We start from the raw sequence: 57671 nt of genomic DNA on the forward strand, positions 1-57671 counted from the left end.
GGGCACGTGATCGCGGCGGGTGAGACGGTCACCCTGTCCCTCCAGGCGGCCAACCGCGACCCGGCGCGGTTCGCCGACCCGGACACCCTGGACCTGCGCAGGTCCGCCACCGGGCACCTGACCTTCGGGCACGGCGTCCACCAGTGCCTCGGCCAGCAGCTGGCGCGGGTCGAGATGCGGATCGCGTTCCCGGCGCTGCTCGCCAGGTTCCCCGCCCTGCGCCTGGCCGTCCCCGCCGAGGACGTGCCGATGCGCCACGGCATGAGCATCTACGGCGTGCACCGGCTCCCGGTCACCTGGGCCTAGGCCCGCGCCTCCCGCCGCCGCCTGCCGACGCGCGGGCAGGCGGGCGACCACCGCTGTTGCGCTGAACGCCCGACTCGTGGTGCCCGAACGCGCTCGGACCACGTCGGTGCCACCGGCCGTCACGACCGAAACCACTGCTGCGGAAGGAAATCGCGTGAACCAGACCATCCCCGTCCCGCTCGGCCTGCCCGTGGACCGCGACGCGGGCCCTTTCGACCCGCCCAGCCTGATCACCCGGCTGCGCGACGCCCGTCCGGTCAGCCCGCTGCTGTTCCCCGACGGTCACCAGGGCTGGCTCGTCACCGGCTACGACGCGGTGCGCCAGCTCATGGCCGACACCCGGTTCAGCTCCCGCCAGGACATCGGCATCCTCCACGTGCCGTACGAGGCGTCGAGGATGCCCGCCGCCACCGAACCGTCCCCGCAAGTGCCGGGTCTGTTCATCACCATGGACCCGCCGGAGCACACGCGGCTGCGGCGCATGCTCACCGGGGCCTTCACCGTGAAACGCGTGAAGCAGCTCGAAGAGCGCATCGCCGACATCGTCGAGCGGCAGCTGGACGAGCTGGCGCGGCTGACCCCGCCGGTCGACCTGGTCGCGGAGTTCGCGCTGCCGGTGCCCTCGCTGGTGATCTGCGAGCTGCTCGGCGTGCCCTACGCCGACCGGCGGGACTTCCAGGCCAACTCCGCCAAGTTCCTGGAGAAGGACATCTCGCTGGACGAGAAGGTGGCCGCCTACACCGGCCTGACCACGTACCTGGCCGAACTGGTCACGGCCAAGCGCGCCGCCCCCGGCGAGGACCTGCTGTCCGACCTGGCCCGCCGCGACGAGCTGAGCGTCGAGGAGCTGACCGGCATCGCCTTCGTGCTGCTGTTCGCGGGCCACGAGACCACCGCGAACGTGCTGGCGCTGGGCACCTTCGCGCTGCTGGAGCACCCGGAGCAGCTCGCCGAACTGCGCGCCGACCCGGAGCTGCTGCCCGGTGCCGTCGAGGAGCTCATGCGCTACCTGTCGGTCGTCGACGTCCTCTACCGCTACGCCACGGAGGACCTCGAACTCGGCGGCGAGACGATCGCGGGGGGATCGACCGTCGTCGTCTCGCTGCTGGCCGCCAACCGCGACCCGCGGCGCTTCGACGACCCCGACACCCTGGACCTGCGCAGGGAGGCCCGTGGGCACCTGTCCTTCGGCCACGGCGTGCACCAGTGCCTGGGCCAGCAGCTGGCCCGCATCGAGATGCGCGCCGGTTTCGCGGCGTTGCTGCGCCGGTTCCCGACCCTCGCGCTCGCCGTCCCCGCCGGTGAGGTGAGGCTCAAGACCGACATGAACATCTACGGCGTCCACGCGCTGCCGGTCACGTGGACGGACACGCCCCGGTGAGAACCGTTCGCGCCTCGCCCGCGTCTTGCCGGGCATGGAGAACAACACCACGATGGACGACAGCCGTCACGACGAGATGCCGCCCAAGGGTGCCCGCGCGGTGGTGCGGGTGTCCCCCAACCCCACGACCGAACGGCGGCAGCGGGTGACCATCACCGGCGACTGCGGTGGCGGAACCGGGTTGCGGGCCATCACCAGCGGCGTCGGGGGCCGCCCCGTCCTGGAGGACATCACCATCGTCGAAGCGGGTCCGGACCGGTTCGAGGCCACCGCCCGGCTCCGGGAGGGCCTGGGCAACGGCGTCGGCCCGGTCTTCGCGCACTGCGGGGGCGAGGTGGGCGTGACGCTCCTGGTGACCCACGTGTCCGACTGACCGCCCGTGGGCGGTGAGCGTCGCGCGGACGGGGCTGGGACACTACGACGACCGCCCGCGCGATGAAGGACTGACACCGTGGCACTGCCCTACACCCCCGACGACGACCAAGCCGCGGCCCGGTTCGTGAACGAAGCGCTGCGCGGCCAGGACCCCGAGGTGTGGCGGGACCTGGCCGCCGACGCCTACGTCGAGCAGACAGACCGGGTGCTGCTGGCGATCCTGGACCGGATCGCGGCGGACCGCGCGCACCGCAACGCCGAGCGCGACACCGCGCGGGCGCGGTTGGCGGCGGGGGAGATCACCAGGGCCGACCACGACCGGGAGCGGGCCGAGGGCGGCGAGCGGGCCAAGCGGACCGCGCACTTCGAGGCGCTGGTGCGGGAGCACCACCGGCTGATCGCCGCCAAGGCGCGCAGGCTGCGCGGCGACGACGTCCGCGACGAGCTGATGAGCCTCGTGATCGCCCTGGGAACCGCGATCGACGGCCACCGGTCCGCCGTGCTCGGTGGCGGGGGCGAGCCCACCGGGGCCGACCGCGCGCTGTGGGCGCGGCTGGCGGAGCTGGACGTGCCCGGCACGGCGGGCCGCACCTCGTTGGCGGCGCTGGTCGAGCGGCACACAGCCGGCCAGGACCACCTCGGGAGCGTGTTGGCGCGGATCGTCCTGGACTTGGCCGGTGACGCGGCGTCGGTCGCGCGTGCCGACCTGCTGGAGGTGTGGAAGAGGAAGGTCGCCCCGACCCTGACCGCCGAGGAGAAGGCGGATTTCGCGGCCAGGGGCAAGGGGTCGCTGGTGACCGAGCGGCTCAGGAAGGCGGTGGCCCTGCTGGAGCGGCGGGGCCTGCTCGCCCGGTCCGAGCAGCGGCTCGACCTGCTCGACCGCCCCGGCCTGGCGGAGCTGGCCGCCGCGCGGACCCCCTGAACGCGCCAGGCGAATCCCGCCACGCCTGCGCGGAAGCGCGTCTTCACGAGGGAGGACCATGGCCGACGGGTTCGTGCACCTTTACCAGACCGGTTGGTCGCGAGCGCGCGCCGCGCTGCGGATCACCTCTCTGGGGTTGACCGGAGCGGCACTGGCCAACCCCGCCACCGGGAAGATCCACACGGGGGAGTGGGATGACCGGGACAGCCAGGACTTCAAGTACTGGCTCGACGCGGACACCGACATCTTCTGCACCGTGCGCCGGGTCACGCCCGACGTCGTGGTGGAGGAGTTCAGCCTCGACGGCTTCGGCGGGCCCTGGTGCGAGCCAGGGCAGGACCGGGTGATCCACCTGGTCCTGTCCCAGCTGCGCGAGACCGGCTCGTCGGCCGTCGGACTGGTCGCCGATCGGCGGGGCAGCTCGTTGGCGACGGATGTGGACGGCATCGTCCTCGGCGGTCCGACACCGGTCACCGTCCTGCCCGAACTGCTGATCCTCGAACCGGGTGCAGCGGATCGGCATCCGGAGCCGGCCGACTGGGGGCGGCGGCCGGGGAGCGGTTCGAACTCGTAGGTCCAGCGGATGAGCGTGCCGTCGCCGTTCACATTCTCACGGGGTGACCGGCAGCGCGGTCACCCCGTGGATGCCCGTTCCTGCCCGCAGCGGGACGTCATCCGAGGGGGAACAGCCAGGCGCAGGCCGGGAAACCGGGGCACCAGCGCGGTGGAGGTCACGTGCATCTCCACCCTGGCCAGGTGGTGGCCAGGGCACAGGTGGGGGCCGTGGCCGAAGCCGAGGTGGCCCGAGGCGGCGCGGCGCGGGTCCAGGGCGTCCGGGTCGGTGAACTCCGCCGGATCGGGGTGCCGCAGCAGCGCGAAGGTGCCCAGCGCGATCATGTCGGCGGTGGTGTCGAGGCCCGCCGCGAGGAGCAGCCCGCCCATCTGGGCCGGTTCGCCGTCGGTCAGGTCGCCTGCGGTCAGCCCGCCAGCACGACGTCGACCCCGGCGAACCCGTTGATCACCACGTGGGGGTGCCGCGCCATCCGGTCCACCGGGATCGCCGGGCGGGCCTTCGGCCAGCGCACCACGATCTCGCGCACCGCGATCGCGGTCTCCATCAGGGCCAGGGCGCTGCCGACGCAGCGGTGCCAGCCGTTGCCGAAGCTCAGGTGGGAGCGGGCGGTCCGGGTCCGCGAGGGCAGGAACCGGTGCGCGTCGGGGCCGAACGCCGCCGGATCGCGGTTGGCGGAGCCCAGGTTGACCACGGCCAGCGCGCCCTCGGGCAGGGTCGCGCCACCGCCCAGGTCGACCGGCTCGCGGACCAGGTAGTGCGGGACGTTGCGCACGGGCGGGTCGAAGCGCAGACCCTCCCGCACCACGTCTGGGACCGAAGCGGGCGCCGCGGCGACCGCGGACCACTGCCCGGTGCGCAGCAGCGCCGCCAGGGTGTTGCCGATCGCCGCGGTGGTGGTCTCGTGGCCCGCGGCGATCATCAGCACGGCGGTGGTCAGCACCTCGTCCGGGGCCAGCCGCTCGCCCTCGTGCTCCCCGTGGGCCAACGCCGACAGCAGCCCCTCGTCCGGCCTGGCCCGCTTGTCGTCGACCAGGGCGGCCAGGTAGTCGACCATCGCCGCCGAGGCGGGCTCCTGCCGCTCGGGCACCTCGGTCATCATCGCCGAGGACCAGGCGGCCAGCGCGGCCCGGTCCGGCGCGGGAACGCCCAGCAGTTCGCAGATCACGGTCAGCGGCAGGGGCAGCGCCATGCCCGCCACCACGTCGGTCGGGTGGTCGGGGTCCAGTCCGTCGAGCAGTTCGCGGGTGATGCCGGTGACGCGGTCGCGCAGCCCCTCCACCCGGCGCGGGGTCAGCACCGCCGCGACCGGTCGCCGCAGCCGCGCGTGGTCCGGCGGGTCGGAGTTGACCATGCTGCCGCCGATGATCGCCGACAGGTTCGACGCCACGCCCGCCTCGGCCATGTGCCGCCGCATCACCCCGGCGACGCCCTCGGCGTCCTTGGACAGCCGCTCGTCGGCCAGCAGGGCCCGCGCGGGTTCGAGCCCCACGGTGACCACGTGCACGCGCACCCGGTTGGGCTGCTCGACCAGGTGCACCGGTCCGGCTTCGCGCGCGGTGTCCTCGACCTGGTGGTGCCGGTAGCCGGACAGCTCGCCCCCGAGCAGCAGGGCGTGTTCGGCGTTCTCGTGCGGTGCGCTGGTCATGGTCTGCGGTTCTCCCTGCGTCGGGGCGGTCCGCTCGCGATAGTCCCGCGTCGCCGAGCCGCCGCGCACCCGGATAACTGCTGCCGGTTCGGTCATCCGCCACGGTGGTCCGGCACCGTGACCGTCCACATGGCACAGAGCGCGCGTCGGGTCACGGCGTCCAGCGGATGTGGGGGTTGAGACGGCCGTCGCGGTCGAAGACCGCCATGTTGTCCCAGCCGTTGCCGCTGCCGTTGATGTCGGCGGGGTCCCAGCCGTTGCCGGGGACGGCGTACCAGGTCGGTTCCCAGTAGAAGACGCCGATGGCGCCCGCGTCGCGCGCGGTGTTCTGCACGTGGGCGAAGTTCGTGGCCTGACCGGTCGGCGTCAGCGGGTAGTCAGCGCAGCCGGTGGTGATGGAGTTGCCGGTGCCGTCGGCGTTCTGGTCGGTGAAGGGGTACGCCGTCTCGGCGAGCACGACGTCCTTGCCGTAGCGGGAGCGCACGTCGGCGATGACGTTGTAGAGGTTGGCGAGCGTGCCGTGCCACGAGCAGTAGTACGACAGGGCGGTGATGTCCCAGGCCACGCCCTTGGACCTGATGCCGTCGTAGAACCAGCGCGCGTGGTCGAGGTTGTCGGCGTTGGCGGTGTGGATCATGACCTCGGTGCCGCTGTCGCACGCCTTGGTCGCGTCGTAGCCCGCTTTCAGCAGCAGGCTGAGGTTGGTGAAGTCGTTGTTGATGACCTTGCCGTCGTTCCACAGCATCCCGACGTTGATCTCGTTGCCGATCTGCACGCTGTCCGGCGTGGTGCCCTGTGCCTTGAGCGCGGTGCACACGTCGTAGGTGTAGTCGTGGACGTCGGTCCGCAACTGGCCGATGCCGTGGCTCGCCCAGGCGGCGGGCTTGTACTGCTTGCCGGGGTCGGCCCAGGTGTCGGAGTAGTGGAAGTCCACCAGCAGCTTGAGGCCCTTGGCTTTCACGGTCCTGGCGTAGGCGAGGACCTTGGCCTTGTTGTTGTAGCCGCTGCGCGGGTTGTTCCACACGCGCAGGCGGACGTAGTTGACGCCCACGCCCTTGAGGACGTCGAGGGGGTCGCGGGCGGTGCCGGAGGCGTCGTAGTACTTCGCGCCGAGGTCCAGGGCGCGCTGCGCGGTCGAGACGTCGGCTCCGAGCATGGTCAGGGAACCGGCCGCGACGGCGGTCGGGGCCGGCGTGGTCGGGGCCGGCGTGGTCAGTGTCGACGCGGTCAGCGGCAGCACGGCGGTGGTCAGGGCGAGGACGGCTCTGGCCGCCCGCTCGGGTCCGGACATCCGATCTCCCTCGGTGGAGGTGCGGTACCGGCGGCGGCAGCGGCATGTGAACGCGCACACCAGGAAAGCGCGGATGTCCGCCACGCTCAAGCTCTGACGTGGCCGCTCGGCCGGAGGTGTGCGACCCGCGCATCGGCTCGGGGCGTTAACCGAAATCTGCGCTAACCGCCAAAAGAGGGCCGCGGAATGCCGTGGAATATCGAGCACTCCTCGGTGTCGCATAACGATCGGGACACCACACCCGGAAATTGCGGCTTCGTCCGATCGGGCTGTAACGGTGGTTCATTCGCCGTCGATTCTGGCGGTAACCTGGCGCCGCTCCGACAGTGGTGGCCGTTGTTCGCACGGGGATTGGCTGGCTGGATGGAATTTCGCGGGAAAGGGCGGGGGCGCTGGGCTGCGCTGGCCGCGGCGGTCGGGTTGGTGGTGTCGACCATGCCGGTGGGTGTGGCCGAAGGCGCAGCTCAGCAGCCCGGACCAACGTTGCCGCCGCTGCGGGTGGTCGTGCTCGTGGACGAGTCCGGCAGTTTGAGCGACGCCGACGTGGTCAAGGAGAAAGAAGCGGCGCGCACGATTCTGTTCAGCGCTCTCGCGCCCGGCACCGTGATGTCGGTGGCCGGTTTCGGCAGTTCGAACGCGGCCGGGCAGAGCGCGGTGGACGTGGTCTGCCCGCCCACCACGCTGGCCAACGGGCAGGGCCGCGACGCGGTCGCGAAATGCGTCGACCAGTTGGCCAGGAGAAAACCCGAAGAAGGTTCCGGAACGGATCACGCCGCCGCGCTGCAGCAGGCCCTGTCGGCGGTGCGCGGCCCCGGCCCGGACAAGAAGATCGTGTTCCTGCTGACCGACGGCGAGCTGGACGTCGCGGACAGCCCCCAGTGGGGTGACACGCCCGAGCGGCGCAACGCGGCTGCCGCCGCGGGTGCCAGAGAGGTGCTGGGCGAGCTGGAGCGGGAGGGCGCGCAGGTGTGGCCGCTGGGCTTCGGCGAGGTCAACGACGCGGCGCTGGGCGGCTTCGCGCGCGGTCGCAGCTGCACCGCCGCGGCGCCCAGCCCCAGCGCCCGGACGGTGCCCACCTCGGCCGAGCTCACCCGCGCGGTGGCGGACGCGATCAGCGCCGCCAGCTGCGTGAAGATCATCCCGAGCCCGCCGCAGGACCTGCCCGCGGGGGGCTCGGCCGAGTTCACCGTCACCATCCCCGCCATCGCGGCCGACGCCTCGATCGTGGTCTACAAGCGCAACCCGAAGGTGCAGGTCGAGTACCGGGCCGCGGGCGCGGCGCGACCGGCCCCCGAGCAGGGCGGCGGGCGGTTCGAGTTCGCGGGCCAGTCGACCGACACCGAGTCGGTGCTGATCACCGACCCCACGCCGGGCGAGTGGCGGGTCCGGGTGTCCTCGGCGACCGAGCCCGCGCAGGACGTGTTCGCCACCGTGGTCTACCAGGCGGCGGTCCGGACCCGCCTCACCGCCACCCCGCCCGCGCCCGAGGCCGGGCAGACCGTCGAGATCGCCATGCAGGTCTGGGCGCGGGACAAGGCGGTCACCGACCGGCAGGCGCTGGAGGGCCTGACCTTCGTCACCGCGCTCACCGGCAGCTCCGGCTTCCCGGCGCGGGAGGCCACGCTGACCGACCCCGACGGCGACGGCACGTTCACCGGGCAGCTCACCGTGCCCGACGACGCCGAGGGGGAGCTGAAGTTCACCGGCACCGTGACCGGCGTCGGCGTCGGCGGCGACACCCGCGAGCTGTTCACCCGCGTGCACCGGGGCGCCCGGCCCGTCCAGGGGCAGATCCTGCTCGACGAGGGCAGCCCGCGGGTGCTGCGGGGCGAGCGGGTCAAGGGCACCCTCCGCCTGGCCAACAGCTCCGGGCGGCCCGCGCGGCTGCGCCTGCAGATCGCCGACCCGCCCGAGGGCGCGAGCCTGACCGTGGACCCGGCCGCCGTCGAAGCGCCCACCGGGGCGGTGGACGTGCCGTTCACCCTCGCGGTCGGGCAGGAGGCCCCGCTGGGCGGCTTCGGGGTGACCCTGCGGCTGGTGGACGAGGCGGACCCGACCGAGCCGGTGGTCGAACGCCTCGTCAGCCGGGAGGTCGTCGAACCGCCGGGGTGGCCGGAGCGCAACCTGTGGTGGCTCATCCCGGCCGCCGTCGCGGTGCTCGCCCTCGCCGCCTTGGCGCTGGCGCGGCTGCGGGCGGCGCGGCGCGGCGCGCGGGTCACCGGGCTGCGGGCGCAGCTGTGGCGGGACGGGGCGGTGCGGTCGGAGGTGGAGCCCCGCGACGCCAGGAGCCGCGTGTTCGGCTTCACCGTCCACGAGGACTTCACCGGACCGCAGCTCCAGCAGGCCGCCGACGGCGAGCCGGGCGCCTACCGGGTGCGCAGGGACGGCACCGCGCTGCTGCTCACCTCACCGGGGCGACCGCCCGCGCGGCTGACGCCGGGGGAGCGGCACCCGATCACACCGAACCTGGAGGTCGCCATCGTCGACGACTTCGGCAGCGGGAGCGCGCCCCCGTCACCGGGCGCGCAGCCGCCGCCGGTCCCGTCCGCGCACGGCGCCCCGTCCTTCCCACCGCCGGGCGGCGGCGCGCGGCCCGACCCGCTCGGCGCGGACGACCGGCGCGGTTTCCCCGTGGACCCCAACAACCCCTTCGCGTGACCCGGTGGGAGCACCGGAGCACCACCCACCCCATCGAGTGAGGACGGCTGCGCAGTGAAGATCTACCAACCGATGTTGTTCGTCGGACTCGGCGGGACTGGGTGCAGGGTCGGCGCGGAGTTCGAGAAGCGGCTGCGCGAGGAGCTGTGCGGCCCCGACGGCACGCGGCTGCTCGACGTGGTGCACACCCCCGGCTTCCTGCCCTACCAGCTGCCGTCGTGCCTGCAGTTCGTCTACGCCGACCTCAGCGCCAACGAGCTGCACCGGGTGCGCCGCGAGGTGGTGCCCGGCCGCGAGCACGACCAGGCCGCGCAGAAGACCATGCACCTCATCGCGGACCTCGTGCCCGCCAGGATGACCAACTCCGCCGACGTGGCGCAGAGCCTGCGCATCCACACCGACGAGGAGGCCATCCGCTGGCTGCCGTCGCGGGAGAGCGACCCGATGATCGGCCCGCTCGTGCGCGGCGCGGGGCAGCTGCCCACGGTGGGCCGCAGCGTGCTGTTCGAGACGATCCGCCGCAACCCCGACACCGCGCTGCTGGGCATCAGCAAGGCGCTGGCCGACATCAACGAGTCGGCGGGCGAGCTGTACCAGGTCAGCGGGCAGCGCACGCACCGCGTGGACTCGGTGATCGTGTTCGTGGTGTTCTCCGTCGCGGGCGGCACGGGCAGCGGCCTCTACTACGACTACCTGCACCTGATCGGCGACATGATCGCCAAGAGCCAGAGCCAGGCGGAGGTCTACCCGCTGGTGCTGATGCCGTCGGCGTTCGACGACGGCCAGGGCGGCGGGCGGCCCGCCCAGCTCAACGCGGGCGCGGCCCTGGTGGACCTGTTCCGGTTGGTGGACGACCAGAACGCGCAGGCCGCGCCCGACCAGCTCGACGCGACGGGCACCTACGGCGCGATCTCCGTGCGCTACCCGCACGTGAAGCTGGGCCAGGTGCAGCTGGCGGCCAACACCGTGCAGACCGCGTTCCTGTTCGGCCGCCCCGTCGGCGGGGTGCGCCGCGACGACCTCCAGCGCTCGATGGTGTCGCTGATGACCTCGCTGGTCGGCGCGGGACCGACCGAGCAGGGCGACGACGAGGACGGCGCGCAGCGGCCGTACATGTCCTTCGCGGACGGGTTCATCAACAGCAAGGTCGACCGGCACGCCGTGGCGGAGACCGGCGTGGGCAGGCGGGGCGTGACCACCAGCGCCGTCGCCGCCCTCACCACGCCGCTGCTGGAGCTGACCGAGGTGATCAGCTCGCACCTGCTGGCGCGGGCGGTGGACGAGCTGCGCGTGCCGCCGGGCGCGGCGGAGAGCAACCGGGAGCACATCCGGCGCTTCATCACCTCCGCCGGGCTGGACCGGCTGCTGGAGGCCGCCCCGACGCGCGTGCCGCCGCCGGGCAACCCGGTGGGCCTGGGCAAGGTCGTCGAGGCGCTCAACCTGCGGGCCGAGGCCATGAAGCACAACATCGACCGCGCCCACGAGGCGCTGGCCGCCCCGATCGCGACGCTGGCGCAGGAGTTCAACCCGCGCGCGGCGGCGCTGGACCTGCTCCAGGTGGTCGACCTGTTCCGGCTCAACCGCACCGTCTTCGGCAGCCCGGAGCTGACCGACCCGCTCGACCGCGGCGGCTTCGTGTCCCTGCTGGAGAACTGGCGGCAGCCGCCGCCGACACCGCCGGGGCTGAACCCGGCCACCCCGCCGCTGCCGGTCGACCTGCGCCGTCGCGTCACCCAGCGGTTGCGCATCACCGACGAGTCGGTCCGGCACGTGCTGGCGCTGCAGGAGCAGTGGTACGCCTGGCAGACGCGCCGCCAGTGGAACAGCGCGTGGAACGACAGCAGGCGGCTGTGGACGCGGCCGTGGGAGGGCTTCCGCAAGGAGTTCGCCCTCGTGCTCGACCAGTTGGAGGAGCACGCCCGCAACGACCCGCAGCAGTTCGACCTGCGCTCCCGCGACCTGTACAAGCCGCGCGTGGGCGTGACCTACCTGCTGCCGCCGGAGGACCGCGGCCTGGAGGGGTTCTACCAGTCCGTGCTGGCCCGGCTGAAGCAGGACTACGCGCAGCACCTGCCGGAGAACCCGCACGAGGGACACCTGCTGAACCTGATCATGGGCTCCGACGGGTGGGTGGCGGCCTACGAGAAGGGCATGTCCGACCCGGCGGCGGCCGTGGCCGAGGTGCGCAGGCGGGTCAAGCGGGCGGTCTCCGACCGCATCCGGCCCGGCGACCGGGAGCGGCCCGCGCTGGTGCCGCGCATGGAGGACCTGGTGGCCAACGCCGTGCAGCGGCGCGACAACACCGTCTCCGAGGCCGACCTGAACCGGTTCCGGCAGAAGCTCGCCGAGCTGGTGCCCGGCGGGTTCGCCCCCGACGGCCACGGCCCGCTCAAGGCGCTGGTCACCTACCCCGCCTCGCAGGAGAGCACCGAGGTGGAGCGGTTCCTGCGCCGCGAGATCGCGCTGCCGCTGGACATGGTCGGCGAGCCGGAGTACCGGGCGGTGCAGGCCGACACCATGGTCGTCGTGCTCAACCGCAGCTCCATGGGCATCACCGAGGTGCCCGAGCTGCGGCACGTGATCCGGTTGTGGGCCCAAGCCCGGCGCAACCCCCAGGACCAGGACACCCTGGCGTGGCGGCGGCTCCACCCGGACAGCCCCTACCTGCTGATGGGCGAGCGCGACCGGGCGCAGGTGCTGCACCGGCTGCTGTGCGCGGCGTGGGACGGCAAGGTCGTCATCTCCGGCGATCCGGCCAGCCCCGACCACATCACCGTGGAGCTGGGCAGCCGCGAGGCGGTGTCGATGAAGCTGGCGCTGTCCCCGCTGGGCGCGCTGTCGTCGTGGGCCACCGTCCTGCAGTCCTACGAGCAGTGGGTCCTGGCCGACGACAACCTCAGCAGGCGGGGCCTGGCGGGCAGGCTGATGTCCACCGTCCCCACCGACGCCGACCGGTCACCGCGCCCGCCCGCCCCCGAGTTCGCCGCGCTGGTGGACATCGCCGACCAGGAGCTGCTGAAGATCAAGGAGGCCGAGCAGCACCGCGTCCTGGGACAGGACCCGCAGCTGGCGGTGTTCCGCGAGTTCTGGTCGCAGACCCTGGGCACCGCGCTGGACCTGCGGGTCGGCAACACCACCAAGAGCCTGCGGGTCCTGCGCGAGCAGGTCGACCTGGCGCGGGGCCTGGGCGGTGGTCTCGCGCCATGAGCACGTCGGAGGTGTTCGTGCTCGACCTGCGCGACGGGGCCGACCAGCCGCCCCCGAGCCCGTCCGGCGGCGTGGTGGTGCTCGACCGCGCGGACACCCTGGTCGAGCACGCCGAGGTCTACCTGGGCCTGCTGAGCGAGGAGATGGTCACGGCGGTGGTGTGCGTCGCGGTCGGCGAGCCCGCCAGGGACGACGGGCCGGGCGGTGTGGCGCTCACCGCGCCGTCGGTGCTGCGCAACGCCGCCGTGCTGTGGGTCGGCGACGAGCGCGGTGTGGACTGGGCGCCCGGCGACGCCGCGCCCCGCCCGCCCGAGCGGCCGGGGGCCGCGCTGGAGGACCTGGTCGCGGCGCTGCGCGTGCCCGAGCTGTTCGACCGCGTGGTGGAGCTGGCGGAGGGGCGGTCGGTGAGCCCCGGCGTCCGGCTGGTGTCGTGCGCGGTGGACCCGGCGGAGGAGGCCGCCGCCCGCGCCGCGGCGGTGCGGTCGCTGTGCGCGGACGACCAGCCGGTCGGCGAGGACTTCGGCGCGGCGCTGGTCGAGGCGCACGTGCCGTCGACGCGGGACGGGGCGGTGCTCGCGGGCCGGGTGCACGCCGTGCAGCTCGACGTGGTGCGGCGGCTCAACCACGTGACCGAGCTGGCGCGGGCGCTGGGCACGCCCGCGGCGCTGTTCGGCACGCGCAGGCCGACCGAGGAGATCGGCAAGCACGTGCTGTGGGCCGGCCAGGCGGTGGAGAACTACCGGCAGGTGGTGGTCGAGCTGCTCGACCGGGTGGACGGGCACGTCCAGATCGGCAGGCCGCCGGTGGAGGACGTGCTGGCGATGGGCGTGTCGCCGCCGGTGGAGGCGGCGGGCGACCAGGTGGCCGCGGACCTGCGCCGCGCGGTGGACGCCCAGCTCGACGCCGGGGCGGCGCTGCCCGCGCTGGCCCACGAGCTGCGCCTGCTCTCGGCGCGCACCGGGCCGCAGGGCTGCACGGCCGCGCTGGAGGCGGCGCGCCTGCGCGGCCCGCTGTCGCTGGAGATGCCCGAGTTCCCCCGGTGGCCGCTGTCGCTGTGGACCCTGCCGCTGGTGCTGTCGTGCTGCGCGGTGGTCGCCTACCTGCTCGGGCCGGGGTGGGCGGGCTGGGTGGGCGGCGCGCTGCTGGCCGCCTGCTGGTCCGGCGCCGGATGGCTGGTGCTGGCGCGGCGACCGCGTGCGGAGGGCGAGGCGGGCGCTGTCGCCGCCGCGCCCGTGGCGCTGGCCACCTTCGGGGCGGTCGCGGCGGTCGGGGTGGTGGGCGGCGCGCTCGGCGCGCTGGCCCAGCCGTCCCCGTTCACCTCCGGCTGGCAGGTGCAGGCGGGGGTGTGGTCGGCGGCGCTGCTCAGCGCCGCGGTGGTCGTGCTGGGCTGGCGCTCGGCGGTGCACCAGTGGCGGGCGCGGCTGCGCCTGGCGGCGATGCACGACGCCGTGGTCGAGCTGACCGGGCTCGCGGAGGACGCGGTCGCGGGCCAGTGGCGTCCGCTGCGCCGCCGCCGGGCCATCGCGGCGGCCGCCGACGAGGTCGCCGCGGGCCTGGAGGAGGTCGCCACCGCGCTGCGCGGAGCCCAGGAGCACTTCTGCGCCGTTCCACGTGGGACCACTGTGGACGGTCATGACCGGATGATGCGGCCGGTGCCCGCGGAGCTGTACGCGGTGGTGCGCGGCGACGTGGTCGAGGTGTGCCGCTGCGCCCTGGAACCCGCGTGGCCCGCGGCCACCTCCGCGCTGCGCACCGCGCCGGGCGTGTACGAGCAGCGCTTGAACCGGCTGATCGACGAGTACACCGGGGACATCCGGCGGCACGGCCTGTTCGCCGCCGCCCGCGCGGACCGCGACGAGGCGGCGCGCGACGCGCTCATGGCGCGGGTGTGGGCGGAGACCCCCGCCGCGGCGCAAGCCCTGCGCGTCGGGGCGGGCGGCGAGATGACGCAGCTGTGCCGCAGCGGTCAGCTGCGCTACCTGAGCACCTCCGCCGAACCCGGCCTGCTGCGGTTCGCACCCGCGCGGCTGCGCCGGGTGGTCCGGGACGGCGGCGCGCACCAGGGCTTCGCCGCCGACCTCGCCGTCACGTGGGGCGCGGGCGGCGAGCTGATCGGCGCGCTGCGGCTGCTCCCGCTGCGCGTGGAGTCCGTGCGGCACGACGCGGGTGGAGGGGAGTAGATGGGAGCGGTCAGGGAGCCCGAGCGCTGCCGGGACGTGTTCGGCGTGCTGCGGGAGGTCGTGGTCGAGGACGTGGGGGAGTTCGTCACCCCCGGCTCGGTGCTGGAGCAGCGGCTGGTCCACGTCGACGGCGCGCTGTTCGTCCGCAAGTACGTCTCCCGCGCGGCGGGCGCGCGCGATCCGCGGCGCTACGACCTGCTCGACCGGGAGGTCCGCGCGGGCACGCGCCTGGGCCAGGTCTTCAAGCGGCTCTACCCGCGCGAGCTGGCCCGCCTGGCGGCCTACAACCTCGACGTGGAGGAGCCGTTCGCGCTGCTGCACGCCTACCACGGCGAACCCGCGATCGGCCCGGCGTCGCGCTTCGCGGAGGACGAGCGGCGGCGGTTCGAGCAGGAGCTGTTCCGCGCACTGGTGCTGACCGCCGCGGCCGGTGTCGTGCACGGCGCGGTCGGGATGGAGGCGGTGCGCTGGCAGGAGGGCAGGCTGCAGCTGGTGGACTTCGAGCACGCGCTGCGCGTCGGCGACCCCCGGTGGGACGCCTCGTCCCCCGACGGCGCGGGCCGCACCGGCGCCCGCGCCGATCCCCGCGACGACGTGTGGGACGCCGCGCGCCTGCTGCGCCGGGTGAGCCTGGGTCCGCACGCCGACGGCCCGGTCCTCGACCGCGCCCGCGACCCCGAGCGGCTGCGGGTGCTGCTGGACCCGGTGTTCGACAACCCGGTGGAGCTGCGACCGCGGGCGGCGGAGGTGCTGGCCGCGCTGCGGGGCGACCCGAGCCTGCCGCCCACCACCGACCCGGAAGCCGGACTCGGTCCGGGGCGCGCCCTGTTCGACCAGGTCAGCGCCGCCAAGGGCGGCCCGCCCTCACCGCCGCCCGCGCGGCCGCCCCGGCGTGGCAGGCGAGGGCTGCGGCTGTTCTCCCTGCTCGCCGTCGCGGTCCTCACCGCGACGGCCCCGTTCGGGAAGGGGGCGCGCCGGTGACCGCCTCCGGGTGGACCCCGCCGCCGAGGCGGGTGCGCTGCCCCGTGTGCGCCGACGAGTACGACTGGCCCGACGACGGGCGGATCTGGCTCTACGACGAGGAGAACCGCCGCTACCAGGACGAGGACACGCGGGCGCTGCCCGAGGTCAAGCGCGCCAGCCTCGCCCGCCGGGGCTACCGGCAGTGCCCCAACCCGTCCCAGGACGTGGCCGAGCACTACCTGCCCGCCACCTACGCCGAGTACGCCGACCCGCTGGTGATCGGTCTGGTCGGCGCCCCGTTCTCCGGCAAGACCCACCTGCTGACCGCGATGATCCGCCAGGTCTACCGGGAGGGCCTGGCCGCCTACGGCATCGACGTGTCCGCTCTGGACTTCCGCAGGCACGAGTACTTCCGCGAGAACTACATCAAGCCCTTCGAGAAGGGCGGGGCGCTGCCGGGCACCGACACCGGCATCATCGAAGCCGCCGACATCCTGCTGCTGCGCGGTCCGGACGGGCAGCGGCGGCCGGTGACGTTCTTCGACGTGGCGGGCGAGGACCTGGAGAGCACCGAGGCCCGCAACCCCGCCACCAGGTTCCTGCTCAGCGCGAACGCGGTGGTCTTCGTGCACGCCTGGGAGGACCCGCTGGAAACCGGCGAGTCGGAGCCGGAGAGCGAGAACAAGTCCTTCCAGCTCGCCGTGGAGAGCCTGCGCGCCCTGCCGGGTGGTGAGCGCGTCCCCGCCGTGATCGCGATGACCAAGTCCGACCGGCTGCGCTACGTGCCGCCGGTGGACCGCTGGCTGCACCGGGGCGACGAGCGCGTGCTCGACGCCGCCCGCATCCGCGAGGAGAGCCGCGACGTCTACGCCTACCTGCACGGCGTGGGCGCGCGTGCGTCGCTGAGGCCCTTCCACACCTTCGCCCGCTCGACCCTGCACTTCGTCTCCGCCAGCGGCGGCGACGCGGTGCCCGTCGAGACGGGCGGCGGGAGCGGCAGGTACTTCCCGCGCGGGTGCCGCCCGACCCGCGTGCTGGAACCGCTGGTGGCGATCCTCGCGATGACCGGGACGATCACCGGTCCCGAAGCGGAGAAGGTGGGAATGCCGTGACCGGTCCCGATGGCGTGGTGCACCAGCTGTTCTTCGGGTGGTCCACCGTGCACCGGCAGCACACGGTGATGTGCCACTCGTTCCAGGGCGACGAGGACATGCGCCGCTGGGCCGCCCGGCTCAAGAACCACGTCCGGCTCGCGAGCACCGGGGGGAGCGACGCGCCCGCCAGCGCGTTCTCCTACCTGGTGTTCCCCGACGGGCAGGCGGCCGTGATCCGCCGGGTGGCCCGCGGCAGGTCGCCGGGGCGGGAGAACGCGCACGCGCTGGTCGGACCGGTGGCCGTGCTCACCCCGCCGGTCGCGCTGGGCCTGTGCCTGTCGACCGAGGCCGGTCAGCCGTGGCAGGACGAGGTGGCGGAGGGCGTCTCGACGTACTCGTTCGACCCGCAGTACTTCGCCAGGAGGGCCGATCCGGCGCCGGTGCTGCGCGAGGCCGCATCCGGACTGGGCGGCAGGCTGGTCAACGTGGTCGCGCAGGTGCTGGAGCAGCCGGACAGGCCGGTGAGCGTGATCGGCTGCCCCGAGCGCGAGCGGCTGGCGATGGTGTGGGCCCTGCGCCGCGCGCTCGACGGGGACCGCCCCGCGCGGGACCGCAGCGCGGACTGGCGGTGGTCGTTCTCCACCTACGCCGACCGGGCGGACGACAGCGTGGCCAACCTGCCGTGGATCCTCTTCCTGCCGCCGCGACCGACGCTGGGGGTGTCGCACCGGCTCGTCGTGGACCTCGCCCGACCGGTGCTCGGCAGTCGCACCCCCCACGCGCGCGACCTGGTGGCCGGCGTGTTCGCCGAGCCATCGCGGACGCCCGCCCAGCAGGACCCTGCCCAACAGGAAGTCGCCCAGCACGACCTCGCCCCGCAAGGCGCCACCCAGCAGGACGCCACCCAGCTGGACGCCGTTCAGCAGGATGTCGCGCGGCAGGACGTCGGGCACCCCGAAGAGGCGCAGGCAGCGCATTCCCCCCTCCCGGACTACGGCGGGGCGTGGGCGACCCGTGATGACCGGCCCGCGAGCGCGGAGACAGCCGCCGAGACGTGGTCGTCGGCTCCCAGCTACCGCAAAGGCCCGCCCAACCCCAAAGCCGACCTGGCGAAACCGGTGCTGGCCGCGACTAACACCGCCGACCTGCGCGCCGAGCTGAAGCTGCTGGCGCACGACCACCCGGCGGTGCGCATCCGGGAGAACTTCGACAGCCGGGTGGTCGACAAGATCGTGGACTTCGCCGAGCTGTCCGCGCCCAGGGAGCTGGTGGAGCGGTTGCTGGAGACCCTGTACGGACCGCGTTGCCGGGACCTGCTGGACCCGACCGCCAGGCAGCACGCCCTGAAGCTGATCGACGGCTGCCGGTCCGATCAGGTCGCGACGGCCCTCGCCGCGTACGCGGGCGAGCAGAACGCGACGGACATCGGGGAAGCGGCCTACAGGCGGTGGTTGCGCGTCGGCAGGCTGCGCGGCCCGGTGTCCCCCGGTTCGCGCCGGGTGCCGCGCGTCGCGGGCGGGCGGGGCGCGCTGCTCGTGGGCGTCGGGTTGGCGGCGGTGCTCCTGCTGGTCGGTTTCCTGCTGGGGTTGCTCGTCGCGAGCCCGGCGGAGCAGGCGGGCCCCACCACCGCGGTGCCACCGGTGCCCCAGTCGTCGGTCACCGAGGCGTGGCCCACCACCCCGCCGAGGACCGAGCCGACACCGGGGCAGCAGCTGTCCGGCACGGTGACCGCCGAGGTCGCGGCGGACCGGCGGCTGTTCGGGTTCGTCCGGTCCGGCGACCGCTACTACCCGCAGCAGGAGTGCCGCCAGGACAACGCCTTCCGCCAGGAGTGGCGGTGCGAGAAGCGGTCGGGGACCGTCGACGGCGAGTTCGTGGCGGCCGTCGTGCCGGAGGAGGAGGCGCGCGGACTGCAGGACATCGCCGACACCGGCCAGTCCGTCGCCAAGCGCGAGGGGTGGGACATGAGATCAGTCAGGATCACCTGATGATTCCCCCTCGCGTGGGGTGCTCTTCCCCCGACCGTCCACACGACACACCTCCGGGTGAATCCCGCACCGCCAACCGGAACTGGCTGCGGGCGGGGTCACCTGCTCTTCCCCGGTGCGGCCCGCCGCCGCGAGCGCTCCGGGGCGCTGGACACCGCCCCGCGCCCCGCGCAGAATCCCGGCCATGGCCCACCCCGACGAGCTGGCGGCACTGGACCTGTACTCGGTCTGGACAACGGCGCCGGACCTGCGGGAGGTGTTCGACCCGTTCTCCTTCGAGCAGCGGATGGCCGCCTACCGGCTGATGATCGACAACACCAACCCGGCGGACCGGTTCGGCGCCGACAACCGGCACAACCCGTTGTGGGGATTGATGTTCCAGCACCAGTGGCAGTTCCGCACCGGCCGCCTCGGCGCGAGCGCGCGGCGGGACGGGCGGATCGACCCCGACGCGCCGTGGGGCTACGGCAACTACACCCTCTGCGTCGTCCCGTGGCTGGGGGCCGTGGCCGCCGGGGTGGTGCCCGCCCTGCCGGTCGCCGACCCGCCGACCCGCTCCCGGTTCCGCTACGCGGTGGGCGGGACCGCACCGGCGGAGCTGGTCGACGCGGTGGCCGACTGGCGCGCCTACTTCACCCTGGTCGACGGGAGCGGGCAGGCGGACCCGGAACCGGCGCGCATGGCGCTGTGGAAGGCGCACAAGACGTGCCTGGACGTGGTCGTCGACGCGATCGCCGACATCGACGCCGCGCCGTGGCCCGAGCTGGAGATCACCTTCCTGCGCGGCTGGTGCCGGATGGTCGACTACCTGTGGGCGGCGGCGTGGCCGACGGACTTCGGCTTCATGACCGCGCACGGCCTCGACGTGCTGCCGGAGTCGCTGCTGGCCACACCCGAGGACGTGCGCGCCCTGCCCGACAGGACCCGCCGCAACGTGGCCAACGTCCTGCGGCTGGCGACCACCCCGAAGTGGCGCTACCGCTTGAACCTGGCGCTGTGGCGGCGGGTCATGCGCACCCGCGAAGCGCGCGAGCGGGTGCTGCCGCTGCTCGACGCGGTGTTCGACCCGCGGCCGGACAACGCCGCGCAGCGCCGCCGACTGCTGGGCTACCTGCTGCGCCCCTGATCGCGGGGACCGGGCCACTCGGCGCACAGGCAGCCGACGCCCCGCTCGACCCACTCCGGCAGCCGCCATTCGGGGTGCCTCTGGACCATCAGCGCCCGGACCTCCTCGGCGATGGTCTCCTCGGGCACGGCCGAGTCCCGGCGCGCCCAGGTCTCGTCGCGCAGTTCCACGAGGTAGTCCCGGACCTGGGTGAGCAGGCCGGTGTCGCCGACCGCGCCGTGACCGGGAACCACGACGCGGGGCCGCTCCCCGACGAGGCGTTCCACGACCTCGATCCAGCGGATGCCGGAGACGTCGGTGTCGTGCGGCGGGAACCACGGGAAGATCGCGAACTGCCCCGCCTCCGCCAAGTCGCCGGTGAACATCACGTCCGCGTCGGGGACGGTGACCACCTGGTCGCCCTTGCTGTGGGCGCGCCCGGTGGGCCGCAGCAGCACCACCCGGCCACCCAGGTCGAGTTCGCGGGTTCCGTCGTAGGTGCTGTCCGGCACCGGAATCCCGGTGCCCTCCAGTGCACGCGCGACCGGTTCGCCGAGTTGCCGGAACATCGCGAGGTAGCCCTCGCCCTTGACCGCCAGGTCCTCCGCCTGCGCCGTGTTGACCAGGTACGTCGCCTCCCCGGCGAACACCCGCGCGCCGAACGCGTGCTCGGGGTGGAAGTGGGTCGTGGTCAGGTAGAGCCTGCGGCCGTTGGCGTACTCGGAGGCGAACGCCAGCACGGTCTCGGCGTTGCGCGGCCCCAGACCGGTGTCGACGACCAGGACCGAGTGCGTTCCGCCGATCACCCCGATGTTGGGCACGAGGTCCACGTCCCGGTTCGGGATCACCACCACGTCGCGGGCCAACTCCTGGACGTCGGCGATCTCGACGACGGGATCGGGGAACGGGTACTCGGACATGGTGCGTCTCCTCGACAACTGCGGTGCGGTTGATCGACTCCAGTGCAGCACCGCGCGGAGCCCGCGGTCCAAGACCGGTTCCGCATCGCCGATACCCGGCGGGTATCTTCGGCGGTGATGGAACTGCGGACGCTGCGCTACTTCGTGGCCGTCGCCGAGGAGCTCCACTTCGGCCGGGCCGCCGCGCGGCTCCACATGAGCCAGCCGCCGCTGAGCCGGGCGATCAGGCAGTTGGAGACCGACCTCGCCGCCACCCTGCTGCGGCGCTCCGCCGCGGGGGTCGCGCTGACCCCGGCGGGCGTGGCGCTGCTGGACGAGGCCCGCGCGCTGCTCGACCAGGCCGAGCGGGCGCGCGTGCGGGTGGCCGCGGCGGCGGGCGCCACGACCATCGCGGTGGGCATCCTGGGCGAGATCGGCGACCCCGGCGTGGCGCGGCTGGCCGCCGCCTACCGCCGCCGCCACCCGGACGTGGAGGTCCACGTCCGCGAGACCGACCTGACCGACCCCACCTGCGGGCTGCGCGCCGGGCTGGTGGACATCGCGCTGACCCGAGGTCCGTTCGACGGCACCGGCCTGGTGGTGCGCGAGTTGCGCGCCGACCCGGTCGGCGCGGTGCTGCGCGCCAGCGATCCGCTCGCCCGCCGCGACCACCTGGAGCTGGCCGACCTGGCCGACCGGCGCTGGTTCCGGTTCCCCGACGGCACCGACCCGGCCTGGCGGTCGTACTGGAGCGGCGGCGAGCCCCGCGAGGGCCCGGTGGTGCGCGCCGTCCAGGAGTGCAGGCAGGCCGTGCTGTGGAACGGCACGGTCGGACTGGCCCCGCTCGGGCACGACCAGCCCGAGGGGCTGGTCGTGGTGCCGGTGGTCGACATGGCGCCCAGCCCGGTGGTGCTGGCCTGGCACGAGGCGAACACCAACCCGCTGGTCGGGTCGTTCGCCCGGATCGCGGCGGCCGCGTACCGCGACTGATCCTGCGGTCCGCCGGGGATTGGTCCGAATTCCCGAGGAGGGGCACCGCATTAATGCGAAACGTGGTCGAGAAACTGCGCTTGGTGTTCACACCTCGGTGTTCATAACAGTGCGGTGTCGGCCGTATCGCCGTACGCGCCACGAACGATGATCAGCGTGATCGGTTCGGTGTGCGGAAGGGGAATGGCTGTGGCGAGCAACGACGCTGCTCCGGATCAGCGAGGCGCGGCGGTTGATCGGGCGATACGGCTCTTCCAGTTCCTCGCGCGCAGCCAGCAGCTCAAGTCGAACTCGCCCCGCACCACCGACAGCTACGACTCGGTGCTGTGGTTCGGGCGGCTGCCCGAGCACCCCGCCATCCGGTCCGCCCACCGCGCGGAGGCGCCGGAGGCCGGTGACGCCCTGCTCGTGGTCGAACGGGTTCCGCACCAGGAGCCGCCGGAGCCGGCGGAGGAGCTGCGGCCGTGGCTGGACGGGGCGTGGGACGACCCCGACGACGCGCCGCGTCTGAGGGAGTCGATCGGCGAGGGCGAGCGGCGCACCGCGCTCGACGACGCGCCCGAGATCCGCGAGGCCCACGCCGAGTGGGAGGCCCGCTGGACGCGGTGGGCCGAGCGCGAGCGGGCCGACCGGCCCGCGCGGGAGGTCTACAACGACCTGTTCTCCACCTACGTCACCGCGACCGGGCACGGCGAGGAGCTGGAACTGGTCGTCGGCGCGGGCTGCCTGTCGTGGTCGCCGCCCGGCCACCCCGTCGTGCGGCGGCACCTGGCCACCGCGCCCGCCGTGATCCACTTCGACGACGCCACCGGGCGGCTGGCCGTCCACCAGGCCGAGGCCGCGGACGGCCTGAACGTCGAGCTGGACATGCTCGACCCCGGCCGCGTGGCCAACCCCCAGCACGTCGCCCGGATCAGGAACGAGGCCCGCGAGGTCACCACCGCCGCCCTGCACCGCGGTGTCGTGGGCGAGGTGCTGCGCAAGCTGGTGCACGCCCTCGACGGCGATGCCGCCTACGTGGACGAGGACGACGTCCAGAAGCCCGGCCCGCACGCCGTGGCGGCGTTCGCGCCCGCCCTCGTCCTGCGCAGGCGCTCCCGGCAGGGGATCGTCGACATCCTCGACTCCGTCGCCGCGCAGCTGGGCGAGTCCGGTGTCGTCCCGGACGGCCTGCTCCCGCTGGTCGACCCGGACCACCGGCCCGCCGCGCGGCGCTCGCCCGAGCCGGGGGCGCTGGTCGAGCTGGACACCGAGCCCTTCCTGCCGCTGCCGGTCAACGAGCGCCAGCTGCGCGTCCTCACGCAGGTCGACGCCAAGGCCCAGACCCTGGTCCAGGGCCCGCCCGGCACGGGCAAGACGCACACCGTCGCCGCACTGCTGTCCCACCTGCTCGCGCAGGGCAAGCGCGTCCTGGTCACCGCGCACACCGACCGCGCGCTGAAGGAGGTGCGGGCGAAGCTGCCCGAGGCCATCGCGCCGCTGGCCGTCTCGGTCGTCGGCTCCTCGCGCTCGGACCTGGCCGACCTCAAGGTCGCCGTGGAGCGGATCAGCGACGTGGCGGGCGAGTACGACGCGGGCGCCGCGCGTCGGGCCATCGACGAGCACCTCGCGGCCATCGAGGCCCTCCGGGCACGTCGCGCCGGGCTGTACCGGCGGCTGCTCGACGCGCGCGGCGAGGAGGTGACCGAGCACGAGGTCGGCGACTACCGCGGCACGCTCGCGGCCATCGCGCGGCGCGTGGAGGAGGAGCGGGAGCGGTTCGGCTGGCTGGCCGACCTGGTCACCACGGGCGGTGCCGCGCCGTCCCCGGTCCCGGCGGGCGACATCGCCGAGTGGCACCGGAGCGTGGTGGACGACGCGCTGATCGCCGACGAGCCCGAAGCCCGGCTCAGGTTGCTGCCCCTGACCGACGTGCCCGCCCCCGAGGAGTTCTTCGCCCTGGTGATCGCCGAGCGGCGGGCCATCGAGGCCGAGGAGGGGCACGGCGAGCTCACCCGGCACACCGCCTTCGACGCCGTCCGCGGGCTCGACCAGGCCACGCGGACCGCGCTGCGGCAGCGGCTCAACGGCTTCGCGCGCGAAGCCGAGGACCTGTCGCGGCGGCGCGAGGAGTGGATGGACGACGCGCTGTCCGACGTGCTGTCCGGCCGCGCGAACCACTGGCGGTCGCGCGGAAACCAGGTCGCCCAGCTCATCGGGCGCGTCGAACCCCTCGTCGACCGGCTCGGCCCGCTCACCGAGGTGCGCGTCGGCCCCGGTGACACGGGCGCGCTCGTCGCGCTGGCCGGCACGCTCCGCACGCACGTCGGCGACGGCGGCGGGCTCAAGACCAACCCGGACGGCTCGCCCAAGATCGGGGCGTTCACCTCGAAGGCGGTCAAGCAGGCCCAGCCGCTGTTCCAGGCGGTGCGCGTCAACGGCGTCCCGCCCACCACCGCCGACCAGCTCGACGCGTTCCTGATGTGGGCCGAGGCCACCAGGGCGCTGGACGCGCTGGACCGGGCCTGGCCCGACTCGGTGCGCATCCCCGCCGAGGACACCCTCAGCGAACGGCTCCAGTGGCACGTGACCGAGCTGGCGCAGCTGCGCCGCGTGCTGGCGCTGGGTGAAGCCCTCGAAGCCGAGGAGCGCGGCCTGGCGGAACTGGGCCTGCCCCGTCCGAACTGGGACGACCTCGACGCCGTGCAGACCTACGCCCGGCTCGTCGACGCCGCCACCGCGTCCGACGCCCGCACCGCCGCCACCCTGCCGCTGCTGGAGGTCGCGCGCACCACCGCCGAGGTGGCGCGGTGGGCCGACGCCGCGCCGTGCGTGCGGCACCTGGCGCGGGCCGCCGAGGAGCGCGACCACGAGTCCTACGCGGTCGCGCACCACAGGCTGGTGCGCCTGACCGAGGTCGCCGGGCTGGTGCGCCGCCGGGACGAGATCGCGGCGGCGCTGGCGCGGCTGCTGCCCAGGGTGCACGAGGCCGTCTCGGCGGACCCGCGCGACCCCGCCTGGGCGCAGCGGCTGGCCGACTGGGACGCCGCGTGGGCGTGGGCCGTGGCGCGGGAGTGGGTGCTCGGTCGCGGCGACGCGGACGTCAACGCCCTGCAGGCCGAGGTGCTGCACGTCGAGGAGCAGGTGCGCGGCCGGGTCGAGCGGCTGGCGGCCGAGCGGGCGTGGGCGCACGCCGTGTCGCCGGAGCGGCTGTCCGGCAAGGCCCGCGCCGACCTGCTCCAGTACGCCCAGCTGGTCAAGCTGCTCGGCAAGGGCACCGGCGTGTACGCCGAGCAGCGCAGGGCCGACATCAAGGCCGCCATGGACCGCTGCCGCCCGGCGGTGCCGGTGTGGATCATGCCGATCTACCGGATCGCCGAGCAGTTCCGCGTCCAGCCCGACATGTTCGACGTGGTGATCGTCGACGAGGCGTCGCAGGCGGGCCTGGAGGCGACGTTCCTGCAGTACCTCGCACCCAAGATCGTGGTCATCGGCGACGACAAGCAGGTCTCGCCCACGGCCGTGGGCGTCGACCGGCAGCAGCTGCGCGACCTCGCCGACCAGTACCTGTGGGACGACCCCTACCGCGCCACCTGGCAGGAACCCAAGTACAGCCTGTTCGACCACGCCAAGAAGCTGTTCGAAGGCATGATCACGCTGGTCGAGCACCGGCGCTGCGTGCCCGAGATCATCGGTTTCTCCAACCGGATCGCCTACGAGCCCGACGGCATCCGACTGGTGCCCGTGCGCCAGTACGGCGCGGACCGCCTGGAGCCGGTCAAGCCGGTGTTCCTCGACAACGGCTACGAGCGAGGCTCGACCGACAAGGTCAACCCGGTCGAGGCGGACGCCATCGTCGACCAGATCGAGAAGTGCGTCGCCGACCCGCGCTACGACGGCCTGACCTTCGGCGTCGTGTCGCTGCTCGGCCGCGCCCAGGCGAAGGCGATCGAGAAGCGGCTGCTGGAGCGCATCCCGCCGGAGGAGTGGCGGGCGCGCGAGCTGCGCTGCGGGGACTCGGCGGACTTCCAGGGCTCCGAGCGCGACGTGATGTTCCTGTCCATGGTCAAGGCGGCGGAGCCGGGCAAGCGGATCGGCGCGCTGACCCAGGACATGTACGTCCAGCGCTTCAACGTCGCCGCCTCCCGCGCCAAGGACCAGATGTGGGTGTTCCACTCCCTGCGCCTGTCCGACCTCGGCAACCCCGAGGACATGCGGTTCCAGCTGCTCGACTACTGCTACGCGCTGTCCGGGCGGGCGGAAGGCGTGGACGGGGCCAGGAGCACGGCCGTGCCGGAGGACCGGAAGGTGGAGCCCTTCGACTCGCTGTTCGAGCAGCGGGTGTTCAACCGGCTGGTCGACCGCGGGTACAGCGTCGTCCCGCAGTTCCCGGCCCAGGGCTACCGGATCGACCTGGTGGTCGTGGGGGCCAAGGCCAGGCTGGCGGTCGAGTGCGACGGCGACGCCTGGCACGGGCCCGACGCGTACGAGCGCGACATGGCCAGGCAGCGGGACCTGGAGCGGTGCGGCTGGCGGTTCTTCCGCATCCGCGAGTCGGAGTTCTACGCCGACCGGCCCGCGGTGCTGGCCCGGCTGTGGGACGCCTTGCACGAGCTGGAGATCCACCCCTCCGGGTGGACCTCGGACGGTGACGACCCGTCGGCCGGGGCGCCCGCACCGGAGGCGGTCGCGTCGGAACCCGTGGTGCCTGAACCGGTGGTGGCTGCGCCGCGACCGGTGGTGCCCGGACCCGCCGCTCCGGTGCAGGCCGTGCGCGCACCGGTGGTTGTCGCGCCCGCCGTCGTGGAGCACGTCGTGGAGCACGTGGTGGAGCACGAGGACGAGCTGCCGCCCGTGACGGTCGCCGAATCGGTGGCGGCCCCCGTCGGGGGTTCCGTGCTCGCCCCGTACGAGGAGTTCGACGGGACCGTGATCCAGGTCGGCGGGGCGTCGCGGCGGGAGCTGCTCGACGGCCTGGTGCGCATCGTCGCGGCCGAGGGGCCCGTGCTGGGCAGCAGGCTGCACACCGCCTACGTCCGGGCCTCGGGCTCGATCAGGGTCACCAAGCAGATCGCGGGCGAGCTGAACAAGGCCATCTCCCAAGCGGTGCGCGAGGGCAAGCTGGTCGAGGACAACCCGCTGCGCGAGAGCTGGGTCAGGGCGCGCACGTACCGGCTGCCCGACCAGCCGGAGGTGCGGACGCGCCACCTGGGGCCGCGCTCCCTCGACGAGGTGCCCCCGAGCGAGCTGGCGGCGCTGCTCGACCACGTGGCCGAGCGGAACGGCAACCTCGGCCAGGAGGCGTCGCGGCGGGCCGTGCTGGAGCTGCTCGGCCTCAAGCGGCTCACCGACAACGTCAGGAGCCGTTTCGTCGCGGTCGAGGCGCTGCGGTCCTGACGCCCGTGGCCCGGTCAGCTCGCCGGGGGCTGCTCGGGCGCTGTGAGCTGGTCGGGCACTGGGTGGCCAGTGGCGCGGCGCAGGTCGTCGAGGCCGCCGCGGGCGTCCTCGGTGACGATCCGCTCGGCCTCGGCGGAGTCGCCCGCGCGCAGCGCGCGGACCAGCGCGCGGTGGCTGGCGTAGCGGTCGACGCCGAAGCGGTCGTCGGCGGTGACCCGTTCGAGCAGGCGGGTCCGGCGTTCGGCGCGGGAGAAGACGCTGGTCTGCTCCAGCAGGCGGGCGAGCACGGGGTTGCCCGCGCACGCGGTCACCGTGTCGTTGAAGCGCTGCATGGTGTCCAGCAGCGCCGTGATCTGCCGGTCGGCCGACCGGCCGGCGGCGCGGTGCTGCTGGACGAGGATCGCCAGGTCGTCGGCGTCGTCGAGGATTTCGTCCAGGTGGTCCAGCTGCGCGGGCGTGGCGTGCCGGGCGGCGAACCGGGCGACCAGGCCGCGCAGCGCGACCTGCACCTCGGCCAGGTCCTGGACGGCGGCCTCGCCGATGGTGGCGACGACGACCGTGCGTGGGCCGGTGCGCTCGACCAGCCCGTCCTGCTCCAGCCGTCGGATGGCCTCGCGGATCGGCGTCGGGCTGACCGAGAGCCGTTCGGCCAGGCCGCGCTCGGTGATCCGCTCGCCGGGGCGCAGCTCACCGGAGCCGATGGCCTCGTGCACGGCGCGGTAGGCGCGGTCGGCGAGCGTCTCGGTGGTCAGCTCGTGCAGCGGAGGCCTGGGCATGGCCTGATCCTAGCTTTGCGATGACAACCGCAGGTCGGAACTCCCAAGCGTCTTGCTACAGCGCCGCACGGCCTCGGCGAGGGTGAGGCCGTGCGGCGGGATGTGGACGCCCGTCAGACGCCGAGGCGCTCGGCGGCGCGCTTGGCGATGTCGGTGAACGGCGCGACCATCGGCTGAACCTGCGCCTTGGCGCGGGCGGTGAGCTCGGGACCGGCCAGTTCCGGCGTCCCGACGTCGAACAGCGGCTTGGGCGCGTACTCGGCGTGCAGGATGGACTCCCGCGCCCGCTCGTCGCCGAACATGTCCTGGATGATGCGGAAGGCGATCTCGAAGCCGCCGGTGGCGGGGCCCGCGGTGATGCGGTTGCGGTCCTCGACGACGTTGCCGGGCGCGTGGGTCGCGCCGAAGTAGGGCAGCAGGTCCACGCAGTGGAAGTTGGTGGTCGCGCGGTAGCCGCGCAGCAGGCCCGCCGCGCCCATCAGCAGCGCGCCCCCGCAGGACCCGGCCACCCAGCGGGCGCGGCTGCCGCGGTCGGCGAGGAACTCCAGGGTCTCCTCGTCCTCGAACACCTCCGCGCCGACCGCCCCGGCGTAGAGGACGTCCAGGTCGCGGGGGCAGTCGGCGTAGCTGGTCGTCGGTCGGGTGGGGAAGACCGGCTGGCCCATGACCTCCTCGGTGTTCTTCCACACCAGGTGCACGTTCACGCCGGGGAGGATGCCCAGCGCGGTGTGCGGGCCGATGATGTCGACGGGGTTGTAGCCGGGGGCGACGAGGAACGCCACCTCGACGGGTTTGGCGTCCTGCTCGGACAGGTCGAGCTTCATGGGTGCGGACACGGTGCCTCCTTCGGGGGACGACGGAGGCAGACTATCAGACAGACTTAAAGTCTGGCTGATAGTTCAGGTGGTCCCGTCGGAGTTCGCGGTGAGCCCGATGAGGAAGGACTTGAAGCGCTCCCCGCCCTCCGGCAGGTCCCGCGACAGCTCGGCGTCGAGTTCGCGCAGCGTCGCCGCCACCTCGGCCAGCACCTCGCGCCCCTTGGCGGTGACGTCCAGGCGGGCGCGCTGCCCCTGCCCGGTCGGCTCCTTGTCGATGGCGCCGAGCTCCTGCAGCTGCCGCACCGTGGCGTGCATGCTCTGGGTGGTCACCCCGGCCCGGCGGGCGAGGTCGCTGTAGGACATGTCGGGCCGCCGGGACAGGTGGCCCAGCGCGCCGAGGTGGCGCAGGGTCAACCCGTGCGGCGCCAACGCCTTCTCGATGCGGCGTTGCGCCGCGCGGCCCGCGCCCACCAGCAGCATGGCCAGCGAGCCGGACGGGAGCGGTGCGGCGGGGGTGTTCTCGTCGGTATCGGTGGGCATGGGACACCTTGCTGCTTCGGACCTGCGGGTTGACGGCCCACCCTCTCACGCCGACCGGTCCGGTGCGCCGCGCCGATCCCGTTATCGGGTTGGAGGAACGGCGCGGTCCCTGCGATGGTTCGAGCCATGAGCGGGGATTTCGACGAACTGGTCGCGGAGGCCGACGCGGTTGACGTCACCGGCTGGGACTTCTCCTGGCTCCACGGCCGCGCCACCGAGGAACGGCCGCCCTGGGGCTACCAGCGGCTGATGGGCGAGCGGGTGGGCCGCGCGGTGATGAGCCTGGACGTCCAGACCGGCGGCGGCGAGGTGCTGGCGGGCATCCCGCAGCGCGCCGCCAAGGCCATGGTCGCCACCGAGTCATGGCCGCCGAACCTCGCGCGGGCGCAGGAGAACCTGCGCGACAAGGGCGTCGTCGTGGTCGCCGACGCGGACCAGCCGCCGCTGCCCTTCGCCGACGGCACCTTCGACCTGGTCACCAGCCGCCACCCGGTGACCACGCACTGGGCCGAGATCGCCCGCGTGCTGACGGCGGGCGGCACCTACTTCTCCCAGCAGATCGGTCCGGACAGCGGTCACGAGATCTCCGACTTCTTCCTCGGCCCCCGGCAGCCGGGGCGCGGCGACCGCGATCCGGAACTGGCCAGGGCCAGGGCGGAGGCGGCCGGGCTGGAGGTCGTGGACCTGCGGACCGCCGAGCTCCGGATGGAGTTCTTCGACATCGGCGCGGTCGTCTACTTCCTGCGCAAGGTGATCTGGTTCGTCCCCGACTTCACCGTCGAGAAGTACCGCGACCGGTTGGCCGCGCTGCACGAGCGGATTCAGGCCGAGGGGGCGTTCGTCGCCCACTCCCGCCGCTTCCTCGTCGAGGCCCGCAAGCCGATGGGCCGGGGCTGACGCGCCCGCCCCGATGCCTGGAACTGCGATGAATCAAGGTTCCAGGTATCGGGAGTCTCTGTGGAGGCAGCCGAGGTCGCGTGACGCAGCACTGGCTCGGTGCTCCGGCCGCCGGAGCACCGAGTCACGTCCTCGAAGCGGTTGTGCCTGATCCGGTTCGCCGCCAACGGCGGGGTGCCACGCCGAGCAGCGCGGTGAACCGGCGCGCGAACGCTGGAGCAGGTTCGTCAGCACGTCCACGGCTTGAGCCGATCCCACATGCATATGCGTGAATCCAGCATGGATGACACCGCGGTGGACTGGTTGTGCGGCCGTATGCCCCCTGTGCTCAACGTAGGTCTCGACCCACAGGTCGTCGGCGACCCCTCGGCGCCGAACGACGCGTTCCCGACGGTTGACGCCGCTCAGGTCGAGGCCGGGCTGGCCAGAGTCGGGACCGAACTCGCGCTTCTCGGTCTCGGCTTCGAGACCTGTCTGCTCGACCGGAGCACGACGGCGGTGGTGTACGACTTGAACCCGCGATGACGCCGCTGTTCGAGGAGCTCGTCAACATCGCGCGGACACACGCCCCGGCATCCGTGCTCTGCTTTCAACACCGGACCGGGCACGACCGTGGACGCAGTGCGGTGGTGGTGGCCGCCGAGGGCTTGATGGTGTGCCCGGGGCGGTGACCGTCACCACGTCACCGATGACGGTCACGCATGCGACTGCGGCACTAGGCCGTGTACTGGCGGTGGCGCAGGCTGTTGATCAGCGCGGCCAGGGTGTCGGCGTCCTCGCAGCCCGCGGTGAACCCGCTGCCGTCGGCGAACACCAGTCGCACGACCGGGCCCGGCGCGGGCGCCATCACGGTGCCGTAGCCGTGGAGCACCCCGGCCGTCAACCAGTCGCCTGCGTTCAGGCGGGAACTGGTGGCGTACTCGACGGTGGTCATGGGGAACTCGCGCCGGAACGGTCCGGTGGCCACTCGCACCGCGTGCTCGTCCACCACCAGTCGGTACCGGCTGATCGCCAGCGTCGCCACCGCGGTGAGCGCCACGGCCAGACCGATCGGCGCGTACCCGGCGCCCAGCGACAGCCCGAACACCACCGCCATGATCGCGCCGATCAGCACCTGTCCGGCGGCGGCCCACACCAGCGGGCGCAGCACGCGGTGCTCGCTCCACAGCACCCGCTCGCCCGTGGCCAGCGGGAACCGGACCGCGTTCGCGGGCGGCGCGCCTGCCGCGGGCAACCCGGAAGAACGCCGCCCGGCCAGTGCGAGGGCGAGCGCGCCTGCCAGCAGCACCGCCACCGGCAGCCCTGTCGCGAACGGAGCCGACGGCGTCCGCACCTCCTCGGGGCTCCGCGCGTCCAAGGCCGGGGCCAGGATGAGCAGCAGCGCACCGCACAACGCGGTGACCAGCATCGCGACCACCAGTTGCGCCACGGTGCGCGCCCAGTGCACGGCCGGGGCGGGCAGTCGTCGGGCCAGGAAGAACGCCACCGCCCCCAGCAGCCACAGCCCGGTGATCGCGGCCAGTCCGGTGGTGATCAGGGGCTCGGTGGCCAGCGTGCTGAGCACGGGCCTGTCGCCCCCGCCCTTGTTGGGAATCCGCTCCGGCAGCCTGTCCGCCCAGCCCGAGACCACCGCGGCGGTGGTGCCCAGCACGGCGCCGGGCAGGAGGACGAGTCCGGTCAGCCATCGAAGGACCTGGTTCATGCGAACGCCTCCCTGATCATGGCGACGACTTCGTCGGCGCCCATGCCGATTCGCCGGGCCGTCGCGGCGACCTCCCGCACCGCGTCGGCCAGTCGTGCCCGCTCGTCCGGGGCGGTCGAGACCACCACCGCGCCACGCCCTCGCCGCAGCTCGATCAGCCCTTCGTCCCGCAGTGCCGCGTAGGCCCGCAGCACGGTGTGCATGTTCACCCCGAGCGAGGAGGCGAGCTCCCGAGCGGGCGGCAACCGCTCGCCCGGCTTCAGCGTCGCGCTGACGAGGGCGCTCCGCACGCAGGCGGCGATCTGGTCTCCCAGCGGGGTGCTGCTGCCGGGGTCGACTCGGAACAACATGTTCTAATTCTTATAGAACAATAAGGATGAGTCAACGGGTCGGGTTGGTCGGTGGGGTGGCGCTGACGAGCGCGTTTTGCCCCGGCCTATACCTAGAAGTACTATGCATCATGCTTCTAGGGTTGAAGGAGGTCCCGTGAAAGTCGCCAAGGACCTCGTGGCCGCTTCGGCGACGCCGATGGTGCTGGGCATCCTGGCCGAGGGGGACAGCTACGGCTACGCCATCCTCAAGCGCATCAACGAGCTCTCCGGCGGGGAGCTGGACTGGACCGAGGGGCTGCTCTACCCCCTGCTGCACCGGCTGGAACGCCTCGGGCACGTGGAGTCCAGCTGGCAGTCGGTGGCCGGGGAGCGGCGGCGCAAGTACTACCGCATCACCTCCGGTGGCCTGGCCGAGCTGGCCGAGCAGCGCCGCCAGTGGGACGCGGTGGTCGGCGCGCTCAAGGAGATCTGGCCCGGCTCAGGGGAGACCAGGCCGCTGACGGCGGTTCTGCGGGGAGGCTTCGCATGACGGGCGAGCAGGACGACCTGGAGGCCCAGTTCGCCCAGTGGCGGCAGTACGTGCGCCGCCGCCGGGAGCTGCGGCAGACCGACACCGACGAGCTCGAAGACCACCTCCGGGGGTCGGTCGAGGAGCTGCGCGCCGCAGGCCTGCGCGCCGACGAGGCGTTCCTGGTCGCGGTCAAGCGCATGGGCAGCCTGGACGAGCTGGCCCGCGAGTTCGCCAGGGAGCACTCGGAGCGGCTGTGGAAGCAGCTGGTGCTGACCGGCGGGACCGACGACCCGGCGGTGGGCGGGCGGCCCCGGCGCGAGCTGCTCGCGATGGTGCTGTGCGCGGTGGGCGCGGCGGTGTCGGTCAAGGTGCCGGAGCTGTTCGGCGCGGACTTCGAGCGGGACGGCGCGTTCTACGGGCCCAACGCGGGCCTGCTCGTGCTGCCCTGGCTCGCAGCCTTCCTGGCCTGGCGCCGTCGCGCGGGCAGGGTGGTGGTCGGCGTCCTGCTCGCGCTGTTCGCGCTCGGGGCCGTGGCGGCCAACGCCTACCCGCTCGCCGAGGACTCCCAGTCGGTGGTGCTGACCAGCATCCACCTCCTCATCGCCCTGTGGTTCGCGGTCGGCGTGGCCTACGTGGCCGACGACCCGCGCTCGCCGCGCAGGCGCATGGACTTCGTCCGCTTCACCGGCGAGTGGTTCGTCTACTACGTCCTCATCGCCCTCGGCGGCGGGGTGCTGACCGTCTTCGTGTTCGGCACCTTCGAGACCATCGGCGCATCCCCGGAGGACTTCGTGGGGCGCTGGCTGCTGCCCTGCGGGGCCGCCGGGGCGGTGGTGGTGGCAGGGTGGCTGGTGGAGGCCAAGCAGAGCGTCGTGGAGAACATCGCCCCGGTGCTCACGCGGCTGTTCACCCCGCTGTTCACCGCGGTGCTGCTGGCCTTCCTGGTCACCTACGGGGTGACCGGCGGGGGCATCGACGTCGAGCGGGAAGCGCTGATCCTGTTCGACCTGCTGCTGGCCGTGGTGCTGGGACTGCTGCTCTACTCGATCTCCGCGCGCGACCCGCTGGCCCCGCCCGGCCCGTTCGACAAGCTGCAGCTGGCCCTCGTGGTCAGCGCGCTGGCCATCGACGTGCTGGTGCTGCTGGCGATCACCGGGCGCATCACCGAGTACGGCACCACGCCCAACAAGGCGGCGGCGCTGGGGGAGAACGTCATCCTGCTGGCCAACCTCGCCTGGTCGGCCTGGCTGCTGCTGGGGATGGTCCGCCGCCGCGCGCCGTTCGCGGCGCTGGAGCGCTGGCAGACCAACTACCTGCCGGTGTACGCGGGGTGGGCGTGGGTGGTGGCCCTGGTCTTCCCGCCGCTGTTCGGCTTCCTCTGACCGGGGGCGCTCCGGCAAGGGCCGCCCGAGGTGCGCGAACGCCCGGCTCGCGGTTGTGAGACCGGCCATATCGGGCATCTTGGGCGGTTACTTCCCGTCGGCGGGGGTACCTGGACGTGGGCGTCAAACAGCCGGCGCGTTGTTCTCACGTGCGTGGAGAGGGCGGTGCGCGATGGAGCTGGAGTTCGACGACGCCAAGGTGCGCGGGCTTCGCGGTTACGTCCGGCAGGTCACCGAGGAGCTGGGACTGTCCGGCGAGAGCTCCTTCGTGCAGGTCGAGCGGCCGGTCGGGGCCTACCTGGCGCTGGACGGCAGGCTGCCCGGCTTCCCCGACCGGGACGTGGCGCTGCTGTGGGAGGAGGACCTCGGCTGGTCCGCCGCGGTCGAGACGCACAGCGGGGAGGACCTCCTCGTCCAGGCTTACTTCGGCCCCGACACCACGCCCTCGCCGCGCGCGGTCGCGCGGTGGGTGCGCGAGCTGTTCGCGGGCCGCAAGCGGCAGCCCTTCCTGGTGCCGCCGCGCCGGGCGCAGGAGGACCTGACGCTCGACGCGGTGCCCCAGGCGGTGCCGCTGCCCCGGTCCGCGTGACGGCCTACCCGAACGTGTAGGGCGTCAGGTACCGCGGCAGCAATACCTCGGTGCGCGGCGCGACCCGGCGGACGGCGGCGAGGAACCCGTCGAGCCGCCTGCGGTCCTCCGGCGTGACCGGGGGCGGGTTGGTCAGCGGCGTCTCGAAGTCGTCCCAGTGCACCGGCACCACGATGGCGGGCCGTCCCAGCGCCTCCAGCAGGCGCGGCGCGTACTCGTGGGTGACGTCGGTGCTCGGCACCGCGACCATCGCCACGTCGGGGGCCAGGCCCGCCAGGTTGCGCTCGACGAAGTCGCTGGCGCCCATGAAGAACACCGAGGGGCCGCCGCGCGGGGTGATCTGGAAGGCCAGCGTGTCGCCCTCCGGCAGGTCGGCGATCGTCGCGGGCGGGGCGGGCACCTCGGTGCGCACGCCGGGGAAGGCCATCGAGTACGAGGGGTTGCGGCTGTGCAGCGAGGCCACCACCTCCACGGTGTACTCGCCGAAGTCCAGCACCTCGCCGCCCTTGACCGGGCTGAGCTGCCCGGTGGGCAGGCCGTGCGCCAGGCCGAGGTGGTAGGCGGTGAGCGTGCCGAACACCCTGGCGCCGGACCGCCGCGCGATGTGCGGCACGTCGTTGTAGTGGTCCCAGTGGGTGTGGGTGACCAGGATCGTCTCCGGGGTGCCCGCGTGCTCGGCGATGCGCTCGGCGTCGACGGTCAGCCCGGTGGCCGGGTTGAACGGCGGCTTGAACAACCCGGTGTCGAAGCGGCTCAGGTACGGGTCCACCAGCACGGTCTTCGCGCCGATGTCGACGCGCCAACCGGCGGTGCCCAGCCAGCGGAACGTGGCGGTGGACCCGCCCCGCCCCCGGCGGCGCGGCGCGGCCTGCGCGGTGGGCGGGATCGCGGAAGCGGCGGCCACCGGGATGCCTGCCGCCGCGCCCGCCGCGGTGGCCAGGAAGCGGCGACGGCCCAGTCGTGGATCGGTCATGGCGCGCAGCCAAGCAACGCCCGGCGCGGCGCGTCCAAGACCACCGCGGCGGGGCTGTGATAGCGGGCCGCGTATCGGTCCTGGCAGGCGGACCCGGCCCGGTGCGGGCGGTGAGACGCGGTTCACACCGCGCGCAGCTGTTCGACCGCGGCCAGCGCCGCCTCGCCCATCGCCAGGTCCACGTCGATCCGCCGGGTGGCCAGCCGCTGGGTGCGCGCGAACACCGCGATCGCGTACCGGCCGCCGTCCGGGTACTGCGCCACACCGGCCTCCATGTGCAGGCCCGGCAGGGTGCCGGTCTTGGCCGCCACCCGCACTCCGGGCGGGAACCCGGACGCCAGCCGGGTCCAGGACATCTGCCGCGCCATCAGCTCCCGCACCATCGCGCACGCGGCGGGCGGCCCCGCCTCGTCGCGCCAGATCAGGGCCAGCAGCCGGGTGATCTCGCGCGCCGTGCTGGAGGTGGTGCGCTCGGGGTCGAACACGCGCAGCGACCGCACCCGCTCCTCGGACAGGGTGGCGAACACCCGCGCGAACTCGGCCGCGTCGCGCGCCCCCACGTCGTCGAACATCGACTCCAGCAGCTGCCGCGGCCCGCCGAGCACCCGCGTGCGGGACAGCCCCAGCTCGGCGGCCAGCAGCGGCAGCACGTCCGGCCCGACCCGGCGCAGCAGCAGGTCGGCGGCGGTGTTGTCGCTGACCGACATGGTGAAGTAGGCCAGGTCGCGCAGGGACAGCTCCACGTCGTCGGCGCACCCGGCCGTGCCCCAGCCGCCCAACCGGTCGTGCGCGCGCACCAGCACCCGCTCGGCGGGGTCGACCTGCCCGGCCACCACCTGCCGCGCGAACTCCAGCACGAGCAGCACCTTGAACACCGACGCGATCACCACCTGCTCGTCGGCCCCCACGCCGACCTCGCGGCCGGTGTCGAGGTCGACCGCGTGCAGGCGCGCGTCGACGCCGACCTCGTCGAAGATCTCCGCGATGAGCACGCCGCCACGGTAGCCGGCGGCCGGCGTACCTTCGGGCCGTGGATCTCCTCCGGCACCTGCGCCACTTCGCGGTGGTGGCGCAGGAGCTGCACTTCGGCCGCGCCGCCGAGGTGCTCGGCATCGCGCAACCCCCGCTGAGCCAGTCCGTCCAGCGGCTGGAGCGGGAGCTGGGCGTCGAGCTGTTCGACCGCTCCCGCCGCCGGGTCCGGCTCACCCCGGCGGGCGCGCTGCTGCTGGACCAGGCGCGCGGGCTGCTCGCGGCCGAGCAGCGGATGCGCACCCTGGCGCGCCTGGTGCGCGAGGGCGCGCTGGGGGTGCTGCGCGCGGGCGTGCCGCCCGAGACGCCCGCCGTCGTGCTCCAGGCCCTCCTGCGCGCACTGACCGAGCAGCTGCCCGGCCTCGACGTGGACCTGCAGGAGCTGACCACGGGGGAGCAGCTGCGGGCGCTGGCCGACGCCCGGCTCGACGTTGGGCTGGTCCACCACCCGGTCGAAGCCCCGGACCTGCGGTTCGGCCCGGTCGTGCGGACCAGGCTGGGGGTGCTGCTGCCGCGCGCGTCGCCGCTGGCGCGGCGCGCCGAACTGGCGCCTGCCGACCTCGCGGGCCACGACCTGGTCCTGCCGCCCCGCCCCACCGCGCCGGGCTGGCACGACCACGTCCTGGACGTGTGCGGGCGGCACGGCTTCACCCCGGCCCGCGTCCGCCACGCCCGCGACACCGAGTTCCTGCTGGGCCTGGTGCTGGCCGGGCAGGGCGTCGCGTTCGAACCGGAGAGCACCGCGCGCCGCGAGGCGCGCGTGGTCTGGCGTCCCCTCACCGGGCACCCGCTGCACCGGAGCACCTCCGCCGCCTGGCCCGCGCAGTCGCCGCACCCGGCCGCCGAGCGGTTCGCGGCCATCGCCGCGGCGACGCTGGAGGAGCGCGCCCCGCAGCCGATGAGCGTGCCGCAGGCGGACCAGGACCGCCCCTGGAGCGTGGTGTACGCCCCGCACCCGGCCGACGCGGGCTGGTGATCGCCCCTCAGGCTGTTTCCGAATGGGGAACCGCGCGTGAACAACGCCCGACCTGCCGGAGTTCTTTCGTCCGCGCACTATAGGCCCGTACGTCTGCTCAAGCTCGGAAACGAACACTAACACCATCGCCCCTTCAACAACCACAGCTCCGTTGGCGGGATCACCTTATTGAGTGAAACGATTATCCGAGCGGTGTGTCCCGGTTCGCGCCCAATGTAGGGTTCGAATCGCCGTTGGAAGGTCGACTGGGAGGTTCGGCTCGGTGAGCTACGAACACGAGAACGCCTTATTCGTGAACCGCTTGAACGGGGGCACGCTCTTTGTGGTGAATGGTGTCGCCGACGGGGCGGATGTCGGCTGCGTTCGCTATTCCACCTGGGACAAGAACAGGCGGCACCGGTGGACGGTCCGGAAAGTGGCGGAAGAGAACGGTCGCGACGTCATGACCATCGAGGTGGCTGATGGCGGCAAGGTTTTCTGCGTCGACGCCGGTGACGCCAAGATCAGTCAGGGGATTCCCGTCAAGATCAGGGAACGGGACGGCTCCGACCGGCAGAAGTGGTATTTCGCGCCCGATCCGATCACCGACGGGAAGTTGATCAACATCTGGTCGTATTCGAACTGGTCCGCCGCGCTGACGCTGCACACGGTTGATCCCGAGTGGGATCGGGTCGTTCTGGACAGGAGCTTCTTCTCGGACAGTCAGTTGTGGTACCAGGACGGCAGCCACTACCACGACGAAATTCCGGACTAGCGTCTCGCCGCAGGTCCTGATCAGGCTGTTGGTCGTTCTTCTGGCCGGTTCGGACATGCTGTCCTCGCACGGTTGGCGTCACTGTGGAGATGACTGACGCCGCGCCGCCTGGCCCAGTGCGGTCTCCGCCTCCTGGGTCGGGCGCGTCACCAGCCGTCGACTCGCCCGACCCAGCAGCGCGGAGACAGCTCCTCAGAGGGCCGGTGCGCGGCCGGGCAGGGCGGCGCAGAGCGCGACCGGGTCGCGCCCGGCCCGCAGGACCGCGCCGTCGGGGCGGACCAGGGCCGCCCGCGCGCGCCCCCGGCGCAGCCAGGAGTGCAGCTCCTCGCCGGGACGGGTCACCACCAGGACGGCTCCGCGCCGCCGCACGGCGGCCCGCAGCTCGGGCGGGTCGGCCCGCGAGGTGACCACCGCGAAGCGCCCGGCGGCCACGTCGTCGAAGCGGCGGCCGTCGCCGAGCACCGCGTTCGGGCACAGCCCGCCCGCCAGGCCGCCGCGCAGCGGGGGCCGCCGCACCAGCTCGGAACGGCGCAGCGCGGGCGTCTCGCTGCTGAGCACCCGGTCCCGCAGGCCGGGCAGCAGCCGCAGCCGGGGGACCACCGCGCCGCGCAGCAGGTCGCCGACCCGCCCGCCCTCGGTCATGGCGGCCCCCAGCAGCCTGGCCAGCGCGATCATCACGCGCACGTGCGGGGCGCGTTCGGCCTGGTAGGTGTCCAGCGCGGACTCCGGCAGGGTTGCGTCGAGCACCCCGGCGAGCTTCCAGCACAGGTTGGCCGCGTCGCGCAGGCCCGCCCCCAGTCCCTGGCCGGTGAACGGGGGCGTGAGGTGGGCGGCGTCGCCGAGGAGGAAGACGCCGCGGTCCCGCCACCGGTCGGCGACCTGCGCGCGGAAGGTGTACTCGGCCACGCGCACCAGCGCCGAGTCCTCCAGCGGCACGCCACCGGTCCACGGTGAGATCAGCGGGCGCAGCTCGGCCATCGTGCCGAAGTCCTCGGCGCTCTCGCCGGGCGCGAGCCGGAACTCCCAGCGGTAGCGGGTCCGGCCGACCCGCATGAACGTCGCCGGGCGGTCGCGGTCGCACACCTGGTGCACACCCTCCCAGGCGTCGAGCGGGGCCGCGGTGGCCACGTCCACGACCAGCCAGCGCTGGGTGAAGCCCAGATCGCGGACCACCGCCCCGATCGCGGCGCGGGTGAGGCTGTTGGCGCCGTCGCAGCCCAGCGCGTACCGCGCGTGGACGGTGTGGGACCGGCCGGTGGCGCGGTCGGTGAACTCCACCCGCACCGGCCCGTCGCCGTCCTGCGCGATCGCGGTGACCTCCGCCCGCCCGCGCAGCTCGACGCCCGCGTGCCGCGCCAGGTTCGCGCGCAGCAGCCGCTCCAGCTCCGGCTGGTCGAACATGCTGGCCTCGGGGTAGCCGTGCCTGCCCGCGTCGGCAGCGCGCCGGAACTCGGCCAGCACCCGCCGGTCCCGGTCCACCAGCCGCAGGCCCCGGCACGGCCACGAGATCGCGGCGAACTCCTCGCCCAGCCCCAGGCGGGCCAGCACGCGGTGCACCTCGTCGTCGAGGTGCACCGCGCGGGGACGCGGGTAGGCCGACCCCCACCGCTCCAGCACCAGGCACTCGACGCCGTGGCGGGCCAGCAGCGTCGCGGCGGTGAGCCCGGTCGGCCCGGCGCCGACCACGACGACCGGCACGTCCACCGCGTCCACCGCGTCCGCAGTCTCGTCCGCAGTCTCGTCGACGCCGGTCACGTGACGCGCAGCAGCGCCGCGCACAGCGTCAGCCCCGGCCCGAACGCCATGGCCACCACGGGGTCGCCGGGGCGCAGGCCGCCGCGGCTGAGCAGCCGGTCCAGCACCAGCAGCACGGTCGCCGAGGAGCAGTTGCCGTGCTCGCGCAGCACGTGCCGGGAGTGCTCCAGCGCGGCGGCCGGGAGGTCCAGCTCCCGCTCCACGGTCGCCAGGATGCGCGGCCCGCCGGGGTGCACGGCCCAGCCCCGCACGTCCGACGGCACCAGTCCGTGCTCGGCGAGCAGATCCTCCACCTCGGTGCCCACGTGCTTGCCCAGCACCTCGGGCACGTGCGGGGACAGGTCCATGCGGAACCCGTGGTCGGTGATCCGCCACGTCATGTGGTCGCGGGTGGTGACGTCGGTGTGGCTGGCGGTGCCGAGCAGCTCGAGGCCGCCGGGGGCGTCGCCGGGCCGCAGGACGATCGCCGCGGCGGCGTCGCTGAACAGGGCGTGCGACACCACCTGCTGCACCTCGCGGGTGGGCGGCTGCAGGTGCAGGGAGGTCAGCTCGACGCACAGCAGCACCGCCGGGCGCTGGTGCGCGACGACGAAGTCCGCGGTGGCCGCCAGCGCGGGCAGGGCCGCGTAGCAGCCCATGTGCCCGACGAGCAGCCGCCGGGCCCGGTCGGGCAGGTCCAGCGACGCGGCCAGCAGGGTGTCCAGGCCCGGCGCGGTGTAGCCGGTGCAGGAGACCACGGTGAGCTGGCCGACGTCGGCGGGGGTGAGACCGGCGGACTCGATCGCTGCGGTGGCGGCGGCGTGCCCCAGTCCGGGCGCGAACTCCTCGTAGCGCCGCATCCGCGCGTCGGTCGACGTGCCGGACAGGTCCTCGTCCAGCGGGCTGACCACCGCGTGCCTGCGGGAGACCGCCACCGAGCGGAAGATCCGCTCCGCGACGCGGCTGCCGCCGAAGTGCTCGCGGAAGTAGCCGTCCCACACCGCCTGCTGGTCGAAGGCGCGCGGCAGCGCGGTGCCGACGCCGGTGACGTGCGCGCTCACCACCTGGGCACCCGTGTGGTGCTCCCCGTCCGCTGGTGCGCTGGTGCGGTCAACCCTCATCCCCCCTCACGGCCGGCCTTGACGCCGACCCCCTGGAACAGCACGGCGGTCATCCGGGTCGGCACCATCGCCACGTCGGCGGCGCGCCCGGACAGCCAGGCCACCAGACCCGGCACAGAGGGGCGGATACCCCGCAGAGCCAGCCGCACACCGTGACGTGCGCACTCGCGCACCAGCGCCGCGCGGTCCACCAGCAGGGCCGGGTCGTGCACCCCGCGCGGAGCAAGGCCGGGCACCCGCTCGGCGACGCCGATGGCCAGCAGGCGGCACAGCGCGGTGGCGGCCAGCGAGTCCAGCACCAGCAGCCCGCCGGGGCGCAGCACGCGGCACGCCTCCGCGACGGCGGCCCGCAGGTCGGGCACGTGCTCCAGGATCTCCCCGGCCACCACGACGTCGGCCGACCCGTCGGCGGCGGGCACGGCGAGCACGTCGCCCCGCACCGCGTCGACACCGTGGGCGCGTGCCTGGACCGGGGCCGAGGGCGACAGGTCCACGCCGACGTGCCGGTAGCCCTTGTCGCGCACGTGCGGGGCGAGCAGACCCGCCCCGCAGCCCAGGTCCAGCAGGACCGCGCCGGGGCGGGTGGCGGGCGGCACGAGCGCGGCCCTGGCCACGGCCAGCCAGTGCAGCATCGCGAACGCACCCCTCGGCCGCCACCACTGGTCGGCCAGCAGCTCGTAGAGCCGCTGGTCGTTCCTCGGCAGCTCGCCCAGCCGGCACACTGGCCCCCCGTGCCGCGTCTGCCCGCTCTGGTCCGTGCCTGCCATCCGCTGCCCGCCCTCGCCGTCACCGCCGTGTCCACCGCCGTCGCCGCCACCGCGGGCCGCACGGGCTGGGGGTTGGTCGGGGTCGCCGCCGCCGTGCTGACCGGCCAGCTGTCGGTCGGGTGGCTCAACGACGCCCTCGACGCCCGGCGCGACGCCGCGGTGGACCGGCGCGACAAGCCGGTGGTCACCGGTGAGGTCAGCAGGCGGTCGGTCGCCGTCGCCGCCGGGATCGCCGCGCCGCTGGCGGTCGTCCTGTCCCTGCTCGCGGGCCCGCTCGCCGCCGCCGCCCACGTGGTCGCGCTGATCTCCGCCTGGGCCTACGACCTCGGGCTGAAGGGCACCGCCTTCTCCGTGGCCCCCTACGCGGTGTCCTTCGGGCTGCTGCCCGCCTACCTGGTGATCGGCACGCCGGGCCACCCCTGGCCGCCCGCCTGGCTGGTGGCGGCCGGGGCGGTGCTGGGCAGCGCCGCCCACTTCGCCAACGTCCTGCCCGACATCGACGACGACCTCGCCACCGGGGTCCGCGGCCTGCCGCACCGCCTCGGTGCGCGCGCCAGCGCCGTGCTGGCCGCCGCCCTGGTGCTGCTCGCCTCGGTGGTCCTGGTGCTCGGCCCCGCCGGTCCGGTCTCGCCTGCCGGGCTGGTGGCGCTGCCCCTGTCGGTCGCGGTCCTGGTGGTCGGCGGGCTGCGCGCCCGGCGCCCCGGTTCCCGAGCGGCGTTCAACGCCCTGCTGCTGGTGGCCGTCATCGACGTGGTGCTGCTGGTCGTCACCGGGGCCGCGGCCCTGTGACGGCCGCTCCCGCCGCACGGGTGCCCCGGTGACCGCCGCGACCTCGTCGCCAAGTGAGCGCATGATCCCGAGTACCCGGTGCGGTGGGTGAGCAGTCGACCCGTTCCCCGTCTCCACCCGGTGAGGCGGGTCTTGTGGCGCGGGCGGGCGCGATGCGATCATTCCCGCCATGTCGATGCGAAGGGGCGGTAGCGCCCTCGGCCGGTGAGCCGCAGGCGCCGTCGCGGCGCTGCCCGTCATCAGTTCCCCTCTTCCCCTGCGGTTCCGGTCGACGCCGAGCGCTGGTGGCGTGCCGTGGCGTTGTGCGACGAGTGGCGGACCCACGCGCTCACCACCGGGCCCGCCGACCGGGTGACCACCGAGGCCGCGATCTCGGCGCTCTACCGGATGGCCGACCGACCGCCACCGGAGTTCACCTGGGTCGACTCGCCTCGCGCGGCCCTGCGCCTGGTGCCTCCCGGACCTATCCGCAACCTCGGGCGCGACCAGGAGCACGGCGTCGCCAACGCCATCGCCGACCGGTGGAGCGCGTTGCGGTGGCGGCTGACCAGGCAGCTGCCACAGCGCGACTGGACGCTGCCGTGGCGAGGTGATGCGCTGGACGGGCTGCGCGCCGGGCGCGCACCCGCCGAGATCGCGGAAACCCACCTCCTGGAGCCGCTGCGCGGCCTGGTGCGCGACCGGGTGGCCGGGTTCGTGCGCGCCGAACTGGGCGAGACCGTCGGATTGTGCTGGTACGGCCAGCACGAGAGCGACTGGATCGCGCGGTTGGAGGTGTACGCGGTGCTGGGCGACCTGTCGCCGAGCGCCGAGGACCGCGCGGAACTGGACCTGTGGGCGGTGCTCGCGCGCTCGTGCGGCTGGTGGTGGCCCCGCGAGGGCCGCTGCGTGGTCTCCGAACGGCCGGTCGCGGTCCACCTCGAACCGGGCGAGGACCCGCGCCCGCACCACGCGAGCGGCCCTGCGGTGGCCTACGGCGACGGGTTCGCCTTGCACGCGTGGCATGGCACCCGCGTGCCGGCCTGGGTGATCGAGGACCCGACGCCCGAACGCATCGCGGCCGAGCGCAACGCCGAGGTGCGCCGCTGCGCCGTGGAGCGCCTGGGGTGGGCGGAGTTCATCGACGGCGCGGGGCTGGTGCTGGTGGGCACCGCCCCCGACCCCGGCAACGACGGGCACGAGCTGCGGCTCTACGACCAGCCCCCCGACTGGGGGCCGCACCAGCGGCTCCTGGTGACCGTCAACGGGTCCGTCGAGCGCGACGGCACCCGCCGCAGGTACGGCCTGCGCGTCCCGGCGTGGTTCGACGACCCCGTGGACGCCGCCGCCTGGACCTACGGCCTCACGGGCGCTCAGTACGCCCTCCTCGTCCGACGAACCTGAAGCAGAGGTGCCGGTGAAGCTCTTCGAACTGCTCGACAAGACCAACCTCGACGTGCTCGACCACCTGGAGCGGGAGGTGTCGGTGCCGGTGGTGGACGGGCTGCACGCCCAGGGGGACCTGCTGGTGCTGCCGTTCGACCTGGTGGCCTCCACGGTGCGGCTGGGCCGGTACGCGCGGCTGACCGACGTCTCGCCGGAGGGCGTGGAACTCGTGCGCGGCGCAGCGGGCGGCAACCCGCACACGCTCACCGCAGACCCCGGCTCGACCCGGTGGACCTCGGGGGTGGTCGACCCGCTGGGACTGGCCGTGGCCTACGTGGAGAACACCGCCCCCGCCTACCTCGTGCACCCCGAGCACGGGGCCACCGGCCTCGCGCCCGGCCGCTGGCTGGTGCGCCGCCAGCGCGAGTACGTGGCGGTGCGGGGGCGGGCGGGCTCCTCCTCCGCGTGGAGCGGCAGCGCCCTGGTGGCCGACTAGTGCGTGTCCTGCGGATCTTCCTCATGATCGGGTGCGGATGATGGTGGGTGGTGGGACGTGGTGAGCTGACGGACGAAGTGTGGGCGAGGATCGCGCCGTCGCTGCCTGCGCAGACGGGCCGGTGGCGTAGCCATCGGCAGGTGATCGGCGCGATTCCCCGCACGGATGAAGTTCTCGGCAGCCACAAGGTTGCGGAGGCCCTCCGGTGATGGGATCGCCCCAGTCAGTCGATGACGAGCCAGACGGCGTATTCCTCGGTGGTGACGCCAAGGACCACGGTCCCGTCGGCGGAGGCCGTGACGAATTCAGGCTCGTTGGGGTTGGTGGTGAGATGGCGGGCGAGGCGGGTGTGGTCGGTGAGCCGGACGGCGGTCCACGGTGCGGTGAACGCGCCGGGGCCTGGAGGGCTGATCAGGAAGGTGCCGTCATCGGCCAGCACGCCGTGCCGCAGAGCCAGTTCCCGCCATTCGGCGTCGATTCGGTCGTCCGCGTCGGCGGTGTCGTCAGGGATCTCGACCGTCGGGTGAGCGGTGCCGGAGACGACCCGGCGCCACGCCTCCGCCGGCGCCAGGTCACCCGCTAGGTCGAGGGTGCCCAGGACTTCCAGACCTGCTGCGGCGAGCATCGCCGTGCGGTCGGCCATCTAGGTGCCCTCCGGGTAGTAGTAGTGGTGCTTGCCGTCGACCTGACCGTACCTCTCGAACTCCGAACCGCCGCCCCAACCGAAGTCCACGCCGTCACGAGCCGGGTCCCCCTTGGGCTGCCCGGCGTGGAAGTGCGGTTGCGGTGCCCTCGGGTCGTTGGTGTGCTCGGCGATGACGCGGGAGCCGTCCGGTGTCTCGAATTGCGAGTAGTTGCCGTGCGCCCCTGGGTCTTCCGAGTACCGGTAGCCGGGCTCACCTCGACGCGCGGGGTCTCCGCCGACCTCCCAGCCGGGCGGCGTCGTAGGCGTATCGCTCGCTCCACTGTGGACCGTCGACCGAGGTGACCCGCCCTACCTGGTCGAGCGAGTGCTCCCGGACTCCGCTGAGCTGGTCGATGATCCTGTTCACGTATCCGCCGCCGCGGTAGTCGTAGGAACGTCGCTGAATCAGACCGGTGGTGCCTGCCCCGGTGACGGCCTGTGCCCTGAGCCAGTGGTTGGCGTCCCGGGTCTGGGTGAGGACCGCGGCATCGGCGAGCGTTCGTTCGACCTCACGGCTGTCGTCGCGGGCCTCCAGCACACGGCCCGCGCTATCGCGGCGGAACACCGCGGTCGAATCCGGACCGCTCTGCTCGACGACGTGCCCCATCGCGTCGCGGACGATTCGCACGGTCTGCCCGGCCCGTTGGTCCGGCAGACGACCCGGCCCTGACTCCTGCCCGGCTGCGGGGGCAGAGCAGACGGTGACGTACGTTCACGGCCTTTGGTTACTTGACAGCCTCGAGGTTCGGCTCGCGGGGGTCAGTCGACGCACGGGGGAGCGGCGGGAACGGGGTTGGGGGCGGCGGCGGGGCCGGAACCCGGCTTCGCGGTCCGGAGTCCATTGATGAACGCGCGCACCGTGGCCGGGTCGGCGGTCACGGCTCCCTCGGGACCGCCTGCCGCCGCCTGCACGGGCAGGACGAGGAAGTCGACGTCGCCCGCCGCCACCTCCCGCAGCCGCCCGGCGAGGTCGAGCAGGTCCGACCCGGAGTCCACGACCATCGTGCGCTTGACGGCCGCGACCAGGTCGGAGACGGCCGCCGGGTCGGTCAGCGTGCCCGCGGAGGTGATCTTGTCGATCAGCGCGCCCAGGAACGCCTGCTGGCGCGCGATCCGGTCGAGGTCGCCGCGCGGCAACCCCTGCCGCTGGCGGAGGAACGACAGCGCGTCGCTGCCGGACACCGACTGCGGCCCGGCCTTGAAGACCGCGCCGGAACCGGGGTCGGCGACATCGGCCTTGAGGCACACCTCCACCCCGCCCACGGCTTGGCTGAGCAGGTAGAAGCCGTACAGGTTGAGCTCGGCGTACCGGTCGACGCGGACCCCGGTGAGCTGCTGCACCACCTGCACCAGCAGGCGGCGGCCCGCGGTGTCGGACTCCCGCGCCAGGCGCTGCTCGTCGACCACCCCGCTCGCGCGCAGCTCGGCCTCCGCGCGCTGCTTGCCCACGCCGAACACCTCGCTGATCGACCCCTCGCCCGCGTCGGGGAGCGGCACCCGCAGGTCGCGGGGGATGGAGACCGCCGCCGCGCGACCGCCGCCCTCCGACAGCCGGACCAGGATGGCGCTGTCGGTGTTCACCCCCGCCGACTGCTCGGTGCGCAGCTGCCTGAGCACGTCGTCCGGCAGCGGTCGCCCTTCGGCGTCGGTGCGGCTGTCGCTGCCCACCAGCAGCAGGTCGGTCATGCCGTCGGCGCTGTCGGGGCTGCCCGGCACGTCGAGCACACCGGGCACCTTGACCTGCTCGTCCACGCCCGACAGCACCCACCACGCGATGCCCGCGGAGACCAGCACGGCCACCGCGGCCAGCGCCACCACGACCCGGCCCACCCGGCCGAGCACCCGGCCCGCGCGCCGCCGCGCGGGCCGGTCGGCGGGCGGGCCCGCAGCCACGTGCGTGGCCACGTGCGCGGTCACGTCGTCGGCCGGGTCCGGGGTCACCACCCGACCGAGGGTGAGCTGCTCGTCCCGCTTGGGCCCGAAGCCGAAGTGCGTCGTCGGGGCGGGTGGGTCGGGGTCGACCACCTCGGTGCTGTCGCGGGTAGCGGCGGTGGTGCCACCGGCAGCGCCGTCAGGGGTGTCGTCGGGAGTGCTCTCGGCAGTGGTGTCGGGGGTGATGTCGAGCGCGGACAGGGCGTCGCGGAACAGCGCGGCCGTCGCGTACCGCTGCGTCGGGTCGTTCGCCAACGCCTTGCGCAGCACCGCCATCATCTCGTCCGGCACGCCCGCCACCGGGGGCACCGGCTTGCCGTGCAGCAGGATGATCTCGGCCAGGTTGGGGTCGCCGACGCGGGGGAACCGGGGCGGACGTCCCGACAGCAGGGCGTAGAGGGTGGCGCCCAGCGAGTAGACGTCGGCGCGCTCGGTGGGCTGCTCCTGGCGGAACGCCTCGGGCGCGGCGTAGGCGGGGGTCAGCGCGGACAGGCTCGCCGAGCTGTCCCGGCCCGGCTCGGCGAGCGCGGCCAGGCCGAAGTCGGCCAGTCCCGGCACGCCGTAGCGGTTGACGAGGATGTTGGCGGGCTTGATGTCGCGGTGCAGCACCCCGGCGGCGTGCGCGGCGGCCAGCGCGTCCGCGATCCGCACCCCGAGCTCGCGCACCTGGGCCGGTGACATGGGCCCGCCCGTGCGCAGCCGGTCCAGCAGCGACCCGCCGGTGCACAGCTCCATCACCAGGTACGGCCGCCCGTCGGCCAGCACGCCCGCGTCGTGGAGCCCCACCACGTGCGGGTGGCCGGACAGGCGGCCAGCGGCCTTGGCCTCGCGGAGGAACCTGCGCCGGTCCGCTTCGTCCAGCACCATGCGGCTGTCGACCTTGAGCGCGACCTCGCGGTCGACGCTGACCTGGAGCGCCCGGTAGACCACGGCGAACCCACCGCGCCCCGCTAAGCCGACCACCGCGTAACCGGGCACCTCGGGATGCGACATCGCCACGGAAGACGAGTCTAGGGATCGGCGCCCGATCTTCCTCCGTATTCGTGCCACGCCGGGTGGTTGTCCGGCGAACCCGGTCAACCACCTGTTCCGCGCCGCGGCGGGCGGCCAGACTCGCGGCATGATCGTCATCCTGGACACGACCCCGCTCCACCCGGACAGCGCGATCCGCCCGGCTGCGCGACCGGGGCCCGTCCGCCGGGTCGCCGTCCCGGTCGGCTCCGCCCTGGCCGCCGTGGTCGTCGACCGCTTGGCGGAGGGCGTCCTGGACGCGCTGCTGGGACTGCTCACCGGCTGACGCACCCGCTGACACACCCGCTGACGCGCGCCGCGCCGCGTGGGTATCTTCTTGCCCATGCTCGATTCCGAGGACCGGCTGCTGGCAGGCCGGTACCGGTTGCGAGCCCGGCTCGGCAGCGGCGGCATGGGCACGGTGTGGCGGGCCGCCGACGAGTTCCTCGAACGCGAGGTGGCGGTCAAGGAGGTGACCCTCCTCGACGCCGTCGAGGAGTCCGCGCCCGCCTTCCAGCGCACGCTGCGCGAGGCCCGCGCGAGCGCGCGATTACGGCACCCCGGTGTCATCACGGTGCACGACGTGGTCCTGGAGGGCGGTCGGCCGTGGATCGTGATGGAGCTGGTCGAGGGGCCTTCGCTGGCCGAGGTCGTCGAGCGGGAGGGACCACTGCCGCAGCACCGGGCGGTCGACCTGGCCCGGCAGCTGCTCGCCGCCCTGTCCTACACCCACCAGCGGGGCGTGCTGCACCGCGACGTCAAGCCCGCCAACGTGCTGCTCGACGGCGACCGGGCGGTGCTCACCGACTTCGGCATCGCGGCGGTCGAGGGCGGCACCGCGCTCACCGCGACCAACCAGCTGATCGGCTCACCGCAGTACCTCGCGCCCGAGCGCGTCAGCGGCGCGGGCGCCGCGGCGGCGAGCGACCTGTGGGCGCTCGGCGTCACCCTGCACTTCGCGGTCACCGGGACCTCGCCCTTCCAGCGCGACGACGTGCGGGCGGTGCTCGGGGCCGTGCTCACCCACGAACCGCCGCCGGTCCCCGGAGCGCTGGGACCGGTCATCGCGGGTCTGCTGCGCAAGGACCCCGCCCGCAGGCTCACCGCCGCCGAGGCGGGCGCGCTGCTGCCCGCAGGCGCGGCGGCGACCCGCCGGATCACCTCCGGCACCGCCACCCGGCCCGAGCCGAAGGGGCTGTCACGGCGGGAACGGCGCCAGGTGCTGGGCGTCATGGCGCTGGTGATCGCGCTGGCCGCCGCGGCGCTGCTGTGGGCGAACTGGTCGCGGGGGAGCGGATCGGCGCTGGAGCGCATGGCCGCGCGCGGCTCGATCACCATCGGGGTGCGCGACGACCAGCCCGGCCTGAGCCTGTGGGACTCGGTGTCCCAGACGTTCAGCGGCTTCGACGTGGAGATCGCCGAGCTGGTCGCGGACGGGCTGGGCTACGACGAGGACCGGATCACCTTCGTGCCGGTCGCCCCGGCCGACCGCGAGACCGCCCTCGCCTCCGGCGCGGTGGACATGGTCGTCGGCGACTACCCGATCACGGAGGAGGCCAAGCGGAGGGTCGACTTCGCGGGCCCGTACCTGGTCAGCGCGCCCAGCGTGCTGGTGCGCGAAGGGTACGTGTGGCCCGATGACCCCGGCGTGATGCGCGGGCGCGAGGTGTGCACGGTCGGTGACGCGCGCCCCGCCTCGGGACGGGTCGAGCGGGCCGACTTCGTGACGAGGCCGAGCTGGGCGGACTGCGTCGAGGCGCTCGACACCGGGGCCGTTGACGCGGTGGTCTCCGACGAGGCGGTCCTGCTGGGCTACGCCTCGTTCGCGGCGAACCGGTTCGACCTGCTCGTCGAGCCGACGGCCGCCGTGGAGTACGGGATCGGCCTCGCCCACGGCGACAAGCCGTTGCGGGACGAGGTGAACGCGATCCTGGAGGAGGCGATCGGGAACGGCGGGTGGCGGGCGGTCCACGACCGGACGCTGGGCGCGTCCGGTCAGCAGCCCAGCGTCCCCGTGGTCAAGCCGTACTGATCCGCGGACCTAGCTCCGCTCGTCGGCCGACGGGCTCGGCTCGCCCGCCCCGGCGTTGCTCTCCGGGAGGTCGGTGGGGCTGGAGGCGGGGGGCACCGAGGTGGGGGTCTGTCCCCCGGTGGTGGTGACGACCGGCGGGGAGGTGGTGACCTCGGTGGCCGGGTCGCTGGTCACGGCGGGGGCGGAGGTGGTGGCCGAAGGCGTCTCCGAGGTCGTGACCTGGGGCGTGGTGGTAGTGGTGGTGGTCGCCTGGGTGGTGTCCGGGGTCTGGGTGGCGGCCTTCTGCGGGGGGTTGAACACGGCCTGCGGCGCCGCGTCCTGCGGCAGCTGCGGGGCGACCGGCTGTGACGGTGCCGAGGAGGCGGGCGGCGTGGTGGAGGAGGCGGGCTGCGAGGTCGCCGGTTCCTGGCCGACCGTCGCGGCCGTGCCGATGCTCAGCGCGCCGACCAGCGCGCCCGCCACCGTGACCAGCACCTTCCGGGAGGGGCGCAGCTCGCGGCGCGGCGCGGCCTGCGCGGTGTCCGAGGGCACTGTGCCCAGGGGCGCGGCGTCCGTCGGCACGGTCCCCATCGGCACGGTGTCGTCGGGCAGCAGCGAGGCGGCGGCCAGCGCCCGCGCGCAGTCCTGCGCGGTGGGGCGGTCGTGCGGCGCGGACGCGGTCATCCGCGACAGCAGCCGTTCGACGTCGGCGGGCAGGTGCTGGGGGATGGCGGGCGGGCGGTGCAGGCGGGCGATCGCGGCCTCGACGTCGCCGCCGCCGTACTCGCGCCGCCCGGTCAGGCACTCCAGCAGCACCAGGCCGAGGGCGTAGACGTCGGCGGGGTGGTCGACCTCCTGGCCGAGCACCTGCTCCGGGGCGAGGTAGGCGGCCGTGCCCACCAGTTGGTCGGTGCGGGTCAGCCGCGTCGCGCCGGTCAGGTGGACCAGGCCGAAGTCGGCGAGGTAGGCGTTGTCCTCGCGGTCGAGCAGGATGTTCGAGGGCTTGATGTCGCGGTGCACCAGACCGTGGGAGTGCACGTGCGCCAGCGCGTCGGCCAGCCCGGCCCCCAGCCTGCGCACCTGGTCCGGGGACAGCGGTCCCCGCTCGATCCGGTCGCGCAGGGTGTCGCCCTCGACCAGTTGCAGCACGACGAACGGGGTGCCCTCGTGGGTGTCGGCGTCGTAGACGGAGACCAGCCAGGGGTGCGAGAGGTTGGCCAGCGCGCGGACCTCGTTGTCGAACCGCTGGGCGGCGGCGTCGTCGAAGCCCGGCTGGAACAGCTTGATCGCGACGTGTCTGCGCAGGAGGGTGTCCCAGCCGCGGTGGACCTCGGACATGCCGCCCAGCCCGATCGGCTCGGCGAGCTCGTACCGGTTGGCCAACAGGCTCTCACTTCCCGACCGTGACACTGCGTTACCTCCGGTCGCGTTCGCGGACCACTTTCGAGTGCCCGGCGAACGGGGAGCGCAAACAGTTGTCCGAATTATGAGACACGCCCGACTCGTTGAGGCGAGTCGGGCGTGTCCAGGTCGCTCGGTGTGAGCGGTCCGCATCGGACAGTGCGGTGAGGACGGTGTCATCCGGAAAGATGGCGTCCCAATTGGCGTCGACTCAGTCGCGGAACGCCTGCAGCTCGGAGATGCGCACGGCGCGTGCCAGCTCCGGGTTGCCGGTGGCGCAGTCGCTGGTCGACCGCGGGTCGTCGTGCTGCGACCCCGCGTAGTCCGGCGCGCCCGTGCACTGGTTGGACACCACCTGGATCCTCAGGTGGGTGGCCGTGATCGGCGGCGTCGGGAACGAGCGCGCGGTCAGGTCCGGCGCGGTCGGCCGGGGGATGCCCGCCGGGAAGGCGTCGGCCGGGCTGGTGTAGGCCAGGCGGAAGTCGGCCGGGGACGCGCACGACGAGCCGGACGTGGTGTCGCACGCCAGGATCTCGAACTGCCGCAGCGCGGTGAACCGGTTCTGCGCGCCGGGATCGGGGTCCTGGAGGATCTCCGACCGCAGCAGGGCGCTCACCTGCACCCGCCGGATCACCTCCGGGGCGGTGCCCGCGAGGTCGACCGTGACGCCCCGACCCGCCACCGGCGAACCGACCGACGCCCAGTTCGTCGCCTCGGTGTCGTCGATGAGCCGGTCCAGGTTCACCCCGTCGCCGGTGGCGGTCGCGCCACGGGTGCGGGAGGCCAGGTTGGGCGTCAGCGACGGGCTGAGCGTGCTGTCCTCCCGGACCGCCTGCCGCAGCCGCGTGCTGCCGTAGCCGTTCGCGGCGACGACGAAGTCGTACTCACCCGGCACGACCTCCACCGCGTCGGGCAGCGCCGTCGCCGGGTCGGTGTCCGCCACCGGGACCGTGCGCCCTTCGTAGTGGCCGATGTAGAGCCGCGCCCCCGGCACCGAGGACAGCCGCAGCGTCACGTTCTCCCCGTTGGGCGAGGCGAAGCTCGGGGTCGGGTCCACAGCACTGGGGCCGTTGCTGGCCGCGTCACGACCCAGACCCCGCCGGGCGAAGGCGTCCCACAGCTCCGGCAGGTCCGCGCCGCCGAAGCGGACCTCGTTGGCGGCCAGGGTGGCGTCGCGCATGTCGACGAAGCTGACCGCGCCGGAGGCGGTGAGCAGCAGCGCGTCGAACGCCTGCTGCACCCAGCGCCGGTTGCCGGGGCACTGCTCGACAGGCAGTTCGCCGTCCGCGCACGCCCGCTGCGACTCCGGGGTGCCGAGGCCGTACTTGTCGATCATGGCCTGCCGCACGTCGAAGCTGGTCGCGCCCCAGATTTCGCCGTCGGCGTGCACCTGCGCGCCGACCAGGTCGTAGGCGATGTTGCTGTAGTTCAAGGGGCTGCGGCTCATGTCGTAGTTGCGGATGCCCGCCTTGGCGTCCGCGGAGACGTACCCGCCGATGACGTGCGCGGTGTCGCCGCTGGGCTGGAAGCCGTACTCGAACAGGTACTCCATGGCGAACAGGTCCGAGTGCGACTCGTTCATCGCGCCCGCCTGGCCGCTGCCCCAACCGTTGTCGGGGCCCGCGATCATCCGGTTGGTGATCGCGTGCGCGTACTCGTGGCCGATCATCGACATGTCGTAGTCGCCGTCCACGCACGGCGCGTAGAACCCGCCGGGCGTGGGCTGCCAGAGGTACATGTTCGTCACCGGCGCGACACCGTCGGGCGGGGTGACCTGGTTGGCGTTGTTGCGGGACGGGAACGACGGCGGCGCGCCGCCCGCCCGGCCGCCGGACTGGGCGTTGCCGCGCTCGGCGTCGCCGCCCAGTCCGCCGCGATCGCCGTTGTCGGTCTGCAGGTTCCAGGTCTCCTCGGTGAAACCGAGGTGGTAGGACCAGTCGTGCATCCGGTTGTGCGTGGCGACCAGGTTGGCCAGCGCCGCGTCGACGTCGTTCTGCCGCGCGGAGGAGAAGACCGCCGGGTCGCAGCGCTCCTCGTGCCACTGGTTGGTCCACGGGTAGGTGTAGCGGCGGTCGGCCGCCGTGGCCGCGGTGCGGGTGCCGACCGTGCCGTTGGCCAGGTCGTCCCACTTCTCGGTGCTGCGGGCGGAGTTGCCCGACGAGGTCCGGCTGGGCGTCCCGGTGGCCGGGTCGACGTCCCATGCCAGGTCCCGGTCGGCCGTGCTGACCGACCGCTCGCAGTCCTCCAGCCGCACCAGGCACCACCGCTCGCGGGTGTCCGCCGAGGAGTAGTCGGCGGGCGGGTTGGCCGGGAACACGTCCCAGGCCGGGTTGTCCGCCTGGTGGTCCACCAGGTTCTCGCGGACCAGCAGCTCGCCGGTGCGGGCGTCCACGTAATCGGTGAAACCGCTTTCCCCGGTCATCCTGACCACCTGGTACGCCATCCGCGCGGGACCGTCCGGCATGGGCACCGCGCCCAGCAGCACCCGCGTGGCGCCACCGAGCCCGGCGGTGTCCACCGCCTGCTCCGGGGACAGCGTCGCGGCCTGCGGGGCGGCCCTGGTGGGGCTCATGGTCGAGCTGAGGAACACCACCGCGCCGTCGCGGATGCCGAAGGCCGCCAGCCCGTCCAGGATCGCGGGCGCGGACCCGAACCGCTGGCGCAGCATGACGTAGGAGCCCTGTCCCATCGGGCGGCTCACGAGCACGTCCATCGAGTCGACGTCCTGCTGCGCCAAGCCGAACACGTCGCGGTTGGCGGACAGGTAGTCGCGCGCCACGGTTTCCGGGGAACCGCTTCCCCGCGTCCGCAGGTCCGCGCGGGGCACCAGCGTCGCGGGCGAGCCGTACCGGTTCCACCGGACCGTGCTGCCGCGTTCGCCCGCGAGGGCGCGCTGCCGGTCGGTCGGCGCGGTGGCCTGCGGTCGGTTGTCGATGTCACCGCCTTCGACGGTGTCGCCCTGCACGACCGACGCGCTGTCGCCGGCAGGCCCCAGGGGCGCGGCTTGCGCCCCCGGTGGACCGATCACCAGCGGACTGATCACCAGTGCGCCCGTGGCGGCGAGCGCCGCTGCCCGCCGCAAAGCCCGTCTCCGCATCCGTCCACGCCTCTCCGTGCGCCAGCGTCAGAGATCCGACGTGGATCAAGCTTTCTCTTAGCCGACAACGGGAAGAAAGACCCGTTTGCCGGTATGAGGGGTAGCGCGGACAGCCGGGGACGAAAGGGCACGCGACAGCGCGCCGGGATTACGAGCGGGTCGCGCGCAGCGCCAGGGTCACCACCGCCGCGGACACCATGCAGGCGCCCACCACCCACAGACCGAGCCGGTTGTCACCGGTCGCGTCGGCCAGCGCGCCGGTGACGTAGGGCGCCAGGAACCCCGACAGGTTGCCCAGCGAGTTGATCAGGCCGATGCCCGCCGCCGCGGCGGCGCCGGTCAGGTGGGCGGTGGGCAGCGCCCAGAACGAGGGCAGCGCGGCCAGCACGCCGCAGGCGCACAGCGTCACCGCGACGATCGCCAGCCACGGGTCGGTCAGGTACAGCGCCACCGGGATGGCCAGTCCGCCGACCAGCGCGGGCACCGCCACCCGCACCACCGGGTCCGCCGCGCGCCGGGCCCACACGACCATCGCGACCAGACCCGCCACGTACGGGACGGCGTTGATCAGGCCCTGCTCCACCGTGGAGAAGGTGGTGCCGTACTGCGCGGCGAAGCCCTTGATGATGGTGGGCAGGAAGAACCCCAGCGCGTAGAGGCCGTACACCACGCCGAAGTACACCCAGGACAGCGCCAGCACGCGCGGGCTCTTCAGCGCGCCCAGCACCGACCGGGGGCCCGTTCGCGCGACGGCCGCCCGTTCAGCGGCGAGCGCGCGCTCCAGCGCGTCCCGCTCCTGCCGGGGCAGCCACTTCGCCTCGGCGGGCCGGTCGGTGAGCAGGAACCACACGACCGCGGCCAGCAGCACCGACGGGATGCCTTCCAGCAGGAACATCACCCGCCAGCCGGACAGGCCGAACAACCCGTCGCCGTGCTGGATGATCAGCGTGGAGACCACGGCCCCCAGCGCGGTGGAGATCGGCACCGCGGTCATGAACCAGGCGGTCGTCCTGGCCCGCTGCGCGGCCGGGAACCAGTAGGTCAGGTACAGGATGATGCCGGGGAAGAAGCCCGCCTCGGTGATGCCGAGCACGAACCGCAGCGCGATCAGCACCGCCGGGTTCGGCGTGAAGGCCATCGCCGTGGCCACCACGCCCCAGGTCACCATGATGCGCGCGATCCAGCGGCGCGCGCCGAACCGGTGCAGCATCAGGTTGCTGGGCACCTCCAGCAGCAGGTACCCGATGAAGAACACCCCGGCGGCCACGCCGAAGAGCGTGGCCGACAGCCCCAGCTCCGCGTTCATCCCGTTCGGGCCCGCGAACCCGATGTTGACCCGGTCCAGGTAGTTCACGAAGTACAGCAGGACCAGCAGCGGGATCAGGCGCCTGCCCGCCCGGCGCACGGCCGAGCGGACGAGCTGCTCGTCGGTTCCGGCGGCGCTGTCAGCCATGGACCCTTCCTCTCACAGGACCCGACCAGGATCAAGGACCCCGTAGTAGCGCGCCACCGTTGCGGGCCCGGCGACGACCTGGGCGGGCGTCTGCGTCATATGACCTTGTCGCCTCCTCCGCGACCGGGGGTAATGCGGATCGTCGGCACCCGGATCGCCCGTGAATGGGGGAAGGCGACCCCTGGTTCCCGGGAGTTCGGGACCGGCAGGCTGCACCACGACGACAACGGCGAACCGGAGGAGATAGATGTCCGCACCCACCGAAGACCGGGGACAGCTCTCGCACCCCGTGCTCGGCGACCTGGAGCTGTGGTACGAGACGTTCCTCGTCTACGCGGCGACCGCCCCGGCGGGCAACCCGCACTTCCCCACGGCTCACGTCATCGAGGCGGAGTTCGACGCGCAGCGGGTCCAGGAGGGGCTGGCCTGGTTCGAGAAGGAGTACGGGCAGCTGCTCGGGCCGGGGTTCCTGCCCGACCTGGCGACGATGCGGCGGGCACTGGCCGCGGCGGCGGAGACCCCGGCCACCCGAAGCCGGACGGCGGTGGTCGCGCACCGGCACCCGCACGTGATCGCGGACGGCGGGGAGGTGGTGCTGCACGCGGGCACCGCCGTCACGTTGAGCGGAGGCGGCCTGGAGGGGACGCTGGCACTGGACTACGAGGGCGTGGGGGTGAGCGACGAGGGTTCCCCGTGCCACAACTTCTGGCACTGGCTCAACGGCACGTGACCCCCGCGGGGTGGCGTCCGCGGATTCTTCCAGGGGAGGGGCATGTCATCCGGACGGACAGCGGGGGCCGGGATGCGGGGCATCGGCGGGGCGGTGATCGGCGCCAGGCTGCTCGCGGGGGGCGGGGCAGGACTGGTGCTGGTGGCGGGGGCCGTGCACGCGGCCTCCGCCACCACCCCGGCGCACCCGCACAACTGGATCACCGCCATCGTCCACTGCCTGCTCGGCGAGCGGCTCGTGGCGTACGCGCGGCGCAACCCGGTGGGGTGGGCGGTGCTCGCCATGGGGGTGTGCGGGGCCGCCGCGACGGGGGTCGCGGCGTGGCCGGACCAGCGGTGGGTGGTGTGGGTCGGCAGCTGGGTCTGGTGGCCCACCTACTCGCTGCTGCCGGTGGTGCTCCTGCTGTTCCCCACCGGGCGGCCACCCGGCCGGTGGTGGTGGGCGGCCGTGCTGGTCGCGGGCGTCGGCGTGGTGCTGCCGCCGGTCGGGATCGGGTGGGCCTCGTGGGCCGAACCGGCCACCTTCTGGGAGGGCGTCTTCGGCGGCACCGCGCGACGAGGGGTCGCGGTGGCGCTGTCGGCGTTCGGGTTCGCCGCCTTCGCGGTCGCCCTGGTGGCCGCGGTGGCGTCCCTGGTGGTGCGGTGGCACCGGGCGCGGGGCTCGCAGCGCCGGGTGGTGCGGTGGGCGCTGGTGGGCGCCCTGGTGGTCGTCCCGGCGCTGGTGCTGGAGCTGGCGTCCGGGGCGGCCTGGGGCGCGTGGCTGATGGCCGCCGCGGCGTTCCCGGTGGCGGTGGTGATCGTGATCGTCCGCCACGGCCTCTACGACATCGAGCTGGTCCTCCACCGC

Annotated in this window: 48 protein-coding genes and 1 pseudogene (1 of these 49 cut by a window edge); 28 read left to right on the forward strand and 21 right to left on the reverse strand. The window is 73.7% G+C overall.

The genetic code is table 11. The annotated features are described in order from the left end of the window. From IEZ00_RS37000 to IEZ00_RS23340, 5 genes are all read left to right on the forward strand, one after another. On the forward strand, window positions 1-306 hold a 306-nt coding region (locus IEZ00_RS37000; RefSeq protein WP_229796014.1), incomplete at its 5' end, for a cytochrome P450. Between the two features lie 154 nt (window positions 307-460). Continuing rightward, window positions 461-1687, forward strand: coding sequence for a cytochrome P450 (locus tag IEZ00_RS23325; protein ID WP_189225447.1), 1227 nt, complete (start codon window positions 461-463; stop codon window positions 1685-1687). 34 nt (window positions 1688-1721) lie between these two features. Then, window positions 1722-2060 carry a hypothetical protein gene (locus IEZ00_RS23330; RefSeq protein WP_189225448.1) on the forward strand — a complete coding sequence of 113 codons (339 nt, stop codon included), beginning with the start codon at window positions 1722-1724 and terminating at the stop codon, window positions 2058-2060. Window positions 2061-2138: 78 nt separating this feature from the next. Next, window positions 2139-2984: a hypothetical protein gene (locus tag IEZ00_RS23335; protein ID WP_189225449.1), complete on the forward strand. Its 846-nt coding sequence runs from the start codon at window positions 2139-2141 to the stop codon at window positions 2982-2984. Window positions 2985-3042: 58 nt separating this feature from the next. Continuing rightward, entirely contained in the window at window positions 3043-3558 is a 516-nt protein-coding gene (locus tag IEZ00_RS23340; RefSeq protein WP_189225450.1) for a hypothetical protein, read from the forward strand. 59 nt (window positions 3559-3617) lie between these two features. On the opposite strand, the gene IEZ00_RS23345 is transcribed toward IEZ00_RS23340, so the two are convergent. The 3 genes from IEZ00_RS23345 to IEZ00_RS23355 form a co-directional block, all read right to left on the reverse strand. Beyond that, window positions 3618-3926 carry a cytochrome P450 gene (locus tag IEZ00_RS23345; RefSeq protein WP_229796015.1) on the reverse strand — a complete coding sequence of 103 codons (309 nt, stop codon included), beginning with the start codon at window positions 3924-3926 and terminating at the stop codon, window positions 3618-3620. 35 nt (window positions 3927-3961) lie between these two features. Next, on the reverse strand, window positions 3962-5203 hold the full coding sequence (locus IEZ00_RS23350) for a cytochrome P450 (RefSeq protein ID WP_189225451.1): 1242 nt from the start codon (window positions 5201-5203) through the stop codon (window positions 3962-3964). A gap of 151 nt (window positions 5204-5354) precedes the next feature. Further along, window positions 5355-6494, reverse strand: a complete 1140-nt coding sequence (locus IEZ00_RS23355) for a glycoside hydrolase family 53 protein (RefSeq protein WP_189225452.1) — start codon at window positions 6492-6494, stop codon at window positions 5355-5357. 435 nt (window positions 6495-6929) lie between these two features. Between IEZ00_RS23355 and IEZ00_RS23360 the strand changes: the two genes are divergently transcribed. The 7 genes from IEZ00_RS23360 (at window position 6930) to IEZ00_RS23390 (ending at window position 19710) form a co-directional block, all read left to right on the forward strand. Then, window positions 6930-9152, forward strand: coding sequence for a vWA domain-containing protein (locus tag IEZ00_RS23360; RefSeq protein ID WP_189225453.1), 2223 nt, complete (start codon window positions 6930-6932; stop codon window positions 9150-9152). Window positions 9153-9206: 54 nt separating this feature from the next. After that, window positions 9207-12359, forward strand: a complete 3153-nt coding sequence (locus IEZ00_RS23365) for a tubulin-like doman-containing protein (protein WP_189225454.1) — start codon at window positions 9207-9209, stop codon at window positions 12357-12359. Continuing rightward, a complete protein-coding gene (locus IEZ00_RS23370) occupies window positions 12356-14539 on the forward strand; it encodes a hypothetical protein (RefSeq protein WP_189225455.1) in 2184 nt (727 codons plus the stop codon). The genes IEZ00_RS23365 and IEZ00_RS23370 overlap by 4 nt, the downstream gene beginning before the upstream one ends. Further along, window positions 14540-15520, forward strand: coding sequence for a hypothetical protein (locus tag IEZ00_RS23375; protein WP_189225456.1), 981 nt, complete (start codon window positions 14540-14542; stop codon window positions 15518-15520). It begins immediately after the preceding gene. Continuing rightward, on the forward strand, window positions 15517-16614 hold the full coding sequence (locus tag IEZ00_RS23380; protein WP_189225457.1) for an ATP-binding protein: 1098 nt from the start codon (window positions 15517-15519) through the stop codon (window positions 16612-16614). The genes IEZ00_RS23375 and IEZ00_RS23380 overlap by 4 nt, the downstream gene beginning before the upstream one ends. Then, window positions 16611-18584 carry a hypothetical protein gene (locus IEZ00_RS23385; RefSeq protein WP_189225458.1) on the forward strand — a complete coding sequence of 658 codons (1974 nt, stop codon included), beginning with the start codon at window positions 16611-16613 and terminating at the stop codon, window positions 18582-18584. The genes IEZ00_RS23380 and IEZ00_RS23385 overlap by 4 nt, the downstream gene beginning before the upstream one ends. A 184-nt stretch (window positions 18585-18768) precedes the next feature. Continuing rightward, entirely contained in the window at window positions 18769-19710 is a 942-nt protein-coding gene (locus IEZ00_RS23390) for a Leg1-related protein (RefSeq protein WP_189225459.1), read from the forward strand. Here IEZ00_RS23390 and IEZ00_RS23395 read toward each other — a convergent pair. After that, the gene (locus IEZ00_RS23395; RefSeq protein WP_189225460.1) at window positions 19692-20609 is read right to left on the reverse strand and encodes an MBL fold metallo-hydrolase; all 918 of its coding nucleotides are present in this window, start codon (window positions 20607-20609) and stop codon (window positions 19692-19694) included. The genes IEZ00_RS23390 and IEZ00_RS23395 overlap by 19 nt on opposite strands. A 117-nt stretch (window positions 20610-20726) precedes the next feature. Between IEZ00_RS23395 and IEZ00_RS23400 the strand changes: the two genes are divergently transcribed. Both IEZ00_RS23400 and IEZ00_RS23405 read left to right on the forward strand, forming a co-directional pair. Further along, window positions 20727-21578: a LysR family transcriptional regulator gene (locus IEZ00_RS23400; protein ID WP_189225461.1), complete on the forward strand. Its 852-nt coding sequence runs from the start codon at window positions 20727-20729 to the stop codon at window positions 21576-21578. 189 nt (window positions 21579-21767) lie between these two features. After that, window positions 21768-26954: a PDDEXK-like endonuclease domain-containing protein gene (locus tag IEZ00_RS23405; protein WP_229796016.1), complete on the forward strand. Its 5187-nt coding sequence runs from the start codon at window positions 21768-21770 to the stop codon at window positions 26952-26954. 14 nt (window positions 26955-26968) lie between these two features. Here the strand turns inward: IEZ00_RS23405 and IEZ00_RS23410 are convergent, their stop codons facing one another. The 3 genes from IEZ00_RS23410 to IEZ00_RS23420 form a co-directional block, all read right to left on the reverse strand. Continuing rightward, entirely contained in the window at window positions 26969-27730 is a 762-nt protein-coding gene (locus IEZ00_RS23410; RefSeq protein WP_189225463.1) for a GntR family transcriptional regulator, read from the reverse strand. A 113-nt stretch (window positions 27731-27843) separates the two neighbouring features. After that, the gene (locus IEZ00_RS23415; protein WP_209616855.1) at window positions 27844-28566 is read right to left on the reverse strand and encodes a DJ-1/PfpI family protein; all 723 of its coding nucleotides are present in this window, start codon (window positions 28564-28566) and stop codon (window positions 27844-27846) included. A 63-nt stretch (window positions 28567-28629) separates the two neighbouring features. Next, a complete protein-coding gene (locus IEZ00_RS23420) occupies window positions 28630-29088 on the reverse strand; it encodes a MarR family winged helix-turn-helix transcriptional regulator (protein ID WP_189225464.1) in 459 nt (152 codons plus the stop codon). A 126-nt stretch (window positions 29089-29214) separates the two neighbouring features. Here IEZ00_RS23420 and IEZ00_RS23425 point away from each other — a divergent pair, with 126 nt between their 5' ends. Continuing rightward, window positions 29215-29985 carry a class I SAM-dependent methyltransferase gene (locus tag IEZ00_RS23425; RefSeq protein ID WP_189225465.1) on the forward strand — a complete coding sequence of 257 codons (771 nt, stop codon included), beginning with the start codon at window positions 29215-29217 and terminating at the stop codon, window positions 29983-29985. Window positions 29986-30264: 279 nt separating this feature from the next. After that, window positions 30265-30510 carry a hypothetical protein gene (locus IEZ00_RS23430; protein ID WP_189225466.1) on the forward strand — a complete coding sequence of 82 codons (246 nt, stop codon included), beginning with the start codon at window positions 30265-30267 and terminating at the stop codon, window positions 30508-30510. Window positions 30511-30700: 190 nt separating this feature from the next. On the opposite strand, the gene IEZ00_RS23435 is transcribed toward IEZ00_RS23430, so the two are convergent. Both IEZ00_RS23435 and IEZ00_RS23440 read right to left on the reverse strand, forming a co-directional pair. Continuing rightward, the gene (locus tag IEZ00_RS23435) at window positions 30701-31687 is read right to left on the reverse strand and encodes a hypothetical protein (RefSeq protein WP_189225467.1); all 987 of its coding nucleotides are present in this window, start codon (window positions 31685-31687) and stop codon (window positions 30701-30703) included. After that, window positions 31684-32037: a GntR family transcriptional regulator gene (locus tag IEZ00_RS23440; RefSeq protein ID WP_189225468.1), complete on the reverse strand. Its 354-nt coding sequence runs from the start codon at window positions 32035-32037 to the stop codon at window positions 31684-31686. Before IEZ00_RS23440 ends, IEZ00_RS23435 begins: the two co-directional genes overlap by 4 nt. 136 nt (window positions 32038-32173) lie before the next feature. Between IEZ00_RS23440 and IEZ00_RS23445 the strand changes: the two genes are divergently transcribed. The 3 genes from IEZ00_RS23445 to IEZ00_RS23455 all read left to right on the forward strand — a co-directional run bounded on the left by IEZ00_RS23445 (window position 32174) and on the right by IEZ00_RS23455 (window position 34501). Further along, window positions 32174-32548: a PadR family transcriptional regulator gene (locus IEZ00_RS23445; RefSeq protein ID WP_189225469.1), complete on the forward strand. Its 375-nt coding sequence runs from the start codon at window positions 32174-32176 to the stop codon at window positions 32546-32548. Further along, window positions 32545-33912, forward strand: coding sequence for a permease prefix domain 1-containing protein (locus tag IEZ00_RS23450; protein ID WP_189225470.1), 1368 nt, complete (start codon window positions 32545-32547; stop codon window positions 33910-33912). Before IEZ00_RS23445 ends, IEZ00_RS23450 begins: the two co-directional genes overlap by 4 nt. A gap of 172 nt (window positions 33913-34084) precedes the next feature. Continuing rightward, window positions 34085-34501, forward strand: coding sequence for a DUF6292 family protein (locus IEZ00_RS23455; RefSeq protein WP_189225471.1), 417 nt, complete (start codon window positions 34085-34087; stop codon window positions 34499-34501). Window positions 34502-34505: 4 nt separating this feature from the next. Here the strand turns inward: IEZ00_RS23455 and IEZ00_RS23460 are convergent, their stop codons facing one another. After that, the gene (locus IEZ00_RS23460; protein ID WP_189225472.1) at window positions 34506-35474 is read right to left on the reverse strand and encodes an MBL fold metallo-hydrolase; all 969 of its coding nucleotides are present in this window, start codon (window positions 35472-35474) and stop codon (window positions 34506-34508) included. 122 nt (window positions 35475-35596) lie between these two features. Beyond that, window positions 35597-36466: a serine hydrolase gene (locus IEZ00_RS23465; protein WP_229796017.1), complete on the reverse strand. Its 870-nt coding sequence runs from the start codon at window positions 36464-36466 to the stop codon at window positions 35597-35599. 38 nt (window positions 36467-36504) lie between these two features. Here IEZ00_RS23465 and IEZ00_RS23470 point away from each other — a divergent pair, with 38 nt between their 5' ends. Next, a complete protein-coding gene (locus tag IEZ00_RS23470; protein WP_189225473.1) occupies window positions 36505-37479 on the forward strand; it encodes a LysR family transcriptional regulator in 975 nt (324 codons plus the stop codon). 262 nt (window positions 37480-37741) lie between these two features. Beyond that, on the forward strand, window positions 37742-38233 hold the full coding sequence (locus tag IEZ00_RS23475) for an RICIN domain-containing protein (RefSeq protein WP_189225474.1): 492 nt from the start codon (window positions 37742-37744) through the stop codon (window positions 38231-38233). Window positions 38234-38425: 192 nt separating this feature from the next. Here the strand turns inward: IEZ00_RS23475 and mhpA are convergent, their stop codons facing one another. From mhpA to IEZ00_RS23490, 3 genes are read right to left on the reverse strand one after another with little or no spacing between them, the layout of a single operon-like run. Then, complete coding sequence (mhpA, locus tag IEZ00_RS23480; protein WP_229796018.1) at window positions 38426-39988, reverse strand: bifunctional 3-(3-hydroxy-phenyl)propionate/3-hydroxycinnamic acid hydroxylase MhpA; 1563 nt, start codon at window positions 39986-39988, stop codon at window positions 38426-38428. Beyond that, window positions 39985-41088: a type III polyketide synthase gene (locus tag IEZ00_RS23485; protein WP_189225475.1), complete on the reverse strand. Its 1104-nt coding sequence runs from the start codon at window positions 41086-41088 to the stop codon at window positions 39985-39987. Before IEZ00_RS23485 ends, mhpA begins: the two co-directional genes overlap by 4 nt. Beyond that, window positions 41085-41810: a class I SAM-dependent methyltransferase gene (locus tag IEZ00_RS23490; protein ID WP_229796019.1), complete on the reverse strand. Its 726-nt coding sequence runs from the start codon at window positions 41808-41810 to the stop codon at window positions 41085-41087. The genes IEZ00_RS23485 and IEZ00_RS23490 overlap by 4 nt, the downstream gene beginning before the upstream one ends. A gap of 9 nt (window positions 41811-41819) precedes the next feature. On the opposite strand from IEZ00_RS23490, the gene IEZ00_RS23495 reads away from it, so the two are divergent. The 3 genes from IEZ00_RS23495 (at window position 41820) to IEZ00_RS23505 (ending at window position 44505) form a co-directional block, all read left to right on the forward strand. After that, window positions 41820-42644: a UbiA family prenyltransferase gene (locus tag IEZ00_RS23495; RefSeq protein WP_229796020.1), complete on the forward strand. Its 825-nt coding sequence runs from the start codon at window positions 41820-41822 to the stop codon at window positions 42642-42644. Between the two features lie 294 nt (window positions 42645-42938). After that, the gene (locus IEZ00_RS23500; RefSeq protein ID WP_189225477.1) at window positions 42939-44027 is read left to right on the forward strand and encodes a DUF6745 domain-containing protein; all 1089 of its coding nucleotides are present in this window, start codon (window positions 42939-42941) and stop codon (window positions 44025-44027) included. Between the two features lie 13 nt (window positions 44028-44040). Then, entirely contained in the window at window positions 44041-44505 is a 465-nt protein-coding gene (locus IEZ00_RS23505) for a DUF8820 family protein (protein WP_189225478.1), read from the forward strand. 223 nt (window positions 44506-44728) lie between these two features. Here the strand turns inward: IEZ00_RS23505 and IEZ00_RS23515 are convergent, their stop codons facing one another. From IEZ00_RS23515 to IEZ00_RS23530, 4 genes and pseudogenes are all read right to left on the reverse strand, one after another. Then, window positions 44729-45148: a hypothetical protein gene (locus IEZ00_RS23515; RefSeq protein WP_189225479.1), complete on the reverse strand. Its 420-nt coding sequence runs from the start codon at window positions 45146-45148 to the stop codon at window positions 44729-44731. Next, window positions 45149-45334, reverse strand: a pseudogene (locus IEZ00_RS37005) (HNH/endonuclease VII fold putative polymorphic toxin); the annotation flags it as partial. It abuts the gene before it with no gap. A 67-nt stretch (window positions 45335-45401) separates the two neighbouring features. Then, window positions 45402-45818 (reverse strand): hypothetical protein, encoded by a 417-nt coding sequence (locus IEZ00_RS23525; RefSeq protein WP_189225480.1) that lies wholly within the window; start codon window positions 45816-45818, stop codon window positions 45402-45404. 131 nt (window positions 45819-45949) lie between these two features. Beyond that, the gene (locus IEZ00_RS23530) at window positions 45950-48115 is read right to left on the reverse strand and encodes a protein kinase domain-containing protein (protein WP_229796032.1); all 2166 of its coding nucleotides are present in this window, start codon (window positions 48113-48115) and stop codon (window positions 45950-45952) included. A gap of 127 nt (window positions 48116-48242) precedes the next feature. Between IEZ00_RS23530 and IEZ00_RS23535 the strand changes: the two genes are divergently transcribed. Then, on the forward strand, window positions 48243-48419 hold the full coding sequence (locus IEZ00_RS23535; RefSeq protein WP_189225482.1) for a hypothetical protein: 177 nt from the start codon (window positions 48243-48245) through the stop codon (window positions 48417-48419). Between the two features lie 57 nt (window positions 48420-48476). Continuing rightward, entirely contained in the window at window positions 48477-50165 is a 1689-nt protein-coding gene (locus IEZ00_RS23540) for a serine/threonine-protein kinase (protein WP_189225483.1), read from the forward strand. A 9-nt stretch (window positions 50166-50174) separates the two neighbouring features. On the opposite strand, the gene IEZ00_RS23545 is transcribed toward IEZ00_RS23540, so the two are convergent. The 3 genes from IEZ00_RS23545 to IEZ00_RS23555 all read right to left on the reverse strand — a co-directional run bounded on the left by IEZ00_RS23545 (window position 50175) and on the right by IEZ00_RS23555 (window position 56095). Next, window positions 50175-51527 (reverse strand): serine/threonine-protein kinase, encoded by a 1353-nt coding sequence (locus IEZ00_RS23545; RefSeq protein WP_189225484.1) that lies wholly within the window; start codon window positions 51525-51527, stop codon window positions 50175-50177. A gap of 229 nt (window positions 51528-51756) precedes the next feature. Continuing rightward, window positions 51757-54642 carry a M36 family metallopeptidase gene (locus IEZ00_RS23550; protein ID WP_189225485.1) on the reverse strand — a complete coding sequence of 962 codons (2886 nt, stop codon included), beginning with the start codon at window positions 54640-54642 and terminating at the stop codon, window positions 51757-51759. Between the two features lie 148 nt (window positions 54643-54790). After that, window positions 54791-56095 (reverse strand): MFS transporter, encoded by a 1305-nt coding sequence (locus IEZ00_RS23555; protein ID WP_189225486.1) that lies wholly within the window; start codon window positions 56093-56095, stop codon window positions 54791-54793. 247 nt (window positions 56096-56342) lie between these two features. On the opposite strand from IEZ00_RS23555, the gene IEZ00_RS23560 reads away from it, so the two are divergent. Next, entirely contained in the window at window positions 56343-56825 is a 483-nt protein-coding gene (locus tag IEZ00_RS23560) for a hypothetical protein (protein ID WP_189225487.1), read from the forward strand. Window positions 56826-56867: 42 nt separating this feature from the next. Further along, window positions 56868-57671 carry the 5' end (the start) of a sensor histidine kinase gene (locus IEZ00_RS23565; protein ID WP_189225488.1) on the forward strand. 1158 nt of this gene lie beyond the right edge of the window, so only the first 804 of its 1962 coding nucleotides appear in the window; the start codon lies at window positions 56868-56870; its stop codon lies beyond the right edge, outside the window.

It is taken from the genome of Saccharothrix coeruleofusca, assembly GCF_014648515.1.
Classification (GTDB): domain Bacteria; phylum Actinomycetota; class Actinomycetes; order Mycobacteriales; family Pseudonocardiaceae; genus Actinosynnema; species Actinosynnema coeruleofuscum.

Bases quoted from the DNA above. Each gene is read 5' to 3' on its own strand.
- IEZ00_RS23375 (WP_189225456.1), top strand. From the start codon at position 14,540: ATGGGAGCGGTCAGGGAGCCCGAGCGCTGCCGGGACGTGTTCGGCGTG.
- IEZ00_RS23390 (WP_189225459.1), top strand. From the start codon at position 18,769: ATGGCCCACCCCGACGAGCTGGCGGCACTGGACCTGTACTCGGTCTGG.
- IEZ00_RS23530 (WP_229796032.1), bottom strand. From the start codon at position 48,115: ATGTCGCATCCCGAGGTGCCCGGTTACGCGGTGGTCGGCTTAGCGGGG.
- IEZ00_RS23370 (WP_189225455.1), top strand. From the start codon at position 12,356: ATGAGCACGTCGGAGGTGTTCGTGCTCGACCTGCGCGACGGGGCCGAC.
- IEZ00_RS23345 (WP_229796015.1), bottom strand. From the start codon at position 3,926: ATGGGCGGGCTGCTCCTCGCGGCGGGCCTCGACACCACCGCCGACATG.
- IEZ00_RS23330 (WP_189225448.1), top strand. From the start codon at position 1,722: ATGGAGAACAACACCACGATGGACGACAGCCGTCACGACGAGATGCCG.
- IEZ00_RS23550 (WP_189225485.1), bottom strand. From the start codon at position 54,642: ATGCGGAGACGGGCTTTGCGGCGGGCAGCGGCGCTCGCCGCCACGGGC.
- IEZ00_RS23360 (WP_189225453.1), top strand. From the start codon at position 6,930: ATGCCGGTGGGTGTGGCCGAAGGCGCAGCTCAGCAGCCCGGACCAACG.
- IEZ00_RS23425 (WP_189225465.1), top strand. From the start codon at position 29,215: ATGAGCGGGGATTTCGACGAACTGGTCGCGGAGGCCGACGCGGTTGAC.
- IEZ00_RS23395 (WP_189225460.1), bottom strand. From the start codon at position 20,609: ATGTCCGAGTACCCGTTCCCCGATCCCGTCGTCGAGATCGCCGACGTC.
- IEZ00_RS23560 (WP_189225487.1), top strand. From the start codon at position 56,343: ATGTCCGCACCCACCGAAGACCGGGGACAGCTCTCGCACCCCGTGCTC.
- IEZ00_RS23455 (WP_189225471.1), top strand. From the start codon at position 34,085: ATGGAGCTGGAGTTCGACGACGCCAAGGTGCGCGGGCTTCGCGGTTAC.
- IEZ00_RS23430 (WP_189225466.1), top strand. From the start codon at position 30,265: ATGGATGACACCGCGGTGGACTGGTTGTGCGGCCGTATGCCCCCTGTG.
- IEZ00_RS23400 (WP_189225461.1), top strand. From the start codon at position 20,727: ATGGAACTGCGGACGCTGCGCTACTTCGTGGCCGTCGCCGAGGAGCTC.
- IEZ00_RS23540 (WP_189225483.1), top strand. From the start codon at position 48,477: ATGCTCGATTCCGAGGACCGGCTGCTGGCAGGCCGGTACCGGTTGCGA.
- IEZ00_RS23515 (WP_189225479.1), bottom strand. From the start codon at position 45,148: ATGGCCGACCGCACGGCGATGCTCGCCGCAGCAGGTCTGGAAGTCCTG.
- IEZ00_RS23355 (WP_189225452.1), bottom strand. From the start codon at position 6,494: ATGTCCGGACCCGAGCGGGCGGCCAGAGCCGTCCTCGCCCTGACCACC.
- IEZ00_RS23340 (WP_189225450.1), top strand. From the start codon at position 3,043: ATGGCCGACGGGTTCGTGCACCTTTACCAGACCGGTTGGTCGCGAGCG.
- IEZ00_RS23440 (WP_189225468.1), bottom strand. From the start codon at position 32,037: ATGTTGTTCCGAGTCGACCCCGGCAGCAGCACCCCGCTGGGAGACCAG.
- IEZ00_RS23435 (WP_189225467.1), bottom strand. From the start codon at position 31,687: ATGAACCAGGTCCTTCGATGGCTGACCGGACTCGTCCTCCTGCCCGGC.
- IEZ00_RS23555 (WP_189225486.1), bottom strand. From the start codon at position 56,095: ATGGCTGACAGCGCCGCCGGAACCGACGAGCAGCTCGTCCGCTCGGCC.
- IEZ00_RS23420 (WP_189225464.1), bottom strand. From the start codon at position 29,088: ATGCCCACCGATACCGACGAGAACACCCCCGCCGCACCGCTCCCGTCC.
- IEZ00_RS23485 (WP_189225475.1), bottom strand. From the start codon at position 41,088: ATGAGGGTTGACCGCACCAGCGCACCAGCGGACGGGGAGCACCACACG.
- IEZ00_RS23450 (WP_189225470.1), top strand. From the start codon at position 32,545: ATGACGGGCGAGCAGGACGACCTGGAGGCCCAGTTCGCCCAGTGGCGG.
- IEZ00_RS23410 (WP_189225463.1), bottom strand. From the start codon at position 27,730: ATGCCCAGGCCTCCGCTGCACGAGCTGACCACCGAGACGCTCGCCGAC.
- IEZ00_RS23460 (WP_189225472.1), bottom strand. From the start codon at position 35,474: ATGACCGATCCACGACTGGGCCGTCGCCGCTTCCTGGCCACCGCGGCG.
- IEZ00_RS23350 (WP_189225451.1), bottom strand. From the start codon at position 5,203: ATGACCAGCGCACCGCACGAGAACGCCGAACACGCCCTGCTGCTCGGG.
- IEZ00_RS23535 (WP_189225482.1), top strand. From the start codon at position 48,243: ATGATCGTCATCCTGGACACGACCCCGCTCCACCCGGACAGCGCGATC.